This window comes from Streptomyces capitiformicae (assembly GCF_002214185.1).
Lineage (GTDB): Bacteria > Actinomycetota > Actinomycetes > Streptomycetales > Streptomycetaceae > Streptomyces > Streptomyces capitiformicae.
In genome coordinates this window covers 10,190,834-10,248,504 of the sequence record NZ_CP022161.1, presented here as the reverse complement: position 1 = coordinate 10,248,504, position 57,671 = coordinate 10,190,834, and the positions used below count along the sequence as shown (strand labels likewise).

36 protein-coding genes and 2 pseudogenes (2 of these 38 running past the window's edge) are annotated in these 57,671 nt (G+C 70.3%); 16 read left to right on the top strand and 22 right to left on the bottom strand.

Features of this window, described 5'->3' with window-relative positions:
- On the bottom strand, positions 1-1,297 hold the 5' portion of the coding sequence (locus tag CES90_RS45905; protein ID WP_189781077.1) for an NAD(P)/FAD-dependent oxidoreductase. The gene continues 68 nt to the left of window position 1, outside the view; the window shows 1,297 of its 1,365 coding nt (coding positions 1-1,297); the start codon lies at positions 1,295-1,297; its stop codon lies off the left edge, out of view.
- Between the two features lie 403 nt (positions 1,298-1,700).
- Here CES90_RS45905 and CES90_RS45900 point away from each other — a divergent pair, with 403 nt between their 5' ends.
- Positions 1,701-2,531 (top strand): TetR/AcrR family transcriptional regulator, encoded by an 831-nt coding sequence (locus CES90_RS45900; RefSeq protein WP_189781076.1) that lies wholly within the window; start codon positions 1,701-1,703, stop codon positions 2,529-2,531.
- Between the two features lie 307 nt (positions 2,532-2,838).
- Positions 2,839-4,686, top strand: coding sequence for a sigma-70 family RNA polymerase sigma factor (locus CES90_RS45895; RefSeq protein WP_189781075.1), 1,848 nt, complete (start codon positions 2,839-2,841; stop codon positions 4,684-4,686).
- Here the strand turns inward: CES90_RS45895 and CES90_RS45890 are convergent.
- Positions 4,673-4,912: a hypothetical protein gene (locus CES90_RS45890; RefSeq protein ID WP_189781074.1), complete on the bottom strand. Its 240-nt coding sequence runs from the start codon at positions 4,910-4,912 to the stop codon at positions 4,673-4,675. The genes CES90_RS45895 and CES90_RS45890 overlap by 14 nt on opposite strands.
- Positions 4,913-4,953: 41 nt before the next feature.
- Positions 4,954-7,041: an asparagine synthase-related protein gene (locus CES90_RS45885; protein WP_189781073.1), complete on the bottom strand. Its 2,088-nt coding sequence runs from the start codon at positions 7,039-7,041 to the stop codon at positions 4,954-4,956.
- A 726-nt stretch (positions 7,042-7,767) separates the two neighbouring features.
- Between CES90_RS45885 and CES90_RS45880 the strand changes: the two genes are divergently transcribed.
- The 5 genes from CES90_RS45880 to CES90_RS45860 all read left to right on the top strand — a co-directional run bounded on the left by CES90_RS45880 (position 7,768) and on the right by CES90_RS45860 (position 14,654).
- Positions 7,768-9,192: an MFS transporter gene (locus CES90_RS45880; RefSeq protein WP_189781072.1), complete on the top strand. Its 1,425-nt coding sequence runs from the start codon at positions 7,768-7,770 to the stop codon at positions 9,190-9,192.
- 206 nt (positions 9,193-9,398) lie between these two features.
- Positions 9,399-10,628: an L-2-hydroxyglutarate oxidase gene (lhgO, locus tag CES90_RS45875; protein WP_189781125.1), complete on the top strand. Its 1,230-nt coding sequence runs from the start codon at positions 9,399-9,401 to the stop codon at positions 10,626-10,628.
- 155 nt (positions 10,629-10,783) lie between these two features.
- Positions 10,784-11,605: a tRNA (guanosine(46)-N7)-methyltransferase TrmB gene (gene trmB / locus CES90_RS45870; RefSeq protein WP_189781071.1), complete on the top strand. Its 822-nt coding sequence runs from the start codon at positions 10,784-10,786 to the stop codon at positions 11,603-11,605.
- A gap of 142 nt (positions 11,606-11,747) precedes the next feature.
- Positions 11,748-13,124 (top strand): PrsW family intramembrane metalloprotease, encoded by a 1,377-nt coding sequence (locus tag CES90_RS45865; RefSeq protein WP_189781070.1) that lies wholly within the window; start codon positions 11,748-11,750, stop codon positions 13,122-13,124.
- A gap of 297 nt (positions 13,125-13,421) precedes the next feature.
- On the top strand, positions 13,422-14,654 hold the full coding sequence (locus CES90_RS45860; RefSeq protein WP_189788645.1) for a DUF418 domain-containing protein: 1,233 nt from the start codon (positions 13,422-13,424) through the stop codon (positions 14,652-14,654).
- 876 nt (positions 14,655-15,530) lie between these two features.
- On the opposite strand, the pseudogene CES90_RS45855 reads toward CES90_RS45860, so the two are convergent.
- Positions 15,531-15,889: pseudogene (locus CES90_RS45855) on the bottom strand (sugar hydrolase); the annotation flags it as partial.
- A 381-nt stretch (positions 15,890-16,270) separates the two neighbouring features.
- Between CES90_RS45855 and CES90_RS45850 the strand changes: the two are divergent.
- The 6 genes from CES90_RS45850 to CES90_RS45825 all read left to right on the top strand — a co-directional run bounded on the left by CES90_RS45850 (position 16,271) and on the right by CES90_RS45825 (position 23,657).
- The gene (locus tag CES90_RS45850) at positions 16,271-17,950 is read left to right on the top strand and encodes an extracellular solute-binding protein (RefSeq protein WP_189788646.1); all 1,680 of its coding nucleotides are present in this window, start codon (positions 16,271-16,273) and stop codon (positions 17,948-17,950) included.
- Positions 17,950-19,002: an ABC transporter permease gene (locus tag CES90_RS45845; RefSeq protein WP_189788647.1), complete on the top strand. Its 1,053-nt coding sequence runs from the start codon at positions 17,950-17,952 to the stop codon at positions 19,000-19,002. Before CES90_RS45850 ends, CES90_RS45845 begins: the two co-directional genes overlap by 1 nt.
- Positions 18,999-19,925, top strand: a complete 927-nt coding sequence (locus CES90_RS45840) for a carbohydrate ABC transporter permease (protein ID WP_189788648.1) — start codon at positions 18,999-19,001, stop codon at positions 19,923-19,925. Before CES90_RS45845 ends, CES90_RS45840 begins: the two co-directional genes overlap by 4 nt.
- A 158-nt stretch (positions 19,926-20,083) precedes the next feature.
- Positions 20,084-22,297, top strand: coding sequence for a WD40/YVTN/BNR-like repeat-containing protein (locus tag CES90_RS45835; RefSeq protein ID WP_189788649.1), 2,214 nt, complete (start codon positions 20,084-20,086; stop codon positions 22,295-22,297).
- Positions 22,298-22,308: 11 nt separating this feature from the next.
- Positions 22,309-22,413 (top strand): Beta-galactosidase C-terminal domain, encoded by a 105-nt coding sequence (locus tag CES90_RS45830; RefSeq protein ID WP_189788650.1) that lies wholly within the window; start codon positions 22,309-22,311, stop codon positions 22,411-22,413.
- Positions 22,414-22,550: 137 nt separating this feature from the next.
- Positions 22,551-23,657, top strand: coding sequence for an SGNH/GDSL hydrolase family protein (locus CES90_RS45825; protein ID WP_189788651.1), 1,107 nt, complete (start codon positions 22,551-22,553; stop codon positions 23,655-23,657).
- Positions 23,658-23,777: 120 nt separating this feature from the next.
- Here CES90_RS45825 and CES90_RS45820 read toward each other — a convergent pair whose 3' ends face one another.
- The 8 genes and pseudogenes from CES90_RS45820 to solA form a co-directional block, all read right to left on the bottom strand.
- Positions 23,778-24,830, bottom strand: coding sequence for an NlpC/P60 family protein (locus CES90_RS45820; RefSeq protein WP_229914538.1), 1,053 nt, complete (start codon positions 24,828-24,830; stop codon positions 23,778-23,780).
- 120 nt (positions 24,831-24,950) lie between these two features.
- Entirely contained in the window at positions 24,951-25,433 is a 483-nt protein-coding gene (locus tag CES90_RS45815) for a poly-gamma-glutamate biosynthesis protein PgsC/CapC (protein WP_189788652.1), read from the bottom strand.
- A complete protein-coding gene (gene pgsB / locus CES90_RS45810) occupies positions 25,430-26,701 on the bottom strand; it encodes a poly-gamma-glutamate synthase PgsB (RefSeq protein WP_189788653.1) in 1,272 nt (423 codons plus the stop codon). Before pgsB ends, CES90_RS45815 begins: the two co-directional genes overlap by 4 nt.
- 6 nt (positions 26,702-26,707) lie before the next feature.
- Positions 26,708-29,020 carry a HAMP domain-containing protein gene (locus CES90_RS45805; protein WP_229914539.1) on the bottom strand — a complete coding sequence of 771 codons (2,313 nt, stop codon included), beginning with the start codon at positions 29,018-29,020 and terminating at the stop codon, positions 26,708-26,710.
- A gap of 290 nt (positions 29,021-29,310) precedes the next feature.
- Positions 29,311-31,227 (bottom strand): ArnT family glycosyltransferase, encoded by a 1,917-nt coding sequence (locus CES90_RS45800; RefSeq protein WP_189788654.1) that lies wholly within the window; start codon positions 31,225-31,227, stop codon positions 29,311-29,313.
- Positions 31,228-31,457: 230 nt separating this feature from the next.
- Positions 31,458-31,808 (bottom strand): annotated as a pseudogene (locus tag CES90_RS45795) (DUF418 domain-containing protein); the annotation flags it as partial.
- Positions 31,809-32,052: 244 nt separating this feature from the next.
- On the bottom strand, positions 32,053-33,114 hold the full coding sequence (locus tag CES90_RS45790) for a M14 family metallopeptidase (protein WP_232791389.1): 1,062 nt from the start codon (positions 33,112-33,114) through the stop codon (positions 32,053-32,055).
- Positions 33,115-33,116: 2 nt separating this feature from the next.
- Entirely contained in the window at positions 33,117-34,256 is a 1,140-nt protein-coding gene (gene solA, locus CES90_RS45785) for an N-methyl-L-tryptophan oxidase (protein ID WP_208921651.1), read from the bottom strand.
- Between the two features lie 283 nt (positions 34,257-34,539).
- Between solA and CES90_RS45780 the strand changes: the two genes are divergently transcribed.
- Together CES90_RS45780 and CES90_RS45775 are read left to right on the top strand one after the other, a co-directional pair.
- Positions 34,540-35,286, top strand: a complete 747-nt coding sequence (locus tag CES90_RS45780) for an IclR family transcriptional regulator (RefSeq protein WP_208921951.1) — start codon at positions 34,540-34,542, stop codon at positions 35,284-35,286.
- A gap of 335 nt (positions 35,287-35,621) precedes the next feature.
- Positions 35,622-36,365, top strand: coding sequence for an IclR family transcriptional regulator (locus CES90_RS45775; protein WP_208921949.1), 744 nt, complete (start codon positions 35,622-35,624; stop codon positions 36,363-36,365).
- A gap of 127 nt (positions 36,366-36,492) precedes the next feature.
- On the opposite strand, the gene CES90_RS45770 is transcribed toward CES90_RS45775, so the two are convergent.
- Genes CES90_RS45770 through CES90_RS45760 form a run of 3 tightly spaced genes read right to left on the bottom strand, consistent with a single transcriptional unit; the run spans position 36,493 to position 42,088 of the window.
- Positions 36,493-37,932 carry an NAD-dependent succinate-semialdehyde dehydrogenase gene (locus tag CES90_RS45770; protein ID WP_208921648.1) on the bottom strand — a complete coding sequence of 480 codons (1,440 nt, stop codon included), beginning with the start codon at positions 37,930-37,932 and terminating at the stop codon, positions 36,493-36,495.
- Positions 37,929-40,823, bottom strand: a complete 2,895-nt coding sequence (locus CES90_RS45765; protein WP_208921646.1) for an FAD-binding and (Fe-S)-binding domain-containing protein — start codon at positions 40,821-40,823, stop codon at positions 37,929-37,931. Before CES90_RS45765 ends, CES90_RS45770 begins: the two co-directional genes overlap by 4 nt.
- Complete coding sequence (locus CES90_RS45760) at positions 40,820-42,088, bottom strand: aspartate aminotransferase family protein (RefSeq protein ID WP_208921644.1); 1,269 nt, start codon at positions 42,086-42,088, stop codon at positions 40,820-40,822. The genes CES90_RS45765 and CES90_RS45760 overlap by 4 nt, the downstream gene beginning before the upstream one ends.
- Positions 42,089-42,394: 306 nt before the next feature.
- Between CES90_RS45760 and CES90_RS45755 the strand changes: the two genes are divergently transcribed.
- Positions 42,395-44,035, top strand: a complete 1,641-nt coding sequence (locus CES90_RS45755; RefSeq protein WP_208921642.1) for a PucR family transcriptional regulator — start codon at positions 42,395-42,397, stop codon at positions 44,033-44,035.
- 234 nt (positions 44,036-44,269) lie between these two features.
- Here the strand turns inward: CES90_RS45755 and CES90_RS45750 are convergent, their stop codons facing one another.
- From CES90_RS45750 to CES90_RS45720, 7 genes are all read right to left on the bottom strand, one after another.
- Positions 44,270-46,456, bottom strand: coding sequence for an MMPL family transporter (locus CES90_RS45750; RefSeq protein ID WP_232791388.1), 2,187 nt, complete (start codon positions 46,454-46,456; stop codon positions 44,270-44,272).
- A 17-nt stretch (positions 46,457-46,473) separates the two neighbouring features.
- Positions 46,474-46,677: a hypothetical protein gene (locus CES90_RS45745; protein ID WP_208921640.1), complete on the bottom strand. Its 204-nt coding sequence runs from the start codon at positions 46,675-46,677 to the stop codon at positions 46,474-46,476.
- Between the two features lie 286 nt (positions 46,678-46,963).
- On the bottom strand, positions 46,964-47,632 hold the full coding sequence (locus tag CES90_RS45740) for a response regulator (RefSeq protein WP_208921638.1): 669 nt from the start codon (positions 47,630-47,632) through the stop codon (positions 46,964-46,966).
- Positions 47,629-48,804, bottom strand: a complete 1,176-nt coding sequence (locus tag CES90_RS45735) for a sensor histidine kinase (RefSeq protein ID WP_232791387.1) — start codon at positions 48,802-48,804, stop codon at positions 47,629-47,631. The genes CES90_RS45740 and CES90_RS45735 overlap by 4 nt, the downstream gene beginning before the upstream one ends.
- A gap of 398 nt (positions 48,805-49,202) precedes the next feature.
- On the bottom strand, positions 49,203-50,420 hold the full coding sequence (locus CES90_RS45730) for a DUF418 domain-containing protein (RefSeq protein ID WP_232791386.1): 1,218 nt from the start codon (positions 50,418-50,420) through the stop codon (positions 49,203-49,205).
- Positions 50,421-50,833: 413 nt separating this feature from the next.
- Entirely contained in the window at positions 50,834-51,172 is a 339-nt protein-coding gene (locus CES90_RS45725; RefSeq protein WP_189787036.1) for a hypothetical protein, read from the bottom strand.
- A 1-nt stretch (position 51,173) separates the two neighbouring features.
- A protein-coding gene (locus tag CES90_RS45720; RefSeq protein ID WP_189787037.1) for an RHS repeat-associated core domain-containing protein crosses the window boundary here: on the bottom strand, positions 51,174-57,671 show its 3' portion. It continues 99 nt past the right edge of the window; 6,498 of the gene's 6,597 nt are visible here — the last part of the coding sequence; its start codon lies off the right edge, out of view; its stop codon occupies positions 51,174-51,176.

Below are 57,671 nucleotides of genomic sequence, written 5' to 3'. Positions count from 1 at the left end.
GTTCGAGTGATCCGAGGGAGACGATCTCCCGTTTGAACAGGCCCGAGAGGGTCCATTCGGCGAGGACGCGGGCCTTGCGGTTGAAGGTCGGCACCCTGCTCAGGTGGTAGACGCGGTGCATGAACCAGGCAGGGTAGCCCTTCAGCTTCCGGCCGTAGACGTGGGCGACACCCTTGTGCAGGCCCAGGGAGGCGACCGAGCCGACGTAAGCGTGGGCGTACGTTTCCAGCGGCTCGCCGCGCAGGGAGCGGACGATGTTGTCGCCGAGGGTCGTGGCCTGCCGTACGGCGTGCTGGGCGTTGGGGGCGGTCTCCTTGCCGGGTTCGGAGGCGGTGACGTCGGGGACGGCGGCCGCGTCACCCGCCGCCCACGCGTGCGTGACACCCTCCACGGACAGTTCGGGGGTGCACTTCAGACGGCCGCGCCCGTTCAGCGGGAGGTCGGTGGCGGCGAGGATGGGGTGCGGTTTCACACCGGCGGTCCAGACGACCGTACGGGTCGGGAAGCGGGCTCCGTCACTGAGGACGGCGACGCGGTCCACACATGATTCGAGGCGGGTGTGGAGGCGTACGTCGATGTTGCGGCGGCGCAGTTCGGTGACCGTGTAGCGGCCCATCTCCTCGCCGACCTCCGGGAGGATGCGGTCGGAGGCCTCCACGAGGATCCACTTCATGTCCTCGGGCGTGACGTTGTGGTAGTAGCGCGCGGTATAGCGGGCCATGTCCTCCAGTTCGCCGAGCGCCTCCACCCCGGCGAAGCCGCCGCCGACGAAGACGAAGGTGAGGGCCGCGTCGCGGATCGCGGGGTCGCGGGTGGAGGAGGCGATGTCCATCTGCTCGATGACGTGGTTGCGCAGGCCGATGGCCTCTTCGACGCTCTTGAAGCCGATGCCGTGGTCGGCGAGCCCGGGGATCGGAAGCGTGCGCGAGATCGAGCCGGGGGCGAGGACGAGTTCGTCGTACGTCAGCTGCTCGGCCTCCCCGCCCTCCTCGGTGGCGAGGGTGGTGAGGGTCGCCGTGCGCTTGGCGTGGTTGATCTCGGTGGCCTCACCGATGACGACCTTGCACTGGTCCAGGACGCGGCGCAGCGGGACGACCACGTGGCGGGGCGAGATGGAGCCCGCGGCGGCCTCCGGAAGGAAGGGTTGATACGTCATATAAGGGTCGGGCGACACGATGACGATCTCGATGTCGCCACGCGTCAATTGTTGTTTGAGCTGCTTCTGCAGACGCAGCGCGGTGTAGAGCCCGACGTAGCCGCCGCCGACGATGAGGATGCGCATCCGTTCCTTCACCATCCCATGACGCACCTCTCTCGTTGGTTTGTCCACAGGCCCGGCAATTTGTGTGACCGGTCGCCTTGGGGGCGCGGGGTTGGCCGGTTTACCGGAGTGTGCGGCAGATGCGCAGGTCAGATGGTGTGAGCCGGGTGGCAGGAGGGGGCGCAAACGGGACGTAACCGGCCCGTACTCCGATCGGGGGTCGCTCCGTGCGGAACCTGCCCCTTCTGAATTGACTCCCTCTCAACTATGTTCGTGTCTCGACGGGGTGTAGGGGGGATGCGTTCAAGAGGTTCGGTCGGGACCGGGATCCGAGTTCGGATTCCGAACCGTGGCGGACCGCTGACGCTCGTTCCGTAGCTCCGGCTTCCGATGACGGGGAGAGTCTCCGGGGGGAGACGTCATTACCGGGGGAACACGTATGCATATTCAGGACTCGCATTGGTCGTCCACCTCCGCCCTCGCACCGAGCGGTGCGATCGGCGCGGCGGGCGGCAACGGACGCGGGGACGGAGGGCGGTCGACTCCGCTCCGCGTGGACGCACAGCGCAACCTCGAGCACGTGCTGCGCGCGGCGCGCGAGGTCTTCGGCGAGCTGGGATACGGCGCGCCGATGGAGGACGTCGCCCGGCGCGCCCGGGTGGGTGTCGGCACGGTCTACCGGCGCTTCCCGAGCAAAGACGTCCTGGTCCGGCGGATAGCCGAGGAGGAGACGTCTCGGCTCACCGAGCAGGCCAGGGTCGCGCTCGGACAGGAGGAGGACCCGTGGTCGGCGCTGTCGCGCTTCCTGCGGACCTCGGTGGCCTCGGGTGCCGGGCGGCTGTTGCCGCCGCAGGTGCTGCGGGTGGGGGTCGCCGAGGACGGGGCCGACGGAGTCGGTGGGACCGGCGGCGTCGGTGGGCTCGTCGTGGACGAGGCGCGGGTGCCGCAGCAGCGGGCTCAGCCGGGGGCGGAGCTGCGGCTCGTGTCGGCGGGTTCGGGTGCGGGTGCCTCCGGCGGTTCGGCTGCCGTCTCGCGGGCCTCCTCTGCTCCGGCGGATGATTCCGGGGCTTCCGCGCTGCTCGAGGTCGTGGGGCAGTTGGTTGAGCGGGCTCGCGGCGCGGGTGAGTTGCGGGCGGATGTGACCGTGGCGGATGTGTTGCTGGTGATCGCTACGGCTGCGCCGTCGTTGCCGGATGCGGCGCAGCAGGCTGCGGCGTCCGCGCGGTTGTTGGACATTTTACTGGAGGGGCTTCGGTCTCGGCCGGCTTGATGTCGCCGCGGGGGTGGTGGGGGAGTTTTTCGCCCCCACCACCCCTACCGGTTCCCATCACCAGGGGCTGTGCCCCTTCAACCCCCCGGTGCCTTCTGGCCCGGGGGGTTGTGTTGTGTGGCGGGTGCGGGTTGTTTGTGGTTGCTCGCGCCCACACGGCGGAGCCGCACATCGATACAGCCCCGCGCCCCTTTCCGGGGCGGGGGTGAACTCGCGTACTGACGTCCCCCAAGAACCCTCGGACGAGTGGTATGTCCCTGCTGCCGGGGTCTGAATAAAAGGCAATATGGCAGGCTGATCCGGTGTGATGAGTGTTTACGGGCGGGACGGGGCGGGGCAGTCGTCGTCGCGGGCGGTGGACCATCCGCAGGTTCCGGCGCAGCGGGATCGGTTCGGCTCGGGGGAGTCCGAAGGGGTGTCGTCCGACGCCGATCTCATCGAGCGGATGCGGGCGGGCGAGGACGCGGCGTACGAGGAGTTGTACCGGCGTCATGCCGAGGCCGTGCGGCGGTATGCGCGGACCTGCTGCCGGGACGCCTACACCGCGGACGATCTGACGGCCGAGGTCTTCGCCCGGATGCTGCAGGCGGTACGGGGTGGCTCCGGGCCGGAGCATGCCGTACGGGCGTATCTGCTGACGTCGGTGCGGCGGGTCGCGGCGACCTGGACGAGTTCCGCCAAGCGGGAGCATCTGGTCGACGACTTCGCGGTGTTCGCGGCGCAGGCGGCGCGCGGGGCGGAGGGCTCGGACACAGACGCGCTCGATCTCGGGGCGGACGTACGGGCGATGCACGGGGCCGAGCAGTCGATGGCGATGCGGGCCTTCCGGTCGTTGCCGGAGCGGTGGCAGGCCGTGTTGTGGCACACCGAGGTCGAGGACGAGTCGCCGAGCGAGGTAGCCACGCTCTTCGGGCTCGACGCGAACGGGACCCGGGTGCTCGCCAGCCGGGCGCGCGAGGGGCTCAGAGAGGCGTACCTCCAGGCCCATGTGAGTGCCTCCCTCGCGGGCAACTCCGCGAAGTGCGGGCAGTTCGCCGACCGGCTCGGCGCGTACGCCCGCGGCACTCTGCGCACCCGGGCCGAGCGGGGGCTGCGCAAGCATCTGGAGGAGTGCGCGGCGTGCCGGCTGGCCGCCAGTCAGATCAAGGAAGTCGCCGGCGGGATTCCGGCTGTGGTGCCGATCGCGGTCATCGGATGGTTCGGCGCCGCCGGGTACGCGAAGGCGGCCGCGATCGTCGCCGGTGGCGCGGGGGCCGGAGCGGCCGGGGCCGCCGGTGCGGGGTCGGCGGCCGGTGGTGGCTCCGTCGCCGGTGGAGCGGGTGCGGGCGGCGGGTCCGCGGCGGAGGGGCTCGGCGCGCCGGCGAAGGCCGGGATCGCGGTGAGTGTGGCCGGGATGGTCGCCGCGGCGGTGGCGCTCGCACTGGCGGGCAACGAAGGGGAGAACGAGAAACCGCCGGCCAAGCCGTCCGCCTCGCGGGCGGTCGAGGCCGCGCCGGAGCCCTCGCCGCCGAAGCCGCCGAAGCCGTCGGCGCCTGTGCCTGCCGTGGAGCCGGAGGCTGAGGCGGCGCCTGTGGTGGTGCCCGTCTCCAGGCCGTTCACGGCGCCCGCGCCCACGCCGTCCCCGACACCGGATCCGCCCGCGAAGTCGTCGCCCACACCGACTCCGACCCCGACCACCCCACCTTCGCCGACCCAGCCGACGCCGACTCCGACGCCCACCCCTCCCGTCTACCAGGGGAACGAGCTCGAGTACGGCCTCCTCGGCGACGGCGCCGAGCCCGAGATGCGGCTCGGCGAGAGCAGTTGGGTCTGGCAGCGGTACGGGGTGTCGATCGCCGGCAAGAGTTACGCGGACGGGGTGACCGTGCACGGCCGCTCCTCCGTCACCATCGACCTCAACCGCCGGTGCACCTCGTACGACGCGCTCGTCGGCGTCGACGATCTGACGCCCGGCCTCGGCAAGGTCCGGTTCTCCGTCTACGGCGACGGGGTGCCGCTGTGGAAGTCCGGGCTCGTCCAGGGCGGGGACCCGGCGGTTCCGGTCCATGTGAACCTCGCCGGGCGGGAGATCGTACGGCTGGTCGTCGAACCGCACGGCGACGTCGACGTGGCGGCGCTGGCGGACTGGGCGGAGGCCGGGTTCACGTGTGAGTAGGGGTGCTGCCGGTCGTGTGTTCCGCGTCGTAGCGGGTGCGGCCCAGGGCGGTGAGGGCGGCGGCCTCGGGGTGTTCGGCCTCGTGGTGTTCGGGGAACGGGCGGGGGTGGCCGGCGCGCCAACGGGTTCCGGCCGCCAGCAGGTGTACGGCGCGGGTGTGGTCGCCCAGGTGGGATGTACGGCCGCCGCGCTGTCGGCGAGGGCCGCGGTCACCGTCTCGGCGCACCGGCCCTCCACGGCGGACCGCAGGGCGGCGGTGAGCCCCAGTCACCCCCTCCGCGCCGTCGCCCCCAGCACCCCCCTCTGTGGCGTGATCCCCGCCGGGACCGCCCTCTGTCTGGCGGGCGTGCCTGTCCAGCAGGTGCCTCGGCGGGAGAGGAGGCGGCGTAGCCATAGTTCCAGGGAGACCAGGTCTGCCAGGCCATCCAGGGGAAGGGGTTCGCCCTCGGCGGCGGCGCGGAGGGCCTTGCGGACCACTCGGGCCTCGACGAGGCCGGCCTGGGCCAGGAGCGGGGTGTCGAAGAGGGTGATCAGGGTGTCGGCGGCGACGCGGAGGCCGGTGCGGGCGGCGGTGGTGGACGTGGCGTGGGAGGGGGCGCCCCAGCCGGGTGGGAGGTCGGTGACGCCGGCGCCCTCCAGGACCGTACGGAGGATGGCGGCGCGGGCGCCGGGCTTGACGCGGAGGGCTTCGGGGAGGGCTCGGCAGGCGCGTACGACCTGGTTGTCGAGGAAGGGGGCGTGGAGGCGTTGGGAGCGGATCTCCGCGGCCTGTTCCAGGATCCTCAGGTCCGCGGCGTGGCGGGCCAGAGCCGCGCGGGCGCGGAAGTCGCCGGGGCGCTGGCCGGGGCCGACGCTCGGGCGGCCCGTCGTCGCGCCCAGGCGAATCGATACTTCTGCCAGCGCCTCGCCGGTCAGCCAGCGGGCCGCCGGGCCGGGTCTGGCCCAGTTGAGGGCTGCCAGGGAGGCTCCTACCGCGCCTCCTGGTTCCTCGAAGCGGCGTTGCATCAGGCGGGCGGCCAGCACTTCCACGCCGGCTCTGTACGGGGTGCGGGACAGTTTGCGCGCGGCGCTGTACACACGCGCGGGGACCATCACCGAGCCGTCCGCCTTGGCCAGGGCGGCGACCGGGCGGACCAGGTGGCGGCGTTTGCGGTCCATCAGGAGGTCGGCGAGGCGGGCGGGGTGGGCGTCCAGGACCTGGCGGGCGCCGTAGCCGGTGAAGTGGTCCGCGCTGCCGGAGGCGAGGCGGGCGCGGTGCCGGGCGGCGGCGACGAGGGAGGGGCCCGGTTCGTCGGTGAGGGGGACTTCGAGGTCGGCGTACGGGAGTGTCTCCTCGCCGCCGGTCACCACTACGTGGTGCAGGCGGGGGTTGGCGGCCAGGGTGCCCGCCCGTTCGAGTTCGGCTTCGCGGCCGGGCGTCGCCAAGTCGTTGAAGGTGACGGCCAGGAGGCGTTCGCCGGCGGCGGTGCCGTGGCCCAGGACCGTGCCGGGGGCGCCGGGGAGGCCGGCGGCGAGGAGGGCCAGCGTGCCCGAGGCCGGGCCGCCGGAGAGGTCGGCGCCGATGCCGGGGACCGGCATGCCGCGGGCGGCGCGGCGCTCCGCCGGGCCCATGCCGGGGACCGGGCCGGGGTCGACGTCCGGCACGTGGCGGGGGGCGGCCAGGCGGGCCCGTACGGCCTCGACGAGGGCGTCGCGGACGCCGTCCACCGCGCTGGCGGGGTCGGCGGAGGGGGCGGCGACGGCGAGGGAGGCCACGGGTTCGTACCCGGCGATCTCGCGCGCACCGGCGCGCAGGATCAGCGCATGCCCCGGGGGAATGCGGCGCACGCCGTCGTACGGAGTGGAGTCATGGAGGGCGTCCGGTACGTCGGGGGCGGCGAGCAGGGCGGCGAGGTGCCCGAAGTCGAGGTTGGCCTCGGTGAGGTCGGCGAGGGGGAGGGCGGCGGTCGCGTAGGCGGTGCCGCCCGCCCAGGGGGTGTAGAAGACGGGGCGGGCGCCGGCCAGGTCGCCGCAGACGGTCACACGGCGGCCGACCTGGACGACGGCCGTGTAGCTGCCGGGCCAGGCGGTCAGATGGCGCAGGGCGCCACCGCGGGCGGCGAACAGGCCCACGCGCAGCTGCTCGTCGGAGGCCCCGCAGATGCCGAGAACGGCGATCCTGGTCTCGGCGTCGGCCTGCACGACGCGGATCTCGTCGGGGCGCCAGTCGCCGACGGCCCACAGCGGATCCGGGTCGCCCCACAGGATCTGGGAGCCGACCGGGTGCACGGTCTCGCCGTCGTGTCCGGTGGCTCCGGCGCCGCCGATCACGGGAGCGCCGGCGGCAGTACTGCTCCATCCCACCAACCACCGCATCGACGCCTCCACAGACTGTGGACAACCAGTGCACCGTACGAACGGCTCCCATGCTGCCACGAAGGAGGCTCGCTGGAGGGCGTGCGGGACTGCTTGCACACCGGTAAATGCGCCCCTGGAGAGCCATGAGCGCTCCCCCGCCACACCCCCGGGTCGCCCTCAACTCGCCGATGTACAGGGGTGGTCGACAGAGAAGGACCCCGGGTCTACGACGTGAATGCGCCCCCGATACGCTCCCCAAAAAACACCTAACGCGCCCTCAAGAGACGTGGTCGGAGGGGTAATCACCCTCCACGACCACCGGCGATTTTCAGCCAAATCGGAATCGTAGGGCAGAACTCACACACGCTCCGTACGGGCCCCGACGGCCACTCAGTGTCAACGCACAGTCCGGGAGGCGGAGTTCGCCTCCCGGACCGGTCCGCCGCCCGCGGGGATGGAGGCGGCGGTGTCCCCCAGCCCGCTGGATCCAGTACAGCGGGCCGACCCACGCACAGCCATGGAACCGCTCCCCCGATGGCCGGAGAAGAGCGCACGGACGGGCGCACGGCCACACAGCGGGAGCACACCGCAACAGTGCGTACTCTCTCCGCAAATTCGTACGGACCACAATCCCGCCATCCGGATTTGGGCCCCTTAACGCTTGGGATGCGGCGAACTACGCTGGGTTTACGAATGCCGCGTGCCTATGCCGCCGCGGCAGCCGTCTGTTCGAGGGGTGGCGCAATGTCCAGGGAGCAACGCGGGCCGAACGAAAAGCTCGGCGCCGTTCTCGCCCTCGCGGGAATCAGCAACGCAGGACTCGCGCGTCGCGTCAACGATCTTGGCGCTCAACGCGGGTTGACACTTCGCTACGACAAGACGTCGGTGGCGCGGTGGGTCTCCAAGGGCATGGTCCCGCAGGGTGCCGCGCCGCATCTCATCGCCGCCGCGATCGGCCAGAAGCTCGGCCGCCCCGTGCCGCTCCACGAGATCGGCCTGGCGGACGCGGATCCCGCACCCGAAGTGGGCCTCGCCTTCCCCCGTGACGTCGGACAGGCGGTGCGCGCGGCGACAGAGCTGTACCGCCTCGACCTCGCCGGCCGCCGCGCCGGCTCCGGCGGCATCTGGCAGTCCCTCGCCGGATCGTTCGCGGTGAGCGCGTACGCGACGCCCGCCTCACGCTGGCTGATAACCCCGGCCGACAGTTCGGTGGCGCGCGAGGCGAGCTCCATGGAGGGCTCCGGGTCGCCGCTGAAAGTCGGCCACAGCGATGTGCAGAAGCTGCGTGAGGCCGCCGAGGACGCCAGGCGCTGGGACTCCAAGTACGGGGGCGGCGACTGGCGTTCGTCCATGGTGCCCGAGTGTCTGCGGGTCGAGGCCGCTCCGCTGCTGCTCGGCTCGTACTCCGACGAAGTCGGCCGCGCGCTCTTCGGAGCCTCCGCCGAACTCACCCGCCTCGCCGGCTGGATGGCTTTTGACACGGGTCAACAGGAGGCCGCGCAGCGGTACTACATCCAGGCGTTGCGGCTCGCGCGGGCCGCGGCCGACGTACCGCTGGGTGGGTATGTGCTGGCGACGATGTCGTTGCAGGCGACCTATCGGGGCTTCGGCGACGAGGGCGTCGACCTCGCGCAGGCCGCGCTCGAACGCAACCGGGGGCTCGCCACCGCCCGCACGATGAGCTTCTTCCGGCTCGTCGAAGCGCGTGCCCACGCGCGCGCGGGAGACGCGGCGGCCGCCGGGGCGGCCCTCAAAGCCGCCGAGGGCTGGCTGGAGCGGGCCCGCGACGGCGACAACGATCCGTCGTGGCTCGGGTTCTACGGCTACGACCGATTCGCCGCGGACGCCGCCGAGTGCTACCGCGACCTCAAGGCGCCGCGTCAGGTGCGCCGCTTCACCGAGCAGGCACTGTCGCGGCCGACGGAGGAGTTCGTACGCTCGCACGGGCTGCGGCTCGTCGTGTCGGCGGTCGCCGAGCTGGAGTCCGGCAACCTCGATGCGGCGTGCGAGCAGGGGGTGCGGGCGGTGGAGGTCGCGGGGCGCATTTCCTCGGCTCGCACCACCGAGTACGTGAAGGATCTTCTGCATCGGCTGGAGCCGTATGGGGATGAGCCGCGGGTCATTGAGCTGCGGGAGAGGGCGCGGCCCTTGTTGATGACGCCGGCGTAGGTTTTTGGGCGCCTGATCGCCTGCCGGGTTTGTGTGGTTTTGGCGAGTTCGGGTGCTTTGTGGTTGCTCGCGCCCACGCGGCGGAGCCGCAAACCGATACGGCCCCGCGCCACTTTTGGGGCACGACCGGCATCGAGAACGTGATCGGCGCCATGCAGACGGCTTCCGTGTTTGAGGGCATTGTCAGTGGTGCAGTGCACTATCGGATGCGGGAGGTGGGGTGCGTGTCGAGGCAGGTCGTGTACGACTGTGACGTGCTCGTGGTCGGCGGTGGGATCGTCGGGCTGTCGACGGCGTATGCGATCACACGGGCCGCGCCGGGGACGCGGGTGACCGTGCTGGAGAAGGAAGCGGGACCCGCCCGGCACCAGACCGGGCGGAACAGCGGGGTCATCCACAGCGGGATCTACTACCGGCCCGGATCGCTGAAGGCGCGGTACGCGGTCAAGGGCGCCGCCGAGATGGTCAAGTTCTGCGCCGAGTACGGGATCGCCCACGCGGTCACCGGCAAGCTGATCGTCGCGACGGAACGGTCCGAACTGCCACGGCTGCACGCCCTCGTCCAGCGCGGGCGGGAGAACGGGATTCCGGTGCGGGAGCTGGGGCCCGCCCAGATCACCGAGTACGAGCCGGAGGTGCGCGGGCTCGCCGCCATACACGTCGGGACCACCGGGATCTGCGACTTCGTCGGCGTCGCGCGGCAGCTCGCCGCGGCCTCCGGAGCCGAGATCCGGTACGGGGCCGAGGTCGAGCGGATCGACCGGCGGGCCTCGCTCGGGGTCGCCGTACGGACCCGGCGCGGTGACGTCGTACGGGGGCGGGTGCTGGTGAACTGCGCCGGGCTGCGGTGCGACGAGGTGGCCCGGATGACCGGGGACGAGCCGGGCATGCGGATCGTGCCGTTCCGGGGGGAGTACTACGAACTCGCTCGGCCGGAGATGGTGCGAGGGCTGGTGTATCCGGTGCCGGATCCGGCGTTTCCGTTCCTCGGGGTGCATCTGACCCGGGGGATCGACGGGGGTGTGCACATAGGGCCCAATGCCGTGCCCGCGCTGGCCCGGGAAGGGTACGGGTGGGGGACCGTACGGGTGCGGGAGCTGGGGGCGACGCTGGCATGGCCCGGGTCCTGGCGGATAGCCCGGCGGCACTGGCGGTACGGGGCCGGGGAGCTTCGGCGGTCGGTGTCGAAGCGGGCGTTCACCGGGGCGGTGCGGCGGCTGCTGCCCGGGGTTTCCGAGGCGGATCTCGTGCCTGCGGCGGCGGGGGTGCGGGCCCAGGCCGTGCTTCGGGACGGGACGCTGGTGGATGACTTCCTGATCCGGGAGGGGGCGCGGGCCGTGCACGTGCTGAACGCGCCGTCACCTGCGGCTACCGCTTCGCTGCCGATCGGGCGGGAGGTGGGGAGGCGGGCGTTGCAGGCGTTGAGGCAGGTGTGAGGGGGTTCGGCTGTGACGGGGTTCGGCTGTGACGGGGTTCGGCTGTGACGGGCTCAGACGTGACGGGCTCAGACGTGACGGGCTCGGGTGTGACGGGCTCGGGTGTGAGGGGTCGGGCTGGGGGTTGCTGACCTCGCCGTAAAATTGGGCTCACTGTGTCTGACTTCGCCAACGCCTCCGAGCCCCGCACCCCCGGTGCCTCCCTTCGTCGTACGCGGGCCAAGGGGGAGCCCCGGTTTCCCGATGGGCCGAAGGCGGACCCGGCCGGGGCGCACTTCGAGCGGCGGATCCGGAGTTTCCAGCCGCGGCGGAGCCGGGTGACGACCGGGCAGGCGGACGCGTTGCAGCGGCTGTGGCCCAAGTGGGGGCTCGACATCGACGGGCGGAAGCTCGATCTCGTCGAACTGTTCGGGGACGAGAAGCCCGTCGTGCTGGAGATCGGGTTCGGGATGGGCGAGGCGACGGCCCGGATGGCCGCCGCCGATCCGGGGACCAATGTGCTGGCCGTGGATGTGCACACCCCCGGGCAGGGCAATCTGCTCAATCTCGCGGACCAGGCCGGGCTGTCCAACATCCGGGTCGCGAACGGGGACGCGATCATTCTGCTCCGGGAGATGCTCGCGCCCGACTCCCTAGATGGGCTTCGGGTCTACTTTCCCGACCCCTGGCCGAAAAAGCGGCACCACAAGCGGCGGCTGATCCAGCCCGAGTTCCTCACGCTGGCCGCGTCGCGGCTCAGGCCGGGGGCGATCGTCCACTGCGCGACGGACTGGGAGCCGTACGCCGAGCAGATGCTGGACGTGCTGACCGCCCATCCGGACTTCGAGAACACCCGGGCCGACGGCGGGTTCGCGCCACGTCCCGACTTCCGGCCGCTGACCCGTTTCGAGGGGCAGGGACTGGACAAGGGTCATGTGGTGAACGATCTGCTCTTCCGCCGCGTACAGCAGCGTGAGCGGCTCGATGAGCGGGCTTGAAGAACAGCAGGAACAGCAGCAACAGCAGCAACAGCAGCGGTCCGATCTTCCCCCCACCGGCGTCTGAACATGTGCTTTCGTGCCCCGGTCGGCCGTCCGAACGTCGCGCGGGCAGCGCCCATCCCTCGTTAGGGTCAACGCAATGGCCACCAGTCACCCCTACCCGACCCACCCCAGCGGCCCGGCCGGTGGGGGTGTGTTCAGGCCCGTGCGCTGGTGGCAACAGAAGAGCGTGAAGTACGGGGCGCTCATCGCGCTGCTCGCGCTCTCCGGGCTCGTCATCCTGGCCCTCGTACGCGAGCAGACCGGCACCGAGGGGTTCCTCGTCGGGCTCGGGCTCGCGGTACTGCCCGTGCCGGTGCTCATGGCCGCGTTCCGGTGGCTGGACCGGGTGGAACCCGGGCCCTGGAAGAACCTGTTCTTCGCGTTCGCCTGGGGGGCTTGTGCGGCGGCGCTGATAGCGATCGTGGCGAACAGCTTCGCGACGAGATGGATAGCCACCGCCACCGCCGATCCCTCACACGCGGATACGTTGGGCGCCACCGTCATAGCGCCGGTGGTGGAGGAGACCGCCAAGGGTGCCGCCGTCTTATTGATCTTCCTGTTCCGGCGGCGGGAGTTCACCGGGATCGTGGACGGGGTGGTGATCGCGGGGGTCACCGCTACCGGGTTCGCGTTCACCGAGAACATTCTGTATCTGGGGACCGCGTTCGGGACGGATCAGCTCAGCGGGGGGAGCGGGCTGGCGTCGGTCACCGCGGCCACGTTCTTCGTGCGGGTGATCATGTCGCCGTTCGCGCATCCCCTGTTCACCGTGCTCACGGGGATCGGATTCGGGATCGCGGCGTGGTCGGCCGAGCGGCAGCATGTGCGGCGGGTTCTGCTGCCGGTGGGTGGGTTGTTGCTCGCCATGGGGATGCATGCGATCTGGAACGGGTCGGCGACGTTCGGGGAGTACGGGTTCTTCGCGGTGTACGCCGGGTTCATGGTGCCGGCGTTCGGGCTGTTGACGTGGTTGGCGATATGGACGCGGCAGCGGGAGTTGCGGACCGTGCGGGAGGAGTTGCCGGCGTATGCGGCTGCCGGGTGGCTGACTGTGCCGGAGCCGTTTGTACTGGGGTCGATGCGGGCGCGGAGGTTTGCGCGGGACTATGCGGCGCATCACTTCGGGAAGGCCGGGGCGCGGGCGGTCGCGGAGTACGAGACGTACGCGACGTCGCTGGCCTTTCTGCGGCGTCGGGGGCGGCGGGGGCGGGCCGGGGGCGACTTCGTGCTCCGCGAGCGGGAGCTGCTGTTCGAGCTGTGGCGCCGACGGGAGTTGGCGCGGCCGGCGTTGGCGTACGCGGGGCGGGAGTTGGGGGTGGGGGTCGCTTGGCCGGGGCTTGCGGGGGCGTATGGCCACCGTGGCTGGTACGGGTACGGGGACGGGTATGGCGGGTACGAGTACCGGTCGGCCTATACGCAGCCGGTGGTGTACGGGGTGACACCGCATCCGGCGTACAACCCGTACCGGTCGTAAGGGGCGGGTGCCTCCGGCGGTTGGGCGGGGGCGCGTGCGGTTCGTTGAGGGCGGGGGCGCGTGCGTTCGTTGGGAGGCGGGGCCCGTGCCGCTACGTCTGCCCGCCGCCTGGTGCGGGGCACCTCCGGCGGGTGGGCCGGGGCACGTGCGGTGCGTTGCCTTAAAGCCCCCGAGAGTCATCGGGGCTCGGCGAGTCGCAGCTCCAGCCACCCGGCGGGGTAGCACCCACCAGTCGGCAGGGACATCACAGCCGCCTGCCGGATACTCCATGATCGGTCCGGTCTCCAGCCTGACTGCATGGCACAACACCCGGACTCCCCGCCGCTCCCGGCCGACGCACCATCCCCTGCACGCGAGCGCACCAAGCTCTCGACCGGAGCGCCCGGCGTGGGCCGGCTGATCGGGCTGGACCTGGCCCGCGGCCTGGCCGTCTTCGGCATGTACGCGGTCCACGTGGGGCCCGCCCCGAGCCAGGACGGTGTCATCGGCTTCCTGATGGAGCTGGCGCAAGGCCGCTCCTCCGCCCTGTTCGCCGTCCTGGCCGGCTTCGCGGTCGCCCTCATCACCGGTCGCCGCACGCCGAAGACCGGTATGGCCGGCCGTCAGGCCGTCGCCAAGGTCGTCATCCGGGCCGTGATCCTGTTGGCCCTCGGCACCGCCCTGACCATGACCGGCACTCCGGTCGTGCCGATCCTCGCCTTCTACGGACTGTTCTTCCTGCTCGTGCTGCCGCTGTACCGGCTGGGCGCCAAGCCGCTGGCGCTGATTGCCGCGGGTTGGGCCCTGGTGGGCCCGCAGCTGCTGTACCTGTTGAAGCCGGTGGTCGGCGGCCGCGTATTCCTCTCCTACGGCCAGGCCGACGGCCCCGTCTCGCTGTTCTTCACCGGCGGCTATCCGGCCCTGACCTGGGTCCCGTTCGTCATCGCCGGTATGGCTGTCGCCCGCTGCGACCTGACCGCCACGGCTGTCCGGATACGCCTCGCCCTCACCGGCGTCGCCCTCGCCGTCACCGGTTACGGCGGCTCCTGGCTGGCGGTGCGTCTCGTACCCGGTGCCGCCGAAGCCGTCCGGAAAGCCGAAGAGGGGTCGGGCATGTCGTCCGTGTCGTCCGTATCGCCCGACAGCATCGGCATCTTCGGCGACACCCCCGCCGGGATGCTGGCCTCCGCCCCGCACAGCGAGGCGACCCTGTCCATCGTGGGCAACACCGGTGTGGCGATCCTGGTGATCACCGCGTGCCTGGCCGCCATGGACGCCTTCCCCCGGCTACGACGCCTGGCCACGCCCGTCATCGCGGTCGGCTCGATGTCACTGACGGCGTACGTCTACCACATCGTCGCCATCTGGCTCCTGGACACCGAGGCACTGACCGTCCCGCCGCTGTACGTCCTGCTCGGTTTCATCGCGTCCGTCACCGTCCTCGCCACCCTCTGGTCCCGCTTCTTCCAGCGGGGGCCGCTCGAATGGCTGATGGGCAAGGCGACCGGGATCGCCCGACACATTCGACAAGACGCGTCCAAAGAAGCGTGACCGGATCGCCAACCGCCAGCAGCGTGGTACAAACACCGCGGCCGGTGAGGACCACCGGTCCTGGTTGAGGTGGTGAGTGAGTTCCCGATCGGCCACGCATGCCGCGTCCAGCTCTTGGCTGCGTTCGTCGAGCCAGGTCGGTGCAAGGGATGGGACAGCCGGGCAACGACGCGCACGCGGTCAGGTCGTCACCCCCGGCGTCGACGGCGGTAATCAGGGCCGCGCGGATCGTGGTCGGGGCAGCGATCTTCGTATCGACCCGCCCGGCGCGGCGGGGGCTGCTGCCCGCCGAGCACCTGGTCGACGGGGGCTACACCTCACTGGTCCACCTGGAACGAGCCGAGCGCGAACACAAGGGCACCGTCAGCGGGCCGCTGCCGGGCAACCCCACCCACCGGCACCGCAGGAACGACGGCTTCGACGGGGCGACGTCCACATCGCCTTCGACCGCCGGCAGGTCACCCGTCCCCGGGGCCGGCGCCGGCCGTGTCCGGACCGCCCCCCTTGCACCCACTCCCGCGAGAGGCCCGCAACTGGGCTTGCCCCCGCGAGAACTCCGCGACCTGCAAGTCCGCGTCCGCACCGAGCAACGGACACTCGTCTGGAAGGCCCCCTACGCGGTCCGCTCCGGAGTGGAAGGCACCATCAACGAGTTCGCCCCGGGACACGGGATGCTCCTGTGCGGCGACTCCCGTGCACATGGGGTCGATGCGGACCTCAGACGGAGCAGGCGATGCGCGCGAGCCGCACCGGGCCACGCAGGCCGAGGCGGACGTCGTGCACACCGGCCGCCGACAACGGGGCGCTCACGTGGCGAAGCCGTGGGGCCCGGCCGTACCCGGGGAGAGCGTGAGCACTGCCGGTACCGGACCGTCACCCACGAAGAGATCGACCGACCGACCGTGCCTTCGGGGACCAGACGTTCAGGCCCACCCGGTCGTCGCGGGCACGATCGCGCGGGTCTCCTTGGAGACGGCCTCGCCGACCCACCGTACGAGATCGGTGTTCCACGTCGTGCCGAGGTCGACCGCCTGCGGGTAGACGGGGGCCTGGCCCATCCAGGCGACGCCGGGCAGGGTCTCCTGGCCGGTGCGGAAGGCCGCGATGCCCAGGCGCTCGACGGCGGGCGTGAACTGGTGCAGTACGGCGGGCGTGAACTGGTGCAGTAGGGATCCCGTCTTTTCGTCGAGGCTGAGCCGCGGCAGAAGGTCGTCGATGCGCTTCGCGAACGGCAGCTGTGATCGCGGAACGGGCGAAGTGTGTGCGAAGTGTGTGCAGCGTGTGTGTAGACATGTGGGATTCCCTTGGGATGGAGCGAAGAGAGCTTTCGAAGCGCTTCGATGCTCGTTAGAGCAGTAGGGAGTGTCAAGAGGTCGACATCGTTGCCACAAGCAGGGGTTCGAGGTAGCCGCTTCCTGCGCCTTGGAGGAATCTTGGAAACGACCCTTGTGTGCCCCCATACCTTCACTTAACCTCGCAGCAACATCGAAGCGCTTCGACTGCATGTCACGTCGTAGTAATGGGATGTCCTCTTCCAGCTCAGCCAGTTCCAGTCACAACACCGCAGCCGACGGCCCACCGCCGGGTGTCCAGGTGCGCCATGAAGGGTTGACGCAATGACGCCGAACGCCTCCACCTCCTCAGAACCCAGTCGGAGAAGTTTCCTCGCCTCCACGGTGGTCGCAACAGCGGCGGTGGCCGGTGGGATGCCACTGCTTGCCGCCTGCGGCGGTTCGGAAACCGGCTCACGTGAGGGGGCCACGTCGGGCAAGGCCGCGGACAAGCTGCTCCCGACGTACGTCGCCAGCAAGGTCGCCCAGCCGGACCTGCCGTCGAAGAACGGCTCGGCGGCCGGCTACACCGGCAAGGTCGATCTCGCGGCCCTTGAGACCTCGGTCCCGGACAAGCTCGGCACCGGCGCCCCCTTCAAGATCATGTCCCCGTTCTGGGGCGCCCCGCCGAAGCCCGGAAACCCGTACTACACGGCGCTCGACGCCGCGGCGGGCACCAAGGTCACCTGGCAGAACCAGGACGGCAACACCTACGGCGAGAAGCTCGGCGCGGTCCTCGCCTCCAGCTCCATACCCGACATGGTGGTTGTGCCGCGCTGGGAGCTGGTCGGCAAGATCGCGAGCGCGGTCACCGCGAAGTTCATGGATCTCGGCCCCTACCTGGCGGGCGACAAGGTCAAGAAGTACCCGAACCTGGCCGCGATACCCTCCGACGCCTGGCGCATGGGCATCTTCGGCGGCGCGCTGCGCGGCATCCCGATGCCCTCCGCCCCCATGAGCGTCATCGTGCCCTACTACCGCAAGGACATCTTCGACAAGCAGGGCTGGTCCGTTCCCAAGTCGCCCGATGAGTTCCTCAGTTGGGCCAAGGACGCCACCAGCGCCAAGGCCAAGGTGTACGCCTGCGGTGACAACATGATCTGGAGTTCGGCCGCCATCTTCGGCGTCCGCCCCGCCGGGACGGACGGTTGGAACATCGGGGACGACGGCAAGGTGACCTACCGCATCGAGGAGCCCGCGTTCCTCGAGTCCCTGGAGTGGGTCCGCAAGCTGTTCGCCGCCGGCGTGGTCCATCCCGACGACAAGGCGCGCTCCGGCGACCCGGGCCAGCGGTTCTCCGCCGGACAGATCCTGGTCTTCAACAGCGACATGTCCGCCTGGCACGGCAAGACCGCGGAACAGGCCCAGTCCAACCCGGAGTTCGAGATCGGGGCCATGGACTACTTCGGCGCCGACGGCGGCAACCCGACGCTGTGGGCGGCCCAGCCCGCCACCATCTGGTCGCTGATCCGTAAGGGCGCCTCGAAGGAGACCGTGGAGAACGCGCTGGCCGCCGCCAACTTCTCGGCCGCGCCCTACGGCACCAAGGAGCGGATGCTCGTCGACTACGGCGTCGAGGGCACCCATTACACGGTCAAGGACGGGGTCCCGGCCAAGACCGACCAGGGCAACTCCGAGGTGATCAACGCCTGGGTGATGCTGGCGGCCCCGGCTGCCTACTTCGCCCACCCTGACTTCCCCGACATCGCCCGCAAGCAGGTCGAGTGGCAGCAGCGGCAGGGTGCCTTCATGAAGAAGACGTCCACGTACGGCATGAACATCGTCGAGCCCAGCCGCTACGCCGGTCTCTCCAGCCAGTTCGAGCAGTTGGAGATCGACTACGTGCGCGGCAACAAGAAGCTGTCCGATGTGCAGCAGGCCATCTCCACCTGGAAGTCCTCCGGCGGCGACAAGCTGCGCGACTGGTACAAGGAGCTCTTCGACAAGAACGGCAGTGGCAGCTGATGTCCCTCACGGCCAGGAGCAGGCCGGACGGGACCCGTCCCCCCGCGGCTGTCGAGGAGCCGACGGCCGCGGTCGCCGCAGCGGCGGCGAGGGACCGGGCGCCACGCAGGACGAGCAAGGCGGGCAAGATCCGCTGGCGGATCCGGCTGCGCCGCGACCGCACCCTCATCCTGATGACGCTACCCGTCATCGTCCTGCTCCTGATCTTCAACTACGTCCCGCTGCTCGGCAACGTCGTCGCCTTCCAGGACTACGACCCGTACGTCTCCAGCAACGGCATCACGGCGATCTTCCACAGCCCCTGGGTGGGCGTGGAGCAGTTCTCGCGGATGTTCGACGACCCGCTGTTCTGGAGCGCCACGAAGAACACCATCGTCCTGTTCGTGCTCCAACTGGTGCTGTTCTTCCCGGTTCCCATCGCCCTCGCGCTGGTCATCAACAGCGTGATCCGGCCCAGGGTGCGGGCCGTGGCGCAGGCGATCATGTATCTGCCGCACTTCTTCTCGTGGGTCCTCGTGGTCACCGTGTTCCAGCAGATCCTCGGTGGCGCGGGCATCATCGCGCAGACCCTGGAGCAGCACGGGTGGAGCGGCTTCGACCTGATGACCGACGCGGACCTCTTCAAGTATCTGGTCACCGCGCAGGCCGTGTGGAAGGACGCCGGCTGGGGGATCATCGTCTTCCTCGCTGCTCTTGCCGCCGTCAGCACCGACCTGTACGAGGCCGCCGCCATGGACGGCGCGGGGCGCTGGCGACGCATGTGGCATGTGACGCTGCCCGCGCTGCGCCCGGTGATCGCGCTGCTGCTGGTCCTGCGGGTGGGCGACGCGCTGAGCGTGGGATTCGAGCAGTTCCTGCTCCAGCGGTACGCGGTCGGTGCGGGAGCCAGCGAGGTCCTCGACACCTACGTGTGGAACATGGGTATCCAGAACGGCGACTTCAGCTATGCGGCCGCGGTCGGTGTCGTCAAGGGAGTCATCGGAGTGTGTCTCGTCCTGGGCGCGAACAAGGTCGCGCACCTGCTCGGCGAGCAGGGGGTGTACAAGAAGTGAGCCTCAATACGCAGCTCATCCGCAGCCTGAAGGCTCCCGCCCGCCCCGTGTGGGAAGAGCCACCGAGCAAGGCCGGACTCACCGCCAAGGCCGGCTTCCTGGTGCTGTGCTGCCTGGGGGTGCTCGGTCCGCTGTGGATCGTGATCGTCACCAGCCTCTCTCCCAAGCCCGTGATCGACCGGGTCGGCGGCCTCGTCGTGATCCCCCAGGGCATCACCTTCGTCAACTACACCGAACTGCTCAGCGGCGGCCAGGTCAGCCGGGCGATCATGGTCTCGCTCGGCGTCACGCTCTTCGGCACGCTGTTCTCGATGACGGTGTCGGTACTCGCGGCCTACGGGCTGTCCCGGCCGGGCAGTCTGGGGCACCGGTTCTTCCTGATGACCATGATGGCGACCATGTTCTTCGGGGCGGGGCTCATTCCGACGTACCTGCTTGTGCAGTCGCTGGGGCTCACCGACACCTATCTGTCGCTGATCCTGCCGAGCGCGGTCAGTGTCTTCAACATCCTTGTGCTGCGGGCCTTCTTCATGGGGATCTCCCCCGAACTCACCGAGTCCGCACGGATCGACGGGGCCGGTGACCTGCGGATCCTGCTGACCATCATCATGCCGCTGTCCCGCGCGGTCCTGGCCGTGATCTCCCTGTTCTACGCGGTCGGCTACTGGAGCGCCTGGTTCAACGCGTCCATCTACCTCACCGACCAGCAGATGATGCCGCTGCAGAACGTGCTCATCCAGCTGGTCCAGAAGAACACCGAGGCCCCGACGGGCCTGCAGCAGGCGGTCCGCACCGGTCAGCTCTCCGCACTGGGGCTGCAGATGGCCGTCATGGTCCTCGCCCTGATCCCCGTCGCGATCGCCTCCCCGTTCGTGCAGCGGCACTTCAAGAAGGGCATGCTCACCGGCGCGATCAAGGGCTGACGCCCTCGACCCGCCCCGTGCCGTGGAGCCGTCGGTCCCAGGTCCGCAACTTCGTTGTGGCTGGTCGTGCCCACGCGGGGGAGCCGCACAGCGATAACGCCCCGCGCCCCTGAGGGCGTCACTTTCTCCCTCTCCTTTGCACAAGAAAGAGGTATGTCATGCGCACGCTCCGTCTCAGCAGAAGAGGTGTTCTCGCCGGAACCGCTGCCACGGCCGCGGTCGCCACCCTGCCGGTCCTGCAGGGACGTGCACAGGCCGCCGACAACGGCAGCGAGACCGCCGCCCCCGCCTACCGCTGGCGCAACGCCGTCCAGGGCGGTACAGGATTCATCAGCGGCGTCCTCTTCCACCCCTCCTGCCGCGGCCTCGCCTACCTCCGTACCGACATCGGCGGCGCCTACCGCTGGGACGACCGGACCGACCGCTGGATCCCGCTGATCGATCACCTCGGCTGGGACGACTGGAACCTGCTCGGCGTCGAGGCCATGGCCGTCGACCCGGCCCATCCGAACCGGTTGTACCTGACCCTCGGTGCCTACACCCAGTCCTGGGCCGGCAACGGAGCCGTACTGCGGTCCGATGACCGCGGGGCCACCTGGAAGCGCACCGACCTGGCCGTGAAGCTGGGCGGCAACGAGGACGGGAGGGGTGCGGGGGAGCGGTTGCTCGTCGACCCGCGCGACAGCGACACCCTGTGGCTCGGCACCCGGCACGACGGGCTGCTCAAGTCCACCGACCGTGGCGCCACTTGGCAGCCCGCGGACTTCCCGGCCGTCCCGAGCGCCACCGGCCAGGGCGTCACCCTCCTCGTCGCCGTGGGCCGTACGGTCTACGCCGGCTGGGGCGACTCCGACGGCACGGCGGACAAGCCGAACCTGTACCGCACCGCTGACGGGAAGACCTGGGAGCCCGTCCCCGGCGGGCCCACCGGCACCGCTGCCAAGGTGCCGATCCGCGCCGCGTACGACCGCCACACGCGCGAGCTGTACGTGACGTACGCCAACGCCCCCGGCCCCAACGGCCAGTCCGACGGCAGTGTGCACAAGCTGCGCACCACCAACGGGAAGTGGACCGAGGTCACGCCCGTGAAGCCGGGCGGAACCGCGACGGACGGGTCGGCCGACACCTTCGGCTACGGCGGTGTCGCCGTCGACGCCCGCCGCCCCGGCACGCTCGTCGTCTCCACGAACAACCGGTGGGCCGAGATCGACACCGTCTTCCGCTCCACGAACGGCGGCCGCACCTGGACGTCCCTGAAGGACAGGGCCGTCCTCGACGTCTCGGAGACCCCTTACCTCAAGTGGGGCGGCGACAAGCCCAAGTTCGGCTGGTGGATCCAGGCCCTGGCCCTCGACCCGTTCGACTCGGAGCACGTCGTCTACGGCACCGGAGCGACCCTCTACGGCACCCGCGACCTCAGGCACTGGGCCCCGGAGATCCGCGGCGTGGAGGAGGCGGCCATCCGCCAGCTGGTCTCGCCGCCGACCGGTGAGGCGCACCTGCTCAGCGGGAACGGGGACATCGGGGTGATGTACCACGAGCGGCTCACGGCGTCGCCGTCGCGCGGCATGGCGTCGAACCCTGTGTTCGGCACCTGCACCGGCCTGTCGCTGGCCCCGGCCAAGCCGTCGTACGTGGTCCGGGCGGGCTGGGGCAACGACGGCAACGGCGCCTACTCGAACGACGGCGGCAAGACCTGGGCCCCCTTCGAGACGCAGCCCGCCGTCGCCAAGGACGCGCCGGGGCCGATCGCCACCAGCGCCGACGGCGGCGTGCTGCTGTGGTCCTTCGGCACGGCGAACCCCGGATACCGCTCGGCCGACAACGGCGCCACCTGGTCCGAGGTCGCCTCCTTCCCGAAGGGCGCAGCCCCGGTCCCGGACCCCGTCGACCCGACCCGCTTCTACGCCTTCGACACCACGACCGGCACGGTGTTCGCCAGCACCGACGGCGGCCTGACCTTCACCGCGGGGGCCACCGGCCTGGCCACGGGCGACGCCGAGTTCCAGTTGAAGGCCGCCCCGGGCCGCACCGGCGACCTGTGGCTCAGCCTCAAGTGGAACGGGCTGTACCGCTCCACCGACGGAGGGGCGACCTTCACCAAGGTCAGCAGCTGCCATACCTCACACACCCTGGGCTTCGGCAAGGCCGCCGAGGGCGCTTCCTACCCGGCGATCTACATGGTCGGCGCCATCGAGACCTTCAACGCCGTCTACCGCTCCGACGACGAGGCGAAGACCTGGACGCGGATCAACGACGACCAGCACCAGTGGGGCTGGACCGGCGCCGCCATCACTGGCGACCCGCGCGTGTACGGCCGGGTCTACCTCGGCACCAACGGACGCGGCGTGCAGTACGGGGACCCCGCCTGATGCCCGACTGAGTGAAGCGACCCGCGGCCGCCACCCACCACGACCTGCTGACAGCGGAGACCGTCACCGACGGGGTGACCCTCGGCCGCTACGGCGTGGCGGTGCTCCGGCCGTGATCACGAGCCCCCACGGCGCCCTCGTGTTCGGAGAGCCGGAAGCCGAGGGGGCGCCGTCACGCATCACACCCTGGTACGGCCGGGCGGCGATCAGCCCCGCTGATTCAGCAATCACTCGCGACAGAGAAGGAAACTCCATGAGAAAGTCTTGGATTCGCCCCCTGATCACGCTTGCCGCCGCCGCGCTCGGGGTGACAGCGGCAGGTGTGGCCCCTGCCTCCGCCGCCTCCGACACGCCTTTGCGGGTCATGCCGTTGGGTGACTCGATCACGTGGGGTGTGGGAAGCAGCACGGGCAACGGCTACCGGGGGCCGTTGTGGAACAGGCTCGCGGCGGACGGCCATCCGCTGGACTTCGTGGGCACGGTGCGGGGCGGTTCGATGTCCGACCCCGACAACGAAGGCCACTCCGGATATCGCATCGACCAGATCGCCGCACTCGCCGACGCCTCGCTGACCCGCTACCGGCCCAACGTCGTGACGCTGCATATCGGTACCAACGACCTCCAAGGGGCCTCGGAGGTCGACACTGCCATCGCCCGGCTGAGGTCGCTGGTCAACCAGATCACCGCCGACGTCCCCGACGCAACCGTCCTCGTCGCCTCCCTGGTCGTGTCCACCAGCAGCTCGGAGGAGCGGTGGCGGGGCACGTACAACCAGGCCACCCGGCAAATCGTCAGCGACGCACAGGCCGCGGGCAAGCGCGTCGCGTTCGTCGACATGAGCAGCCTGACCACGGCCGACCTGGACGACCCCCTGCATCCCAACGACTCGGGCTATCAGAAGATGGCCGACGCCTTCCACCGCGGCGTCCAGGCCGCGGACAGCGCAGGGTGGCTGAGGAACCCCGCCCCCGCCCCCGCCCCCGTGCAGTCGGGCATCGCCGGCAAGTGCATGGATGTCAACGGCGCCGGCACCGCCGACGGGACCGCCGTCCAGATCTGGAGCTGCAGCGGCAACGCCAACCAGCTCTGGTCGCTCTACACCAACGGCACCCTGCGCTCCATGGGCAAGTGCCTCGACGCCGCCGGCTACGGTACCGCCAACGGCACCAAGGTGCAGCTCTGGACCTGCCACGGCGGTGCCAACCAGGTCTGGCAGCCCTACAACGGCGGCTACCGCAACCCCGCCTCCGGCCGCTGCCTCGACATTCCGGGCTCCTCCACGACCGACGGCACGCAGCTCCATCTGTGGGACTGCCACGGCGGCTCCAACCAGAAGTGGACCACTCTGACCGCCGGATGACGCCCGCTCCCGGGATCTGAGCCCTCTTCGGGCTCAGATCCCGGGAGAACGGCTTGACCAGGTAGGCGTCGAGTCTCTCTCGTGGACCAGGGCGCGGGCCTCGACCCGGTCGGAGCGCAGTCAGAGGCGGCGGGCCGCGCGCAGCCCTTGGGCGTAGTAGCCGTCACCGTCGAGCCGTGAGGTGCCGCCCTTGTCACCCATGGTGGGGCCGCCCGCGTTCTTCCGGCTGGAGATGAAGCGAGGGTGGTCGGCGGTGTCCAGGCCGAGGTAGATACCGATGTGGCCGATCCGTCCGCCGGGCAGCTCCTTTGTTCTGAAGAAGACCAGGTCGCCGGGCTGGAGCTGCTGGATGACAGCGGGGCGGCGGTTGCTGAGGGGGATCACGGGTAGGCCGAGCCGCCCGTGGGCGATCGCGTCGGGGGTCCGCTGCAGCCCGTTGCCCGCCGCGCTGTCCCTGCTGTTCAGCGGGAACCCCGAGCGATATCCGTACACCAGCCGGACATAGCCGGAGCTGTCGACGGAGCGTGCGCGGTCCTTCTCCGGGGTGCGGGTGACCTTGTCGGGGAAGGTCCAGGGGATGCCCAGGTAGTCGTAGAAGTCCGAGCCCGTGCGCGGCTTCGGCTTCCTTTGCCCGGCACGCCCGGAGTCGCCGGCGGTGCCGGGTGTGTAGCGGGCGGCACCGCTGTATTTGACTCCCGCTGCCGTCGTCCGGACCGGGGCACCGGCGATGTAGTCGAAGGCCGTGGCGAGGATGTCGGGGTCGCGGCTGCCGAGCCGGGACCTGAGCCAGGTCTTGAACCAGCCGCTCTTCTCCGCGCCACGGGCCCATGCCTTGGGCAGCAGCCGCACCCAGCTCTTGGTGACGACCTTGGCATCCGTCGTACGCGGCTCCGCGAACGTCCTGCTGGGCCCGGTCAGTACGGCCGTACGGGCGCCGTCGGTGAACGTGGCGATGACGGCGCCGCGCTGGTCGCGGGCGACCGTGCGGGCGGGGTTGCCGATCCGCTCGAAGTGCAGCGAGCCGCTCCTGACCCGGATTCCGGCACCCGGTGACGCCAGTGATGCCCGTGACACCTGTGATGCCGACGGTACCGGCGATGCCGTCGGCTTGTCGATACGGTGCCTGAGCTGCAGGGACAGCCCGCAGCTCGCCGCGAGCAGGACGGCTGTCACCAGGAACAGGGTCGCGTTCCTGGTCCGGGAGAACCTACGGATTCTGGGCTGGAGGCGTTTCACTGGTCAACTCCGATGGGGGGAAGGGGAGATGGCGCCGCAGGCCGGTGAGGGGGCGGCTCATTTCGTGGGCAGGGCGCCCAGCAGCAGCCCGGACACCAGAATCACGTAGGTGGCGAACGTGACCGCGCCGGTGGAGAGGACCGTCGCTGTCTTGGGCTGCCTCTCGAGCTGGTAGGCGATGAGACCGGGGACGATGAACCCGAGGGCCTGATGGGCGAACAGCATGGGGAACTCCTGCTGGAGCAACAAGGAGAGCCCGGCCTGGAGCAGGACACCGGTGAGCACGACGGCGGCGAACAGCCGCTTGCCGTAGAGGATGACGAAGCGCTGCAGCAGCTTGGTCAGCAGGTAGGTCAGGGCTGCCACGCCCGCGACCATGGCGGCGCGCCGCAGATCATCGACGAGGGTGAGGGCCAGCCAGCCGGGGGTGATCATGCCGCCCGGTGAGAGGTTCGTGGTCAGGTAGCACAGGAGGGAGAACACCAGACCGAGGGCGATGCCGATGGCTGCGATCTGGGGGGTGACTACTGCGGGGATCAACGGGATGCTCCATGCGAGGAGTTGTGGTGGGCGACGAGTGATGCGGGGGCGTCGCTCGGGTCGGCGGGGTCGGCGGCGGCGTCGACGTGGTCGGGCGCGAGTGCCGCGAGCCGCTCCAGGAAGAGTTCGCCCTGGCCGTGGATGTTGCCGATGGCGACGAGCGAGGAGTCCGGCCCCAGGTGAGCCAGCAGGTCCGTGGTGAGCAGGTCGGGGTCGCGGCGGTCGCCGCCGAGATCGACGATGTTCCCGGTCCAGTGGGTGGGTATGGCGTCGGCGGCCGACTTGGTGGGGTGGCCGATGAGGAACACCGTCTCCGGGTCGAGCTGGGGGATGAGCGCGCCCATCTGCCCGTTGCGCTCCACACGGTCGGGACGGCAGTTGATGACGACGTGCAACGGACGGTGGATCGCGCCCAGTTCGAGCAGCTGGTTGATGTTCATCAGCGTCGACTCGGGGTCGTTGGCTGCGAAGACGTTCGCGAATCGCAGCCGCTTTTCGTCAGGGGTGCGGTACCGCTCGACGGACAGCACGCCCGGGTCCGGTGGCGCCTCGTACATTCCCTTCAGCGCGGTCGCGCGGTCGACGCCGAGCAGTTCGGCGACCGCGAGTGCGATGGCGACGTTCTCCTTGAAGGTGAACCAGCTGAAGCCGCGCAGTTCCTCGTCGGTGACGGTTTCCGGGTCGGCGTAGATCAGCTCGCAGTTCCGGGCGTCGGCCTCCTCCTGGAGGATGTGGAAGCGCTCTTTCTCCGCGGTGACACAGACGCCGCCCTCCGGCAGGGACCGGCACAGGGAGCGGGCCACGTCGTCCAACGTCGGGCCCATCTCGGCGAGATGGTCCTCGCGGACGTTGCAGAGCACGCCGATGGTGGAGCGGATCAGCTTGGACTGGTTGATCTCCTGGAGTGCGGGCATGACGGCCATGCACTCCATGACCAGGACATCGGGCCGGTAGCCGGCGGCCCGCCGGACGATGCCGATCTGCTCCACGACGTTGGCGATGCCGAACTTGCGGTAGACCGGCTCCTCGGTGGCATCGGGGTGGATGAACCGGGCCGCGGTGCCCGTGGTCTTGGCGACGGTCACCAGGCCGCTGCCGCGCAGCGCGCCCGCGCACAGCCGGGTGATGGAGGACTTGCCGCGAATGCCGTTGACCAGCACTCGGGTGGGTATGACAGCGAGATTCGCGTCATGGCGGCGCTGTTCGACGATGCCTGCGACGAGCAGGCCGGCGCAGCACGTCGCGAGGACGCAGTACAGGAAGAGCACGGCGAGTCAGCTCCTGGGACCGGGGCCGGACGGGGAAGTGGAGGGGGTGTGCGCCCCGTCCGGGGAACCGGGCGCGGGCGGTGCGTCGGTGCGGGGGAGTCGCTGTCTGATCAGTTCGAGGCTGCGGGCGACGGATCCCACCTCGTCGTGGTAGCGCGGGTAGAGCACCGTTCTGCGGTCCCCGGCCGCCAACGCCTCAGCGCCCTGGGCGACTTCACGCAGCGGACGTACGACGACGAGGTACAGCCAGCCGAGGCAGAGGGCGCCCGTCGTCAGTCCCAGCAGACCGACGAGCATGATCCGCCGCTGCGCCTCGTACTCGGGCAGCCCGATCCAGAACACCGGCTTGATGGAGGCGACCTTCCAGCCGAGTGCGCCCGCGACGCCCCGCTTCTCGTTGAACGGCGCCACCGCGGCGACCGCCGGATCCCGCCGGCCGAGCAGCAGCTCAGCGGAGCCCTTGGTCGTGCGGACGGCCTTCATCCGGGCCCGCAGCCGGCCGTCGGAGACCCGCCCGAAGGCCACGAACCCCTTGTTGGACGCGATGACCCGATGCGCGGAGTCCACCAGCCACACCGAGCCGAGACCGGGCCGGTTGAGGATGCCGGTCAGGTACTGGACCTTGAACTCACCCACGACATAGCGGTGTCCTGACCTCGCCGACGCACCCTTGACCGGCTGAGCGGCCACGGCGGCGAGCACCGGTTCCGTGCCGGAGGTGTTCGTCTGCCTGACCCCGGGCCTGATGCGGACCTTCTTCGGGGTACGGGGTTCACCACCGGCGCGGACGAGGATCTTGCCGGCGCCGTCGACGATGTACAGGGACCGATATCGGCTGTGCTGCTCCAGGGATCGGTCGAGGACCTTGCGCGCCTCCTTCGACCGGGACGCGTCGATCACGGTGGCGAGATGGGCGAGATCCGCGTATCCGTCGTTGATCCCCCTGCGCAGGCGATCCGCCGTCGTCTCGGTGCGTTGCCGCTGGTCGTCGGAGATCAGCCGCGGTACGACCGCGGCCGGGTGCGGCAAGGTGCTGCCGAGCGTCAGCAGCATCGACGCGGGCCAGGCCAGCAGAGCGAACGCGCACACCACAAGTACGGCGCGCAGTCCGAGCCGACGCGGGCCCTTGCCCGTCCCGCGCGGAACAGGCCCCTTGGCCGGTGGCTGCGCGACCGTCTCCTGCGACGGCCCGCCTCTGCCACGGAGTTGCAGGCGCAGTGCCTCCAGCGCGGCGCCGACCCGGGCAGGTTCCCCGAAGCGGGCTACGCGGACGGGAGCCGTGAGATCACCCGAGCCGAGCCTTAGCGCTTCGCGACGCAACCGCAGCACAGGCCGCTGCACCACCAGGTGGAGGGCGGCGGTGACCCCGGCAGCGAGGGCCAGTAGCACGGCCGCGGCGAGGAGGGCGAGACGAAGGTCACCGGTCCCTGCCTCATGACGCTCGGTTCGCACCGTCGTGACGACCGTCAGTCCGAGTGCGCTGCTCGGACTCTCTTTCGCGGCAGGCCCTCGGGCCACTGCGGCGTATCCGACGGCGGTACGGGTGTTGCCGTCCGCCGCCCTGACGAGACTGCCGCTCGGACCGTCGAAGCCGCCGGCGGCGGTTTCCGACGGTCCCCTGCTCTGCGCCGCGCGGGCGGCGGTGCCGGCCAGCGACTTGGCACGGTCGGTGCCGGATCCCGGCCCGGCCGAGGTGAGAGTGGCCCCGTCACGGTCCACGACGTTGAGCGTGTGATTCCTGCCGACGGAGATGCCCGGCAGCTTCAGGCTCTGGGAGGCGACGAGCAACTCCTGCCTGCCGCCTTGCGACAGCGTCGCGAAGACCAGCAGCCGGGTGACGCCCGAGTCGTCCCGCACCAGTCTCGGAGGCGGGTTCGCCGGCAGTCCACGAAGGTTCACCTTCCCGAGCGGTACGGCCTCGCCCTGCGAGGCGAGCAGCCGACCGGTGGACACATCGACGACGGCGGTACCCCGCCACTTGGGGTAGGCCCGGTCGAGGCGGGTCAGCATTCCCTCCGCCGGTACAGACTTGGAGCCGCCGAAGTCCGCGGCCGCTGCCCGCAGATCGGTGACGCTCTGGTCGACGGCGCCCTGCAGCGCCACCGCCCCGTCCTCGGCGATGTGCTGCTGGGAGCTGAGGACGGCCTCGGGGACGCCCCGTTCGGCATCGCTCCCGACCGCGAACACCGTCAGGCCCGCGACGAGGGCTAACAGAACCGGCAGGGCCGCCAGTGGCGGCCGCACACCTCCCAGCACAGCCATGTCCGCCCGACGCCGAGCCGGGCGCTGCGTGGATATCGGAGATCGAGTGGTGGTCAAGAAGAATCCTTTCCAGGCTCTGTCGATGTCGCGTGAAGCAACGAAAAGAAGTTCTCGACCTACCTGACGACGGGAATGCTTCGCCGGTTTATCGGGGAGGTGTGACGGTGCTCACCGAAAGACTGTCACAACCCGCATGACCTGATCGTTTGCCACATCTGTGAGCATGGTGAATTTAGGCTTCGCGAAATGTGAACAATTGTGATGGGTCGACCCGTGGGCGAGACGATAATTACCCGCGAGGATTATTTTGCATTTCTCCTTCCTTGCCCATCCGGCAGTCGACTGTTTCACCCCCGCCGATCGGCGGGGGTGAAACAGTCGTAGAGGCCGAAGTTGCCCCGGGTGCGCCAGCCGTAGGCCCCGGAGCGGATGCGCTTGCAGTGGGACTTCACCCACGTCGTGGCGGGGGTGGTGGGTCGCAGGTGAGTGAGCAGCACGTAGCGGAGTTGGTGAGTGGCGATCAGGTTGCCGAGCTGCGGGGCGCTGGGGAAGGGGGCCTTCCCGGTGAATCCGCCCATGACGAGCATGGGTTGGGCCTGAGCGCGCAGCAGGCGTTCCGCGGGGTAGGCGGCCTGGGTCGCGAGCAGGTACTTCTCACCCTTGCGGTGCGCGATGAGGTAGTCCAGCAGGGCGGTGTCGCGGGCGCTGGGCCGGTCGAGCTCGGCCCGGCGGAGAGCGGACGGGTCGTGGAGAGCCCTGTGGTAGAACTCGCCGACCGGACCGGCCGTCGGGGACGTGGAGGCGCCCGCGTAGCGCGGGTGGAGGGACGAGACGGCCCAGCCGGCGGGTACGAGCAGAGTGGCCGCGATTCCGGCGGCCAGAGAGCCCTGGACCAGCCCCCGGGAGGCGCGTGACCCGCTGGACCACAGGCCGAACGTCCCGCACACCGCGAAGATCACGGCGAACACCAGCAACCGGGAGGCGAACCAGGTCGGCCGGTCGAGTACGAGCGCCCAGGCCACCGTCAGCACGATCGCCGACGGCAGCCACAGCCGTCGTCGGCCGCCCGCCTCGTACGCGGACCGGAAGAGCGCGAGCCCGCCTCCGGCAAGCGCGGCGATCGCCGGTGCGAGCACGGCCGTGTAGTAGACGTGATTGCCATTGGAGACGCTGAACACCACAGCATGGATGGCGAGCCAACCGCCCCAGAGGAGGAAACCCGCACGCAGCAGGTCGGTTCGCGGCTCGCGGGCGCGCCAGACCAGGGCCGTGACGACGGCGAGCACGGCGAGCGGCAGGAACCAGGCGATCTGCGGGCCGACGGTGTGGTTGACGAGCATCCCCCAGCCGGTGTTTCCGGAGACACGGCTGGCGGCGGTGGCCGGGACGGCGCCGAACGCGGTGCCGTCGTCGCTGAAGCGACTCAGGCCGTTGTAGCCGAAGACCAGGCTGAAGGGGTTGTTGTTCGACGTAGCGTCGACATACGGGCGGTTGTCTGCGGGAGTCATCCACGCGATCAGCGCCCAGGAGCAGGAGACGGCCAGCGTGACCGCACCGCTGAGCAGCAGGCGCAGAGCCCTCCGCAACGGCGAGTCGACCGCTGTGAGTTGATAGACCACGGCGAAGACCGGCAGTACGAGCCAGGCTTGCAGCATCTTCGTCTGGAAAGCGAGCCCGACCCAGACACCACACGTGATCAGCGGGAGCAGCCGCCCGGTTCGCACCGCCTTCTGCAGGGCTCCGGCGGCTGCCACCAGCAGCAGGGTGAGTGCCGTGTCCGGGATGGTGGCCCTGTTCAGTACCACGGTGACCGGAGTGAAGGTGAGCGTCAGCGCGGCGATCAGGGCGGCGAACGGCCCGGCCCATGCCCGTACGATCCGGTGCAGCAGCCATACGGTGAGCACCCCCTCGATCACATGGGGCAGCGCGGCCGCCCACGTGTGCGGCCCGAAGATCCATACGGAGACGGCATCGGGCCAGAAGGCGCCGGGCACCTTGTCGAGGGTGATCGAACCGCTGGTGTCGAGACCGCCGAAGAAGAAGGCCCGCCAACTGGTGGCCATCGACCGTACCGCCGAGCTGTAGTAGGGGTGGATCGCGGCGTGCCCCATGCCCCAGGAGTACAGCAGTGCGGCGACGCCCAGCACCGCGGCCAGCGCCGGGCGCTCCCAGCGCGCCGGAGCTTCCGGCCGGTCGGCGCGGCGGGGCGCTTCCCGGCCAAGGCCATGGGAGCCGGTGGTCCGGGCGGTGGGGATGGTGGCCATGGCGAAGGTCCTTCGATCAGTGTGGAGGCGGAACGGCAGGTGAGAGGCGGAAGGCCACGCGGGCACCGCACATTCGTGCCGTGGGGCGGTGCGCCGCCCGACAGACCGGCGATGCGCGTCGAGAGGGGGCTGCGGCCGGCCCGCAAGCCGGAGGCCGACTCGCCCGCCCCAGGGCGCTCCCGGACAGCAGCCACTTCTTTGTCCGGACTTCCCGGGGTGCCCGCCTGGGCTCAGCGGACGCGGTTCGCCAGTTTGGTGGCGCCGTTGAGCAGGTACTCCAGCGGTCCGCGGCGGAAGAAGCGGGACCAGATCGCCGCGAACAGGGTGGCCCCGACAACGAAGCAGAGCAGCAGCTCGAAGGAGGCGGACTGCGGTGGGGTGACAGATTCGCCGGGCAGGGCGAGGATCACCAGGATGTGGCTCACGTAGAGGGTCAGGGACATGGTGCCGACGGCGATGAACGGAGTCGCCGGCCGGCGCAGCCACGGCAGTCGGTCCAACGCCACCGTCAGGCACAGGAGCACGGTGATGGCGATCCCGATGCTGCCGATGAGGTCGAACGTGGAACCGGTGTGCGGCTCGGGCTGTCACGGACGACCACCGTCTTGCCGCCCTTGCCACCGCTGCCGACGGACCGGCTGGTCCCGGTACCGCAGGCGGAGAGGGCGGTCGCGGCGGCGACACCCGCCGTGACCCCGCCTATTCCTCGCAGGAACAGTCTGCGGTCTATTCGGGCATCTTTCATTGTGTGCCTCCTGGTGGTGCTGGCCGTGTGAGAAGGGGAGCGGCCGGGGACTTGGGAAGGGGGGCGGCTGGAATGGGGGTCTAGGGGCGGGGGTCCGCCTCGTCGGATCCGGCACCCAAACCGGGGGCCCGGAGGGTGTCGGCCCGCGCGGCCGTGTCGGGGTTCCACGGGATGGCCAGGGCGGCCAGTTCCTTGCCGGGGGCGACGGTGAGGCCGTGCATGCCGTAGAAGATCCGTCCGGCGGCCGGGGCGTGGACCGTGTGCTCGCGGCCGTCGATCGGGTCGACGATGCGGCCGAGGAGGTCGCCCTCGGCGACTTCGCCGATGACGTCGGCGTCGAAGGAGAACTCCGGGTACCACAGGCCGGTGGCCTCGGCGGTGACGCCTGCGGACCAGACCCACTCGCGGATCGGTGCCGGGGCGGAACCGTCCTGGTCGAGGACGCCCAGATGGCGAAGTGCCTTCAGCAGGCCGTCGACACGGCGGAGGGCGGTGGCCTCGTCCCGCTGGCCGAGCTGGCCCACCTCGACGAGAACCGCCGAGATGCCCCGGCGGGCGGCGGCCGCGTGGCTGTTGCCGCCCTCGGGCGTCAGCCCGAGGATGACGTCCTCGATGCCGAAGGAGCCTGCCAGCTCGGCCGTCGCCTTGTCCAGGTCCGGTTCACCGGTGAGGCGGTAGCCGACGAAGTCCCGCAGGACCTGGTCGATGCCGCCGCAGTGCAGGTCGATGTAGACGTCGGCGCCATCGACCAGGTGGGTGAAGAGCCAGGCGGCCAGCCGCTCGGTGGGGCCGCCCGCCGGGTCGCCGGGGAAGACGCGGTTGAGGTTCACGCCGTCGACCGGGGAGATGTTGAGCCGGCCCTGGTACACGGCGGGAGGGTTGGCGACCGGACAGATGATCACTTGTCCGTGCACCTCTGCGGGTTCCAGCTCGTCCGCGAGTCGCACGATGGCGTCGATGGGCGGGAACTCGCCGCCGTGCACACCCGCGGTGATGACGACCCGGGGGCCGGGGCGGGAGCCGTTGACCAGGGTCAGCGGGATGTCGACGGTGAGGGTGCCGAGGTCCGCCTGGACGGTGCCGCGCGCCTTGGTGCCCGGCTGGGCCTGAAGGGAGCCGACGGAGAGGGTGGCGTCGCTCATGGTCAGGCCTCCGTACGGCCGATGGTGGAGAGGAAGTCGATGGGCTGGGGCGAGGTGCCGTCCAGCGCGAGGTCGGCGGCGATGTCGCCGAAGGCGGGCGAGAGCTTGAAGCCGTGGCCGGAGAAGCCGGCGAGGAGGATCACGTTCTCGGCACCGGGCAGCGGGCCGACCAGCGGACGGCTGCTCTCGGTGTAGCCCTCCATGTAGACGGAGAGGCGGGTCGGGTCGGGGTGCACGTCCGGCAGGTAGCGGCCGATCAGCTCGCTGAAGATCTCCAGCTCTTCCGGCTGCACCGTCCGGTCCAGCTGGTTCGGGTCGCCCGCGGGGCGGTGCAGGGCCTGGGAGAGGCCGAGCTTGACGGAGATGCCGTCCGGGGAGGGCAGACCGTAGCAGTGGGTGGGTGCCGTACGGATGAACGCCGGGCGCTCCTCGCCGAACCAGGCCTCGGGGGTGGTGGGCACGTACCAGGCGCTGACCAGGCGGCGGACGTCCACTTCCCACGGCAGGTCGGGCAGCAGGTCGTTGACCCAGGGGCCGGGGGTGACGACGGCGGTGTCGAAGCGCTCGCTGCCGGCGTCGGTGCGGATCTCGACGCCGCCCGCGACGGGGACGATCTCGCGGACCGCGCTGTAGCGGTGGATCACCGCGCCCAGCTGCTCGGCGCGGCGGGCGGCGGTCTGGATGGTCAGCTCCGGGCGGATGAAACCGGCGCGGCGGTCGAGCACGGCCGCGTCGCCGTCCTCGATGCGGTATTGGGGGAATCGCTTCGCGAGAAGCTCGGCGTCGAGCACCTCGTGGTCGAGGCCGTGCTCCGCGATGGACTGAAGGACGGTGGCCATCTGTTGCTGCTCGGTCGGCCCCATCAGCAGACACCCGGTCAGCCGGCGCAGCTCACGGCCGGTCTCCTCCTGGAGCTGCTCCCACAGGACGTCGGCGTGCTTGAGCAGCGGAACGTAGCGGGAGTCCTCGAAGTGCGCGCTGCGGAAGATGCGGGTCTCACCGCCGGCGGCACTGCGGTCGTGGCCGGGGGCGAACCGGTCGTAGCCGACGACCTCGGCGCCGCGGGCCGCCAGCCGCCAGGCGGCCTGGCTGCCCATCGTTCCGACGCCGACGACGGCGACGCGCTTCCTGGCAGCTGACACAGGACTTTCCTTTCGTATCGCCGAGGCGCATGCTGGGCGCCCGGCGTGAGGCTGGTCGATTCGAGGTGGTTTGACGGGGGCCGGGCCCTCTTCCTGGGCTCTCGGCTCACAGCCGCCGTGTCTCGCGGTGCCGGCCCACTCCTTCGGAATCTCTTCCGCTGGACCGTGCCACATTGTGGAACGTCGTGCTAGAATCTGGCACGAGAATGACAGCGGCTCGTTGGGGAGTCAAGAGGGTGTCCATCAGAAATTCCGAGCATTAACAGGGGGAAACCGGATGGAAATGAAGAGCGTGACCAGGTCATTGCGCATCCTGGAGGCGGTCGCCCAGCATCAGCCGGTCACCGTAGGGGAGTTGACGAAACTCTTCGGCCTCCCGAAGTCGACCGTGCAGCGCACCCTCGTCACCTTGGCCGAGGCGGGCTGGCTGCGCGCGAACCGCAAGGACACCACCCGCTGGGAGATCGGCGCCCGGGTGCTGGCCGTACGACCCGCCGCCCTCCAGGGCTCCAGCCTGTTCGCCGCCGCCCGCGAACCCATGATCCGCCTCCGGGACGCGGTGAACGAGACCATCCACCTGTCGGTGCCCGACGCACTGCAGTGCATGGTCGTGGTGGACCGCGTCGACTGCGACCACCCCGTACGGACCTTCCACACCATCGGTGACACCTCTCCACTGCACGCCACCGCCGTCGGACGCGCGATCCTCGCCCACCTTCCGAAGCGGGACGTCGAGGAACTCATCACTCAGGGCCTGGAGCGCTTCAGCGACACGACCCCCGCCGACCCCGACGAACTACGCCGCGAGCTGGACCGGATCCGCGCCGACGGGTACGCGATCAACCGGAACCAGTTCCGACCCGGCGTCTGCGCCCTCGCCGCGCCCGTGCTCGACGAGAGCGGGACACCACTGGCCGCCGTGGCCGTCTCGATGCCCGACTCCCGGTACGACGCGGACCGGGAGTCCGAGTGGGGCGGCCTCGTCGCCGGCACGGCAACGGAGATCAGCGGGCGCCTACTGGGCGCCTAACGGAAGGCGGTGGCCCAGGAGGGCCCCGGACCGGCGAGGGCCGGCTTGCACGCGTCGGAGCGTGCGGGCCGGCCCTTGTCGCATGTCAGGGCGGCCCTCGCCCTGGGTCCGGCCGGGGGAGGTCCCGGACCCAGGGCGGCCACCCCGCGCGGCACGGCAGGGAGGGGGCAGGGCACTCCCGCCGTTCATCGCCGCGAAGGTCCTCGGATCCACTCTACCTCCATGCCATATTGTGGAACGCCATGCTAGAATCTGGCACGGATCATGCCGATGACTCCGGAAGGAGTCAAGAGGTGAGCACGACGAAGCCACGAGTAATGGGGGCCCGGATGGAAATGAAGAGCGTCACCAGGTCACTGCGCATCCTGGAGGCGGTCGCCCGACATCAGCCCGTGACCCTGGGTGAGCTGACGAAGCTCTTCGGCCTGCCGAAGTCAACCGTGCAGCGCACCCTGGTCACGCTCAACGAGGCGGGCTGGCTCCGGGCCAACCGGAAGGACACCACCCGCTGGGAGATCGGCGCCCGCATCCTCGCCGTACGACCCGCCGCCCTCCAGGGCTCCAGCCTGTTCGCCGCCGCCCGCGAACCCATGATCCGCCTCCGGGACACGGTGAACGAGACCATCCATCTCTCGGTGCCCGACGCGCTGCACAGCATGGTCGTCGTCGACCGCGTCGACTGCGACCACGCCGTACGGACCTTCCACCCCATCGGCGACACCTCGCCGCTGCACGCCACGGCCGCCGGGCACGCGATACTCGCCCATCTCCCCAATCCCGATGTCGACGAGTTCACGAGGGGCACGTTCGAGGGGTACGGCGAGGAGACCATCACCGACCCGAGGGAGCTGCGCACTGAGCTCCTTCGGGTCAAAGAGCGTGGATACGCCGTGAACCACAACCAGTACCTTCAGGGTGTCTGCGCCATCGCGGCCCCCGTCCTGGACGGTGACGGCGTCCCGCTGGCCTCGGTGGCCCTCTCCCTGCCGGACTCCCGCTTCGAGCCCGGCCGACTCGCCGAGCTGGGGCGGCTCGTGAACGAGACGGCGGCGGAGATCACCGCCCGCCACCTGCGCTGAGGGCGGGGGCTTCGGATCGGCCCTACGGCGAGGCCGACCTGACCCCGTGCCCGGCCAGGAGGACGGAGCGGCCGGGCACGGGGGGCCCGCGGTGCGCGTTGCGGCGTATGTCAGGGCAGGACCGCCGTCATCGCACGGGCACCGCGAGGTACTGGTACTCCAGGAACTCGTCGATCCCGACCCGGCCGCCCTCGCGGCCCAGCCCGGACTGCTTGACGCCGCCGAAGGGGGCGGCCGGGTTGGAGACGAGGCCGGTGTTGAGGCCGACCATGCCGACCTCCAGGCGCTCGCTGACCCGCAGGGCGCGGTCCAGGCCCTCGGTGAAGACGTAGCCGACGAGGCCCCAGGGAGTGTCGTTGGCCCGGCGGATCACCTCGTCCTCGTCGTCGAAGGTGAGGATCGCCGCGACCGGGCCGAAGATCTCCGTGTCCATCAGGCGGCTGTCGGAGGCGACGTCCGTGAGCACGGTCGGCGGGTAGAAGCAGCCCGGCCCCTCGGGCGTACGGCCGCCGACGAGCACCCGGGCGCCGCGCTCCACCGCGTCGGCCACCAGTTCCTCGACCTTGGCCCGGCCGGTCCGGTCGATCAGCGGGCCGACGTCGACACCGTCCCGGGTGCCGGGGCCCACGACCAGCGCGCCCATGCGCTCGGCCAGGCGCCGCCCGAACTCCTCCACCACGGAGGTGTGGACGAAGAACCGGTTGGCGGCGGTGCAGGCCTCGCCCATGTTGCGCATCTTGGCGACCATCGCGCCGTCGACCGCCTTGTCCAGGTCGGCGTCCTCGAAGACGATGAACGGCGCGTTCCCGCCCAGCTCCATCGAGGTTCGCACGACCGCCTCCGCGCTCTGGGCGAGCAACAGGCGTCCGACGTTGGTGGAGCCGGTGAAGGAGAGCTTGCGAATCCGCCCTCCGCGCAGGAGCGGTTCGCACACCTCCCCCGCACGGGAGGTGGTGACGACGTTGAGCACGCCGTCCGGCAGCCCGGCCTCCTTGAGGATCGCGGCGAGAGCCAGGCTGGAGAGGGGGGTCTGCGGGGCCGGCTTGAGGATCATCGTGCAGCCGGCGGCGATCGCCGGGCCGATCTTGCGGGTGCCCATGGCCAGCGGGAAGTTCCACGGCGTGATCAGCAGACAGGGGCCGACCGGGCGGCGGGAGAGCAGCATGCGGTTGCGGCCGTCGGGCAGGACCCCGTGGCCGCCCTCGATACGGACGGCCTCCTCGGAGAACCAGCGGAAGAACTCGGCCGCGTACGCCACCTCGCCCCTGGCCTCGGCCAGCGGCTTGCCCATCTCCGCCGTCATCAGGTGGGCCAGCTCGTCGGTGCGCTCGACGATGATCTCGTAGGCCCGGCGCAGGATCTCGCTGCGGACCCGAGGCGCCGTACGGGCCCACTCCTCCTGCGCCTGGACTGCCGCGTCCTCCGCGCGCTGGGCGTCCTTGGCGCCGGCGTCGGCGACACGGCAGAGGATCTCACCGGTCGCGGGGTCGTCGACGGGCATGGTGGCGCCGTCCGCGGCGTCCACCCAGGCCCCGCCGATGAACAACTGCGTGGGTGTGTCGGTCATGGGGTTCCTCCTGGTTGATCGGCGGTGGGGTCGAGCAGTTCCGCGAGGTGCAGGGCGCGGATGCCCCGGTCACCGGCGAGGTGGTCGATCTGGGTGGCACAGCTGAAACCGTCGGCCACGACGACCGTCGGCGTGTCCCGGTCGATGTCGTCGAGACGTGGCTTCAGGGCCAGGTCGGCGACGGCCATCGAGGTGTCGTAGTGCTGTTCCTCGAAGCCGAAGTTCCCGGCGAGGCCGCAGCAGCCCTCGGCCTCGTCGACCTTCCGTACGCCGAGGCGGCCGAGCAGGTCGCGGGGGTGGCGGCCCTTGAAGGTGGCGTACTCGTGGCAGTGGGTCTGCAGGACGACCTGGTCCGGCAGCTCCGGCGGTGTCCAGTCCGGCGCGGCGAGGTCGGTCAGGGCACCGGTGAGGGTGTGGACGCGGGCCGCGACGCGCTGGGCGGCATCGGTGCCGAGCAGTTCGGGCACGTCACGCTTGAGGGCGGCGGCGCAGCTGGGTTCGGCCACGACGATGGGCCGGTCGTCGCCGTTGTCCAGGTGGGCGACCGTACGGGCCATGATGCGGCGGGCGGTGGACAACTGCCCGGTGCTGACCCAGGTCAGGCCGCAGCACAGACCGTCCTCCGCCGTGCAGGGGATGCCGGCGTCGGCGAGCACGCGGCTCGCGGCGCCCGCCACCTCGGGGCGGAAGGCACGGGTGAAGCTGTCGACGAAGAGCAGGGCCTTCGCCGGTTCGCCGGTCCTCGCCTTGCGCAGGGCCTGGCGCAGCGCGTGCCGGGAGGCGAAGGCCGGGATCCGGCGCTTCGTGGTCACGCCGCCGAGCCGGGCGAGCAGCTTGCCGACCGGTCCCCGCAGCAGCGCGTTGATCGGGCGGGCGGCGAATCCGGCGAGGGCCGAGGTCAGCGGCAGCCAGCCCAGCGAGTAGTGGGAGCGGGGCCGGATCCTGCCCTTGTAGTGCTGGTGCAGGAACTCCGCCTTGTACGTGGCCATGTCGACGCCCACCGGACAGTCACTGGAGCAGGCCTTGCAGGACAGGCACAGGTCGAGGGCGTCACGCACTTCCGTGGAGCGCCAGCCGGCCTGGACGGTTCCGCCCCGCACCATCTCCTGGAGCAGCCGGGCCCGGCCCCGCGTCGAGTCGTTCTCCTCCCCCGTGGCCCGGTAGCTGGGACACATCACGCCGCCGGCGTCGCTGCGGCAGCGGCCGACACCGACACAGCGGCGTACCGCGCCCGCGAAGCCGTCCTCGTCGTGCGGGAAGGAGAAGAGGCTGGCGACGGGCAGCACATCGGAGGGCGTGTGCAGCGCGAGGTCGGCGTCCAGTCGGGCCGGGGCCACGATGACACCGGGGTTGAGCAGTCCCTCGGGGTCGAAGATCTCCTTGAAGTCGGCGAACGCCCGGATCAGCTGATGGCTGTACATGACCTCCAGCAGCTCGCCGCGCGCCCGCCCGTCGCCGTGCTCGCCCGACAGGGTTCCGCCGTGCTCGACGACCAGGGCGGCGGCCTCCGTCAGGAACCGGCGGGTGGCGGCCCGCCCGGTGTCCGTGGCGAGCTCGAAGTCGATGCGGACATGGACGCATCCGGCACCGAAGTGTCCGTACAGCACTCCGGTCAGACCGTGGGAGGCCAGCAGCTTGCGGAAGTCCCGCAGGTAGGCGGCCAGGTCCTCGGGCGCGACGGCCGCGTCCTCCCAGCCGGGCCAGGACTCCGAGCCGTCGACGAGCCGGGCGGCGAGCCCTGCCCCGTCCTCGCGGACCCGCCACAGCGAGCGCCGCTCGGCCGGGCTCTCCACGACCCGCCCGCCGGTCATCCGGCCCCGGGCCTTGAGCACGTCCAGCAGTTCGGCGGCGCGGGCGTCGACGGCCGCCTGGTCGTCGCCGTCGAGCTCGACGTACAGCCAGGCACGCCCCTCGGGGAGGCCGGTGACGGAGTCCGGACCGCGCCGGGCACGCATGGTGGCGACGATCGCCTCGTCCATGCCCTCCACGGCGGTGGGGTTCCAGCGCAGGATCTCGGGAACGTCCTCGGCGGCGTCGACGACGTCGTCGTAGCCGAGGGTGAGGAGCGTGGAAGCCTGTGCGGTCGCCACCAGGCGGACCGTCGCTGCGGTGACGACCGCACAGGAGCCCTCGGTGCCCACCAGTGCACGGGCCATGTCGAAGCCGTGCTCGGGCAGCAGATGGTGCAGTTGGTAGCCGGAGACCTGACGCGGAATGCGGCCCAGCTCGGTGCGGATCGGCGCCAGGTTGGCCTCGATCAGGCGGCGTACGTCCGCTTCGAGGCGGGCGACTCGCTCGACGGCGTCCGAGTCGTTCGAGTCGGCCGCACGCAGTCCGGTGCGGTCGGCGACGGCCCGCACTCCGTCGGCCGTCACGATCTCCAGCGCCTCGATGTGCCCGCTGGTGCGCCCGTACCGCACTGACCGGTTGCCGCACGCGTCGTTGCCGATCATCCCGCCGAGGGTGCAGCGGCTGTGCGAGGACGGGTCGGGGCCGAAGGTGAGCCCGTGCAGGGCCGTCGCGCCGCGCAGCGCGTCGAGGATCACTCCGGCCTCGACGCGCGCGGTGCGGGTCACCGGGTCGATGTCCAGGATCCGGTTCAGGTACCGGGAGAAGTCCAGGACGACGCCGGGCCCGACGGCGTTGCCCGCCATGCTGGTGCCGCCGCCGCGTGCGGTGACCGGGATGCCTGTCTCCCGGCAGGCCCGCAGCACCGCGACGACGTCGTCGGCGCTGCGGGGAAAGACCACGGCCCTCGGCGGGACCCGGTAGTTGGAGGCGTCGTAGGCGTAGAGGCCGGTGGAGCCGGGGCCGGTCTCCACCCGCAGGCCGGGAGCGGTCTCGGTGAGCCGCGCGACCAGCGGCTCCAGGGCCGTGGTGGTGTCCGTCATCGCCCTGCCGCTCCCGATGTGCCGGCCTCCACCGCGGTCGCCCATGCCTGGAGGCCCTCGTCCACCGCCGTTTCGTCGATGACGAGTGCCGGGATCATGCGTACGACCTGGTTCCAGGCGCCGCACAGCAGCAGGAGCAGGCCCTCGTCGATGGCGGCGCGCTGCACGCGGGCGGCGGTCTCGGGGTCGGGGCTGCCGTCCTCGGTGACGAACTCGGTGGCCAGCATGAGGCCGAGGCCGCGGACGTCGCCGATGCCCGGCGTCCGATCGGCCACCGCCTCCAGTCCCTGGCGCAGCCGCTTGCCCATCGCCTCGGCGTTCTCGACGAGCCTTTCGTCGCGTACGACGTCGAGGGTGGCGCAGGCCGCGGCGCAGGCGACGGCGTTGGCGCCGTACGTGCCGCCCTGCGAGCCGGGCCACGCCTTGCTCATCAGCTCCTCGGAGGCGGCGATGCCGGACAGCGGGAACCCGCTGGCGAGGCCCTTGGCGGTGACGAGGATGTCGGGCGTGACACCGAAGTGGTCGTGACCCCAGAAGCGGCCGGTGCGGCCGACGCCGGTCTGCACCTCGTCGAGGATCAGCAGGAAGCCGTGGCGGTCCGCGCGCTCCCGCAGGCCCTCCATGAAGGCGCGGTTCGCGGGGACGTATCCGCCCTCGCCGAGCACCGGCTCGACGATGATCGCGGCCGTGTCGGCGGGCGAGGAGATCGTCTGGAGCGTGTAGTCCAGTTCCTTCAGGGCGAAGCGGGTCGCGGCCTCCTCGTCCCAGCCGTAGCGGTAGGCCGCCGGGAAGGGGGTGACGACGACACCGCTCATCAGCGGGGAGAAGCCGGACCGGAAGCGAGTGCCGGAGGTCGTCATGGAGGCGGCGGCGACCGTACGGCCGTGGAAGCCGCCGTGGCAGACGATGACGTTGGGGCGGCCGGTGGCCTGGCGGGCGAGCCGCAGCGCGGCCTCCACCGCCTCGCTGCCGGAGTTGGTGAAGAACAGGCTGTCCAGGCCGGCCGGCAGCACCTCGCCGAGCTTCTCGACCAGACGCCGCAGCGGCTGGTGCATGACCGTCGTGTACTGGCCGTGGATCAGCGTGCCCACCTGCTCCTGCGCCGCCGCCACGACCTTGGGGTGGCAGTGCCCGGTGCTGGTCACGCCGATGCCGGCCGTGAAGTCCAGATAGCGGCGGCCGTCCTGGTCATAGAGGTGGACACCCTCGCCCCGGGCCGCCACCACGGGCGTGGCCTGGCGAAGGTGTGGCGACAGTGCGGTCATGTTCGTCTCCCGGCCTCGGTGTTGGGTCTGCTGCGGTTCTGTTGGGGTTCTGTTGGGGTTCTGCTGGGGTTCTACTGCGGTTCCGCTGCGGTCTGCCGAGCATCTCGGCGGACCGGGGCCGCGCCAAGGCGCGATCTGTCCGGCCGGGACGCGATATCCGGACGTTGTGTCAGCCCTCACCGGGGCCATGCCGGGTGCCGATCCCCCACGGATCGCTCTTGCGCAGGTCAGCGACGCTTGCCAGAGTGGCCGGGCACTCCCCCGAGCTCTCGGCTCACCAGAGCAGGGGACCCCCATGGAGATACCGTGAACGACAACGACCCGGCCGGCCAAGGGCCCACCCGTCCGCTCACCGTGGCCGACGTCCTGGCCCTTCCCGTCCTGGCCGCCGGACAGCCCCAGGTCGTCACCGGCGTGCCCCACCTGGACCGGCCGGTCAGGTGGGTCCACATCACCGAGCTGACCGACCCCGCGTCGTTCCTCAAGGGCGGCGAACTGGTCCTCACCACCGGTATGCCACTGCCCGAGGACGCGGCCGGCGTGCGCCGGTACGTCGACGAACTCGCCGACATCGGTGCCGCGGCGCTGGTCATCGAACTCGTACGCCGCTATCACCGTCCGCCGGACGCGCTCGTCGACGCCTGCCGTCTGCGCGGCCTGCCCCTCGTCACCCTGGCCAAGGACGTCAACTTCCTTGAGGTCACCCAGGTCGTGCACGCGCTCCTGCTCGGCAACCAGACGGACGCCATGCGCCGCACGCAGCGCATCCACGAGGCGTTCACCGCCCTCACCCTGCGCGGAGCCGGTCCGGAGGACGTGGTGCGCGCGGCGGCGGAGATGAGCGGCCACACGGTCGTCCTGGAGAACCTGGTACACCAGGCACTGATCTGCGAGCCGTCCGGAAACACGGTGGAGGAAGCGCTCACCGACTGGGAACAGCGCTCGAGAGCCACCGGGGCCGGCGACCATACGGCGATCTGCGGCCCGGAGGGCTGGCTCGCGGCACCGGTGGAGTACCAGGGCGAACGCTGGGGCCGTGTGGCCATGCTCCCCGCTCTGCTCCCCGCTCGCGCCAACGACGGGCCGGCCTTCGGCCCGGAGGACATCACCGTGCTGGAGAGGACCGCGATGGCACTGACCGTCGCCCGCCTCATCCACCCCACCCCCTGGGAAAGCACCGCACACCGAAACGCCCTGCGCGACCTGGTCGAACAGCGCCACCGCTCCGCCGAGCACGCGCGCGCCCACTGCGCCGCGCTGGGTCTGCCGACCGATCGAAGCCGCTTCGTCGCGGCCTTGGTGGACCTCCGCACAGGGAACGGGGAAACCGAAGCCGAAACCCGCCTGTTCCAGGAGCTCCGGACGGCAGGCATCCCGGCCCTCGTCGGCGAACTGGCCCCCGACCGGCTGGGCGTCCTGCTGGCTCTGCGTCCGCCCCAGCCCTGGCGTCCCCTCGTCGAACGACTGTGCCGCACGGCACTGAGCCTGGTCCCGCAGGCAGTCGTGAGTGTCGGTTCCGAGGTCACGGACCTCTCCGACACCGCCCGCTCCTTCCGCGAGGCGGCCCGAGTCGCCGAGGCCACCCCACCCGGCCAGCCCCTCCCCCCGGACCGGTCCTTCCACGAGCTGTCCGACATCGGCCTGCGCCGCCTCCTGTACGCCCTCCGCGAGGACCCCCGAATCCAGGAGTACACCGAGCGGCAACTCGGGCGACTCATCGACCACGACGCCCAGCACGGCACCGACCTGCTGACGACCCTGCGCCACTACCTCGACGCGGCCGGCAACAAGACCACCGCCGCACGCCGGGGCGGCCTCTCCCGCGAAACCATGTACCAACGCCTGCGCACCATCGAGCGTCTCCTCGACCGCGACCTGGAATCGGGCGGCCAGCGCACCGAACTTCACACGGCTCTCACAGCACTCGATGTCTTGCGAGCCCACTGACGAAGAACGACCTGCTGTCGGCGTCCCGGACCACCCATCACAGCGGGCGTACGCGTCTGGAACCTCCTGGACCGTTGCGGATGAGTTCAACCACCGGCTGCGCACAGCTCTCGGCTGGAACTCCGGACGAGAGCTGTGCATGGGGCCCTTCGCCACACGATGGAACCGTCCGTCCATGGCGACGAGTCGGGGAAGCCACCTATTCAGGGGGCGGGCTCACACGGGGCCGGTTGTTCAGCTGTCCGCGGGGCGTTCGAGCGCCACCTTGGGCAGCCGCCGGGCGAGCGGGGCAGGCAGCCACCAGGCCCACTTGCCCATCAGATGCATGAGGGCCGGGACGATCAGGCAGCGGATGACGAGGGCATCCATCAGGATCGCCACCGCGAGGCCGAGGCCGAACTGCTGGAGCATCCGGTCGGCACTCAGCATGAAGGCGCCGAACACCACGATCATGATGGCCCCGGCCGCCGTGATCACCTTGCCGGTGGAGGCCAGTCCTTCCCGTACGGCGAGGGAGTGATCCTTCGTACGCTCCCACTCCTCATGCATCCGCGAGACCAGGAACACCTCGTAGTCCATGGAGAGCCCGAACACGATCGCGAAGATCAGCACGGGGAGGAAGGCCTCGACCGGGCCCGGCTGCACCCCGAACAAGCCGTGCTGGAACACGAGAGTCATGGCGCCGAGCGCGGCGGTGATCGAGAGCAGGTTGAGCAGGGCCGCCTTGACGGGGATCAGGATCGACCGGAAGACCAGCATCAGCAGCAGTGAGGAGAGGCCGACGACGACGGCGACGAAGAGCGGCAGCCGCTTGGAGACCGTGTCCGCGAAGTCCTGGGAGGCGGCGGTGACCCCGCCGACCAGGATCTCGGCGCCGGTGTCCTGCTCCACCCTCGGGGCCACGTCGTCGCGCAGGCGGTGCAGGAGATCGGTGGTGCCTGCGTCCTGCGGTGCCGTCTGCGGGTAGACGATCACGGTGGACAGGGCGCCGTCCTCGGAGGGCATCGCGGGGCTCGCCGCCGCTACACCCTCGGTCTTGGCCAGCTCCAACTGGACGGCCCTGCCTGCTGTTTCGTCTCCTTGGGCCACGACGACCAGGGGACCGTTGAAGCCCGGGCCGAAACCCTCGGCGAGCAGGTCGTACGCCTGCCTGGAGGTCGTCGCCCTCGGGTCGTTGCCCGCGTCGGCGAAACCGAGGCGCAGGCCGAGGGCCGGTGCGGACAGGGCCAGCAGGGCAAGGACGGCGACCAGCAGTGACAGCAGCGGACGGCGCTGTACGGCGGAGGCCAGGGCCCGCCAACGGCGGCCTTCGGCCTGGCCCTTGGACTCGGTCTTGGCCGCGTGCTTGAGCACATGGCGCTGGATGCGTTTGCCGAAGAGCGCCAGCAGTGCGGGCAGCAGGACCAGCGAGGCGGCCATGGTGGTCAGCACGGTCAGGGCCAGGGCGAGGGCCACGCCCTGCAGCGAGCCGAGGCCGAGCGCGACCAGGCCGAGGAGGGCGATGATCACCGTGCAGCCGGCGAAGAAGACCGTGCGGCCGGCGGCGTCCAGGGCCTTGCGGCCGGCCGCGGCCGGGTCGGCGCCGTCGGTGAGTTCGTGGCGGTAGCGGTAGAAGATCAGCAGGGCGTAGTCGACGCCGACGCCGAGTCCGACGAGCATCGTGATGGGCGGCGTGAAGTCGGCGATGGTGAAGACGTGCGAGGCGAGAACGATCAGTCCAAGGGCGGCGCCGACCGCGAAGAGGGCGGTGAGCAGCGGCACGGAGGCCGCCACCAGTGAGCCGAAGAGCAGCCCGAGGATGACCAGGGCGGCCACGACGCCGGCCAGTTCCGCGATCGGGCTTCCCTTCTCCTCGGCGCCACGCACAGCCTCGCCGCCGACCTCGATCTGGAGACCGTCCGTCTCGGCGCTCTTGGCGGTGTCGATGATCGCGGTGACGTCCTCCTTCGGGATGGCCTCGGCCTTGGCGTCAAGGGTGACGGTGGCGTAGCCGATCGTGCCGTCGTCCGAGACGGCGGAGGCGTCGGTGTACGGACTGCGTACCTCGGCGACGCCCGGCAAGCGTTCGACCTCGGCCAGCATCTGCTCGACGGTCGCCTTGGGCGCGTCGATGCCCTGCCTGTCCTTGAGCACGATGTCGACGCTGTCCCCGGCCTGGGCGGAGCCGTGCTTCGTGAACAGGTCGGTGGCGGCCTGGGAATCGGTGCCCGGCAGGGAGAAGTCGTTCTTGTACGCGGAGCCTGCGGCCTGCGATCCCAGCGTGACCGTGACCAGGACGGCCACCCAGATCAGCAGGGCGGCCCAGCGGTGACGCTGCGCCCAGCCGGCCAGGGATCCGAACCGGCCGCCGCGCGGCCGGTCCGGCCGGACCGGTGGTGTGGGCAGGGCAAGAGGCGCGGCTGTGCCGCGGGTGGAAGACATGGGTGACTACCTCGGATTCAGCGTGAGTTGCCAGGGGTGACGAACGCGCCCACCACGGCGCCGCAGAGCGCGGGCAGGCCGATCGCCAGGAGGGCGAACACGCCGTCGACCTCCACGGCCAGGGCACCGGCGGCCGAGACCAGCAGAATCCCGGCGGCGGCCCCGACGAGCGTGCCGACGAGCGCGGCCGTGACCCGTCCGGTGAAGAGGCGTGCGTTCATGGCCTCGATCGTGCCTGCGCGCCGGGGGCCGAATCGTCAGTCTCCGGCCGACACCGGTCGTACCCCAGCGGATGTACGCTGCCGCCGCGCCGTACCCCAGGAGTTGCGAGGAGCCTGCGGCCGACCGTGCACCAACTCCCCCACCCTCCGGCCTAGTCCGTGTCGTCACATTCCCGTCTGCCTCGCGACGCCATGCACGCTCCCCCGCTCTCGGCTTCGCTCAGGCGGGAGGGGCCCCCACCGCCGGGCCGCCCTCCGGGCGACGACGGGAATGTGACGACACGGCCTACTCCGCCATCCAGCCCGGGCTGACCAGGCCCGACTCGTACGCCATCACCACGACCTGCGACCTGTCCCGCGCCCCCAGCTTCGACATGATCCGGCTGACATGCGTCTTCGCCGTCGACTGTGCCAGCACAAGGCGCGCCGCGATCTCGTCGTTCGTGAGCCCCGCTGCGACCAACTGCATGACCTCACGCTCCCGTTCGGTGAGGACACCGAGCCGGGGATGCGGCTGAGGGCCCTTCACCCGGCCCGCGAACTCGGCGATGAGCCGCCGCGTGACGGACGGGCTGATCAGGGCATCACCGCGGGCGGCGACCCGCACCGCCTGCAGCAGTTCCTCCGGCTCCGTGTCCTTCACCAGAAAGCCCGTCGCCCCGGCTCGCAGCGCCCCGTACACGTAGTCGTCCAGATCGAAGGTCGTCAGGATGACCACCTTCACCGATGCCAGCCGCTCGTCCCCGGCGATCGCCCGGGAGGCTTCCAGACCGTCCATCCCCGGCATCCGAATGTCCATCAGGACCACGTCCGGCTCGAGGTCGCGGCAGGCCGAGACCGCGGCTTGCCCGTCCGCGGCTTCGCCCACCACCTCGATGTCGTCCTCGTCCGCGAGTATCGACCGGAACCCGGCCCGCACCAGCCTCTGGTCATCCGCCAGCAGGACCCTGATCATCGGTCGCCCTCCTCCATCGGCTCTCCTGTGCTCCCGTACGGCACCCGGGCCCGCACCGCGAATCCGCCCTCCGGCCGCGGACCTGCGGCCAGTTCGCCGCCCAGTGCCCGCGCCCGCTCGGTCATGCCGGCGATCCCGCTGCCACCACCGGCCCCGGCCGGGCGGGCCGCCGTGCCCCGGCCGTCGTCCTCGACAGCCAGGGTCAGCTCCTCGTCTCCGTAGGAGAGTCGGATGGAGACGCGCCCGGCGCCGCTGTGTTTGGCGGCGTTGGTCAGGGACTCCTGCACGATCCGGTACGCGGCCAAGTCGACCGGGGCGGGCAGCGAGCGTTCCACCCCGGTCCGCACGATCCGCACCGTGAGCCCCGCCGGCTTCGCCGAAGCCGCCAGCTCGTCCACCCGGGCGAGTCCCGGCGCAGGCGCCGTGGGCGCTTCCTCATCGACCCGGCGGAGCACCCCGAGGGTGGCCCGAAGCTCCCGTAGGGTCTCCCGGCTGCCCGCCTTGATCGCGCCGAGCGCCTCCTCGGCCTGTGCGGGGTCCTTCTTCAGTCGATGCAGCGCCGCACCCGCCTGCACGTTGATCATCGAGATGTTGTGCCCGATCACATCGTGCAGCTCGCGAGCGATGCGCAGCCGCTCCTCGGTGGCCCGCAGCCGCGCCTCCTCCTCGGCATGGGCCGCCCGGCCGTGCCGCACGGTGCCGAGAGCCACGACGGCGACCAGCCAGCCGGCGAGCATGAACACCGCCGTGCCGTTGATGTCGCTGGTGCCCGCGAAGGTGCCCGCGGACATGCCGATCACCATCGCTGCCGCCATGGCGACAGCGGCCTGCAACCGGCCCTGGGCCGCGATGGCGTACAACGCCACGATCGGCACCACGACCAACGGACCGTCGGTGTCGCTCCACAGGTGGTAGCCGCCCGTGGCCAGCGCCGTGAACCATCCCACCGCCACCGGATACCGGCGCCGTAACAGCAGCGCTCCGCACACCGCAGCGATCAGCAGCCACGACGCGATGAGCGAGGGCGTCGAGCCCTCTCCGCTCCGCAGCAGCTGCCCCTCCGCGACCGCTACCAACACGAACGTCCCGAGAGCCAGTGCGGCGTCGGCTCGGGCGCCACGGGGCAGCTGGAAACAGGGCCGGCCTAAAGGGGGTTGGTCGAAAGGGGGCACGCAACCATTCTGCCCGCGATGCCCATCGAAGGAGGCCGGAGCCATCAGTGACGTGCGCCGTGGGTCGGGGACAGCTGGGCGTGCGGGCTTACGGGCTTACGGGCTTACGGGCTTACGGCAGCACAGGCGTTGCAGGCTTGGCGCGAACCCGCTGCTGCTCCGGGACGCTTGAGGCGCTGAACCCGCCGCTACCTGGCACACGCCCCCGGTCCCATGAGTGAACAGCCGCCGCCCTCTGCAGAGGGCGGCGGCCAAGGTCTGTACGCAGAGGGCGGCGGCCGTGTCTGTGCCTTGCCTGTGAATAACGGCAACCTCCTGCCCGGCGGCGGCCACTGAGGGGCAGCACCGCCTCGATCTTCCTGAACGCCAGATCGCGGGCGAAGTCGCCTGCGCCCCGCTCACCGGACGTGGCGCGCGATGTCGGTCGCCTTGGCCATCAGCCACTCCAGAGGGCCGCGTGCGCCATACCGCGACCAGAGCATCGCGAAAGCCATGACACTCACGATGAAGCCGACCAGCACATGCAGCGGCGAGCCGGGCAGTTCGTCGATGCCCAGGAGTTGGATGCCCACGATGTGCAGGACGTAGGCCGTCAGCGACATGGAGCCGACCGCGATGACCGGCCCGGCCAGGTGGCGCAGGCGGGGGAAGGCGTCCATGGCGGCGAGGCAGACGGTCACGACGGCGATCGCCACGCCGGTGTTGCCGAGGATCGACAGGGTCGTCTCGCTGTGCGGAGAGGCCACCAGCAGCCAGTAGGGGGTGTCACCGGACGGGAAGCCGGCCGTGTCGGACCACCATGCGCTCGACGGGTTCCCGCCGAATCCCGACTCACCGATGGCGGACAGCGCGCCGGGCACAGCATGGAGCGTCAGCCAGGAGCCGCCGTAGCCGATGACCGCGAGCACGACGCCGGTCAGCGCGAGGCGTGCGCGTACGGCGGTGGCGGTCAGGTCGAGGCGGGCCACGGCCATGCCGGCGATGACGAACGGAATCCACGTCAGGGCCGGATAGGTGCCGGTGATGAGCAAGGAGAGGGGTCCTTCGGGCTCACCGGGCAAGGGCGATCCGCCGTAGCCGAGCACCTGCTTCACCACGTACAGCACCTGCGGCATGACGAGGGCCGTGCCCGCCGCGATCACCGCCAGAGGGCCGGCACTGAGCTGGTACAGCGGCAGGACGAGCAGGAAGTACACGCCGTAGAAGGCGAGGATCACCTCGACCGGGGTGCCGGTCATGGTCAGCGCCGAGCCCACGGCCAGCAGGATCACGGCCCGGATGATCACCTTGGCGACGGCTTGGCGTCCTGCCCGGCCCGTCTTCGGCACGCTGCGCCCGGTGATGAGCACGACGGCGAAGCCCGCCAGGAAGGCGAAGAGAGCGGAGGAGCGGCCATGGGCCAGCTCCATCAGGAAGCCGATCACTCCGCCCTCGCTCGGATCGGGTCCGACGTGGGCCGCGAACATGCCGAATACGGCGAGGCCGCGGGCCAGGTCCAGGCCGATCAGCCGGCCCACGCCGGGCATGCGTGGCGTGCCGGTCGAGGGTTCGGCCCTGCCGTCGGTCGGGGACTTCTCGTCGACCGGAGGCATCGCGGCATCCATGCGCTGTGTCATGGCTCCAAGCCTGGAAACCGGGCGGGCCGCGGAGTATCCGGCGGAAGGCTGCGGTCCCCTGCCGACTGGTGGGTGCTACCCCGCCGGGTGGCTGGAGCTGCGACTCGCCGAGCCCCGATGACTCTCGGGGGCTTTAAGGCCACTCCGCGCACCGCTCCCGCAAGGTCCGCGCATGGCTCGCCGATCACCCGGACCGCATCGAGCTGCACTTCCTGCCGTCGTGCAACGAATCGCCCAGAACGGCCCGATGTACTGATGTTGTTCGATGATGGCACACAGTCGACCTCAGGCCGCCGTCGCTCCTTTTCGGTCGATCATAGACGTTCGCGCAATTTCTCTGCCAGAACGACGCGGAATGGGTCAGCACTTTCCGTTACTAAAAACGAACTGTCGCGCGGTGGACCCAGGCTCGTTCATGATGCTCCTGCAGAAGCGGGATACAAGAAAGCCAAGAGCTCATCGAAGAGCACTGCGACGGCACGTTCCTCCTGCTGCTGACTCAGGTCATCCAAACGCCGCACTCGGACTGGTGAGGAAGCAAGGTTGGCCACCAGAAGTGCCCAGTAGAGATTTTCCCCCTCCCCTAGCTTTGCAGCCAAACGCTCGGAGAAACCTTGCAACAGTTCAGCCCCAGTCGCAGCGTTACAACCGTTGATGAAGGCGACGTGCTCTCGGTAGCCGCCATTTAGGCCGTAAGCATCCGGCCGCCTTTGCACATCAGAGAAAAGCCGCACAAAATTCATTTCAAACACCTCACGGCTGATAGGGGCTCGGCTTCATCTGCAGATATTCACCGTACTCCCAGCGACTCATGTAGCGGTCCACAGGTTCACCGTGACGCCCTGTCCACGCATCGTATACCTGTCCATCTTTCAGCACGACGTCGTGATGCGCCCAACCCGTGTCCTCACCTCGGTATTTCCCGAGTTGTGGTGCACCGTACTGGTCGGTTATACGCATTCGCTCTCCGCCGATCTTCGCCTGGATATCTACAGCTACGTCTTCACAACCGCTACTCCCACAAATATTTGACGGTTCTTGCGCCTTCCATTTCGGACCGAGGTCTCCGCTCTTGGCTGTGGATCCAGCTCCCTCGCTCTTCCCTGCATTCGACTCGGCCTCTCTGAGCGCTTTCCCGAGCCCGTCGTTGATGCGGCCGATGCCGTCCGCCGTGCCCGCGGCGCCAGCGCCGATCAGGGCCACGCCGCCTGCGGCGGCGGGAACACCAATGACACAGCCGACGCCGGTGGCGGCGCAGACGGCCCCGCCCGCGATGACGAGGTCTGCGCCGGCGCCCATAAGAATCATGCTTCCGGCGGTCTCGGCGGCGCCCCACCAGATGTCGGGCTGGGAGAAGATCGCGGAGCCGTAGTCGACGACCGTGTCCTCAATGGCCGACAGCCAGCCCCACTTCGGGCCACTGACACCGTTCCTCTTGATGGGGGTGGGAACGCTGGTGGTCGTGCCGGTGCTGCTGGTGCTGGCGGTGCCCTTGGAGGGGTCGACCGTACCGGTCTTCGGGTCGTAGCCGACCGACTTCTGCGTCTTGGAGTCGCAGTTCGCGAGCGAGTAGCGGCAGGAGTTGGGCATCGACCCGATCTCCAGACCGGTGGGGTCGGACCAGGTCGCCGGGTTGTTGTTGCCGTAGGTGTAGCCGTTCAGCGACTGATGCTGATCCAGACTGAGCAGCGGGTCGACGCTGATGAACCGGCCGGTGACCGGGTCGTACTCACGGGCGCCCAAATGGGTCATGCCGGTGGAGTTGTCGGCGGAGGCGCCGAGGAACGCCTTGTCGTCGGGCCAGGTGCCGGTGCCTCCGGCGCGCGGGGCACCGAACGGAGTGGTGTAGCGCTTGGTGACGGCCTGGGTGGAGGCGTCCACGGCCAGGCTGCTGGTGCCGTGGTGGTCGGCGGCCAGCCAGGTCAGTGTCGACGTACCGGACTTGTTGCTGCGCAGGGCGACGATGGAGCCGGCGCCGCTGTAGTAGCGCTGGGCCCAGTACTTCGCGGTCGAGTTCGAGGTGTCGAGATGGACCTCGGTCGTGCCCAGGTACAGGACTGTCTCACCGCCGGTGTTGCGGCGGATCAGGAGATCGCCGTCCGCGTCGTAGACGTAACCGGTGGTGCTCGCGCCTTCCTTGACTGTGTCGAGGCGGCCCTCCGCGGACCAGGTGAGGGCCTGGCTCGCGCTGCCGTCGGGCCGGCTGGTGGTGTTGCCGGTGGTGTCGTAGCCGTAAGCAGCCGTGACGCCGGTGCAGGTGGCGCCGGTGGTGGTGGCGGTGAGCCGGTGGACCTTCGTGCTGTCGTAGCAGTAGGTCCGGGTGGTGGTCGCGCTGGTGGTGTGGGTGGTCTCGGTGGCTCGCAGGCCGGAGTTCTTGTAGGTGTACGACGTCCAGTACGGGTCGGCGCCACCCAGGTTCGCCGTCGTACGGCCGGAGGTGGCGCAGTCCGCCGTCGACGGGGTCCAAGACTCCAGCAAACGGCGGTGACCGTCGTAGCTGAAGCACTGGTGGTCCGCCTTGCCGGTCCCGCCCAGGGTGGTCGGGTCGGAGATGGCGGTGACGTTGCCCGCTTCGTCGTAGCTGTAGTTCAGTTCCTGGAGCTTGTAGGCGTGCGTGTCATCGGTGACCGAGGAGCGGGTCAGGCGGTCGGTGCCCTCCTCGTACAGGTTGCTGACGTACGCCTTCTTGGTACCCGCGGCCGCGGAAGTGCCGAGGGTGAGCACCTCGGGCTGGCTCAGGGCGGAGTAGCTGGTGTCCAGCAGGTAATCACTGGTGCCACCGGACTTCGTGTTGAGGCCCAGGCCGTCGTATTCGAAGGCGACGGTCTCCGCGCCGAGACCGCCGGCGGCGGGCTCCGCGGTGTACTGCTGGGTGCCGTCGATGTTGTAGTACGTGGAGAAGGTCAGTGTCGAGCCCACGGCCTTGGAGGTGACGAGCGGGTCGGTCGACGGCAGGATCAGCTGGGTGGTGGTGGCCCGGTACAGGCTGTCGTAGGCCGTCACCTTGCGGGTGTAAGCGCTGCCGGAGACACCCCCGACGTAGCGGGTGGAGGAGTCGAGCTGGCCCTTGACGAGCGTGTCGTACGCGTAGGCCGTGAGCTTGTTCGCGTCGACCTGCTCCTCCGTGGTGGAGGTCAGGTCGGCGCCGGCGGCAGCGGACCAAGTACCGGTGGTGCGGCCCAGTACGTCGTAGGCGGTGATGAGGACCCGGCCGGCCGCGTCCTTGGTCCAGGAGACCTGGTCCAGGCTGGTGTAGCCGGTGGTCGCTGTGCCCTTGTCCGGGTCGGTGGCGGAGGTCTGACGGCCATACAGGTCGTAGCCGTAGGACCAGCTGCTGTCCGGGCCGGTGATGGTTTCCTGCTTGCCGTCACGGGTGTACGTGAACTTCGTGGAGGTGTAGGACGCGCCCACACCCGCCCCGTAACCGGTGTCGGCGGGGCTCGTACCGGCGTACTCGCGGGTCTCGACCGTGCGCCCCAGGGCGTCCACGATGGTCCGGGTCGCCGAGCCGCCTGCAGCGGCCGTGGTCGCGGTGGAGTCACCCGTGTACGTGCTGCTGTTGCTCCACTTCTGCACGCCGTACACGTAGAAGGTGCCGCTCACCGGCCGCTCGGCACCGTCGAAGACGATCGCGGTCTGCTTGGGGGCGCGGCCGTACTCGGCGCGGGTGTAGGTGCCGTTCGGGGTGGATGTCGTGTCGAAGACGTCGGCGTACGTCTCGTAGGCCAGGCCGCGGCTGTCGTAGCGGGTGTCGGTGAGCAGCCGTCCGCCCTGCGGGGTCGGTGTCTGGCTCTGGAGCGGGCGCAGCAGCGAGTCGTAGATCTGGTAGCTGGTGTTGTACGTGGTGCCGTCGGACTTGAGCGAGGAGGTCGAGGACCAGGACGGGGCGCCGTCGGTGACGGAGTAGGCGTAGGTGTGGTTGGCGCTGTAGCCGCCGGAGCGGGAACGGTTGGGCAGCCAGGTCGCGGTGGCGCGGCCGAGGGCGTCGTACGTCGTCTCGGTGATCTTGTTGTTGACGTCGTAGACCTTGGTCGGCAGGCCCCTGGCGTAGTCGTTGTAGGTGTAGATGCTCTGCGACTTGGCGTTGGTGACCTTGGTCCTGGTCAGCGGGCCGGCCGCGACGGGCGTGTAGGACGTGGTGCTGGTGTTGCCGGCCGTGTCGGTGACGGAGGCGACCCGGCCCAGGGCGTCGTACGTGCTCCGGCTGAGGGTCTGCCAGCTCGACGGGTTGCGCTCGCCGTTCGTCGCCGCGGCCGGGTAGGCGGAGGCGCGGCCGGTCCAGGTGGCCTCACCGAGTGTCGGCGTCTGGGACGCCGTCCAGGCGGTGGTGGTGGCGGGGCCGTCGTAGACGGTGGCAGCGTCGGACAGCACGTCGCCACGAGTGGCACTGGACGTCGGCAGGGAAAGATCGGTCTCGGCGGTCGAGCAGGCCCGGCCGACCACCCGCTTGCGGGTGACCAGGGAGTTGATGCCCACGTCGGAGTTGGCCACGTACCAGGTGCGGGTGCAGGTCTCGTCGCCGGTGACGGCGGTGTCGCCCGCGTCGTACACCTTCAGCGGATTGCCGTAGTCGTCCCACTCGGTGGTGGCGGTGGTGCGCGTGCGCCAGTCGGCCTTCGCCGTCAGGTAGGTGTGGGTGAAGGTCTTCTCCGTGCGCACGTAGTACGCCTCGGAATCGGCGTAGGACTTGTGCTGGGTCGCGGTACGGCGGGACCAAGGATCGTTGACGGTGACCGCGATCGGGGTCGAGCCGTCGTAGGTGATCTGCTCGCGCAGGAAGCCCGCGTACGCGTCGCTGTCGGTCTGGTCGGCGACGTCCAGACCGGCGACGTCGATGCCGGCGACCGAGACGGACCGGGTGGCGGTGGTGTCCTTGCGCTTGTCGCCGTGCATGCCCTGCAGGTAGAGGGAGACGGTCTTCGACTGGGTCTTGCCCGCGATGCCCTTGGTGACGGTGACCTTGCCATAGCCGCGCCAGACGGACCAGGTGCGCTCGTCCTCCGGGGTCAGCGGATCGTCGTTGTAGTGCCAGGCCGGGTCGGCGTAGCTGTAGGTGTTCTCGGTGCCCTCGTTCTTGCCGGTCGGGTCGGCGGTGCCGACGGCGGTGACCCGGTACTTGTGGAACCAGTCGAGCGAGGCGTTCTCGGCGCCGTTGATGTGCCAGTACTGCGGGTAGCAGGACTTGGAGTTGTCGTCCTCGGCGGCCGGCATGTTCGAACCGCGCACGCACTCCGGCCCGGAGAGGGTGACGGTGGTGATGGCGCCCGTCTCGGAGGTGACCGTCCTCATGCGGGGCCGGGTCAGCGGCAGGATGTTGTCGGTGGCATCGACTCGGTTGGGGCGCATCTCGTAGGTGAAGGTCACCGGGTCGAGCGCGATGTCGGTGCCGTTCTTCCCGGTGTGCCGGACCGACTTCAGGGTCAGGGTCTGGTCTGAGGTGTCGCCGATGTCGCCGCCGTCCAGGTACTCCTGGGTCAGGTCCCAGCTGTCGACGGCGGTGAGGGCGCTCGCCGTGGCCGACCAGGCGTGCGTGGTGACGTTGGTCAGGCGCTTGCGGGTGAAGAAGGCCGGGCTGACCGCGTCGCAGTCGGCACCCGAGGCGCACACCGAGTCATAGGGGACGTCCGGCCAGTTGTCGGCGGTGGACTCCTTCAACTCAGAGCAATCGGAGGCGGTGCAGCGCTCGGCGTAGGAGAAGGTGACCTTGTCGGAGGTCACGCCGGAGAACAGGGTGTCCTTGTCCTGACCGTAGAGGATCTTGTTGAGGTAGCCACCGCGGGTGTACTTGGTGGTGGCGGTGTCGGCACCGTTCTTGGCGTAGTAGTTGGTCTCCGGCGTGTACCAGTACGTCATGGCGTTGCCGTGCGTGTCCACGACGTAGTCCAGGTTCCAGCGCCAGGCCTGGGTCACGGACCGGTCGGCGAAGGCGGAGCCCTGGTCGTAACCGGGCTCGCCGGAGTCGTCGCCGTAGACCGGGACCGTCCACACGGAGTCGGTGGCGTCGTCGGTGCCCGCGCCAGGCAGCTTGTTGAGGCCGAAGACGTACTTGGTGCCGTCGCCGGTGATCACGGTCCAGTACTCGCCGTTGCCGTCGCCGTTGTCGGCGCCGGTGGAGTGGGTGACCGTGGAGGCGTCATCGGAGCTCAGCCGCCACACACCGGTCGTGTCGTCCTTGATCAACTCGTTGGACTTGCCGTTGAGGACGATGGAGGCGTTGTCGTACTTCCAGCACAGGTCGTACTTGTCATCCTGCCCGTCCTCGTCGCAGGAGCCGTACGAGCGCTCCACGTAGGACGCGGCGGACAGATCGAAGCCCTCGCCGACCTGGCTGCCCTGGTTGTTCGTCGAGGCTGTCCGGCCGTCGATGCTGCCAGAGTCGTACGACAGCGACACGCTCGGTTTCGGCCCCGCCGCGGCGGGCGGTACGGCCATGTCGTACGACCACGTGAACGCGCCCGATGAGCCGCCCGCCTCCCAAGTGGAGGAGGACGAGAGAGGGCTCGCGGTGTAGTCGCCGGAGCCGGACGTGGACGCGCCCGTGGTGGCGGCCAGGGCCAGGACGGTTGTCGCGGAGGAGTCGGTCGCGGCGGCAGCGGTGGTGGCCGAGGAGAAGCTCGCCGGGGTTACCGTGCCGGACTCTTCTGCCCTGTTCGACGCCGTGCCCGTTGGCGTCTCCGTCAGCGCGATGTCCGCGGAAACGGTCCTGCCCGAGATGTCGTTGTGGGAGTCGAGCGGGGTGCGCTCGCGGCAGGCCGGCTTGTCCGGGGTGGTCAGGGCGCAGGCCGGGAGGCTGTATAGGCGCAGGCGGCCCGCCCAGTCGCCACCGTACGCGGAGGCGAAGGCCGAGTAGTCGACGCCGATCTTCGCGGTGCCGGGCTCGGTGGCCGTCGCCGTCAGTAGCACGCCCTTGACGCCGGCGGCCTCGGTCTTCTTCCGGTCCAGGACCTCGATCCGGGTGCTGCCGGAGGTGTCGGCGAGCGTCACGGGGAGCCCGCCTGCGGTCAGCCGGGCGGCCTTGCCCTTCCCGGCGGGCTTCGCGCTCGCCGCACCGGCCTTCGGCCAGGTCGCAGTCTGCTGCGTCTTGGCCCGCCGGGCTTGCAGGGCGTTCTCCTTGCCGACCGCGGCCACCCGGGCCCGGGCCTTCCCAGCTCCGAGGCCGGTGACCGCGTGGACCTCGGAGACCTCCTGCTTCGGCGCGTCGGGGCGGCCCAACCCGCGGTCCGCCGCCTGGACCGGCCCGGCCAGCGCGGT

Excerpts from the sequence above, each read along its gene's own strand:
- CES90_RS45900 (WP_189781076.1), top strand. The coding sequence starts at position 1,701 with ATGCATATTCAGGACTCGCATTGGTCGTCCACCTCCGCCCTCGCACCG.
- CES90_RS45895 (WP_189781075.1), top strand. The coding sequence starts at position 2,839 with ATGAGTGTTTACGGGCGGGACGGGGCGGGGCAGTCGTCGTCGCGGGCG.
- CES90_RS45885 (WP_189781073.1), bottom strand. The coding sequence starts at position 7,041 with ATGCGGTGGTTGGTGGGATGGAGCAGTACTGCCGCCGGCGCTCCCGTG.
- CES90_RS45880 (WP_189781072.1), top strand. The coding sequence starts at position 7,768 with ATGTCCAGGGAGCAACGCGGGCCGAACGAAAAGCTCGGCGCCGTTCTC.
- lhgO (WP_189781125.1), top strand. The coding sequence starts at position 9,399 with ATGCGGGAGGTGGGGTGCGTGTCGAGGCAGGTCGTGTACGACTGTGAC.
- CES90_RS45865 (WP_189781070.1), top strand. The coding sequence starts at position 11,748 with ATGGCCACCAGTCACCCCTACCCGACCCACCCCAGCGGCCCGGCCGGT.
- CES90_RS45860 (WP_189788645.1), top strand. The coding sequence starts at position 13,422 with ATGGCACAACACCCGGACTCCCCGCCGCTCCCGGCCGACGCACCATCC.
- CES90_RS45850 (WP_189788646.1), top strand. The coding sequence starts at position 16,271 with ATGACGCCGAACGCCTCCACCTCCTCAGAACCCAGTCGGAGAAGTTTC.
- CES90_RS45845 (WP_189788647.1), top strand. The coding sequence starts at position 17,950 with ATGTCCCTCACGGCCAGGAGCAGGCCGGACGGGACCCGTCCCCCCGCG.
- CES90_RS45835 (WP_189788649.1), top strand. The coding sequence starts at position 20,084 with ATGCGCACGCTCCGTCTCAGCAGAAGAGGTGTTCTCGCCGGAACCGCT.
- CES90_RS45825 (WP_189788651.1), top strand. The coding sequence starts at position 22,551 with ATGAGAAAGTCTTGGATTCGCCCCCTGATCACGCTTGCCGCCGCCGCG.
- CES90_RS45800 (WP_189788654.1), bottom strand. The coding sequence starts at position 31,227 with ATGGCCACCATCCCCACCGCCCGGACCACCGGCTCCCATGGCCTTGGC.
- CES90_RS45790 (WP_232791389.1), bottom strand. The coding sequence starts at position 33,114 with ATGAGCGACGCCACCCTCTCCGTCGGCTCCCTTCAGGCCCAGCCGGGC.
- CES90_RS45780 (WP_208921951.1), top strand. The coding sequence starts at position 34,540 with ATGAAGAGCGTGACCAGGTCATTGCGCATCCTGGAGGCGGTCGCCCAG.
- CES90_RS45775 (WP_208921949.1), top strand. The coding sequence starts at position 35,622 with ATGAAGAGCGTCACCAGGTCACTGCGCATCCTGGAGGCGGTCGCCCGA.
- CES90_RS45770 (WP_208921648.1), bottom strand. The coding sequence starts at position 37,932 with ATGACCGACACACCCACGCAGTTGTTCATCGGCGGGGCCTGGGTGGAC.
- CES90_RS45765 (WP_208921646.1), bottom strand. The coding sequence starts at position 40,823 with ATGACGGACACCACCACGGCCCTGGAGCCGCTGGTCGCGCGGCTCACC.
- CES90_RS45760 (WP_208921644.1), bottom strand. The coding sequence starts at position 42,088 with ATGACCGCACTGTCGCCACACCTTCGCCAGGCCACGCCCGTGGTGGCG.
- CES90_RS45750 (WP_232791388.1), bottom strand. The coding sequence starts at position 46,456 with ATGTCTTCCACCCGCGGCACAGCCGCGCCTCTTGCCCTGCCCACACCA.
- CES90_RS45745 (WP_208921640.1), bottom strand. The coding sequence starts at position 46,677 with ATGAACGCACGCCTCTTCACCGGACGGGTCACGGCCGCGCTCGTCGGC.
- CES90_RS45740 (WP_208921638.1), bottom strand. The coding sequence starts at position 47,632 with ATGATCAGGGTCCTGCTGGCGGATGACCAGAGGCTGGTGCGGGCCGGG.
- CES90_RS45730 (WP_232791386.1), bottom strand. The coding sequence starts at position 50,420 with ATGACACAGCGCATGGATGCCGCGATGCCTCCGGTCGACGAGAAGTCC.